We start from the raw sequence: 50710 nt of genomic DNA, 5'->3' as shown, positions 1-50710 counted from the left end.
AGGCCGCAAAGGTCGATCTCTGAAGGAAAGCCCTCTACAGTCGTTTCCGCAACAACACGGATGACACCATGACCGACCTGACCTTGTCCCTCGCCCAGGATCTTGCGGAACGCTGCCTCCAAAGGGCGCAAGAGCTTGACCTGAACCCCCTGACCGTCGCGGTCCTTGATGCCGCCGGCAATTTGAAGGTTCTGCTGCGCCAGGACGGCACCAGTTTCCTGCGGCCCGAGATCGCGCAGGGCAAGGCGCGGGGCGCCATCGGCATGGGCCTCGGCTCTCGGGCGCTTTACAAGAGGGCGCAGGAACAGCCCTATTTCATCCAAGCCATGAATTCCCTTGCGGGGGGCAGCCTTGTCCCGGTTCCGGGCGGTGTCCTGATCCGCAAGGACGGCGTCATCATCGGCGCGATCGGGATCACGGGCGACAGTTCGGACAATGACGAAGCCTGTGCCGTCCATGCGATCGAAGCGGTCGGCCTGACCGCCGATCCGGGCTGAAACGATGGTTTCCCTCGGCATCCGGCCTGACTATACTTTCACCGGAACATGCATGTGAAGAGGTCCAGCATCGTGGCAGGCAATGAGCAACGGCAAGCCCGTCCCCCATTCGCTCGCGCCACGCTGCACAGCCAGATCGCCGAAGAACTTCGCACCATGATCGTGGACGGGAAGCTGGCGCCAGGCCAGAAGATCCCGGAAAAGGAGTTGTGCGAGGCGTTCGACATATCCCGGACGCCCTTGCGCGAGGCCTTGAAGGTCCTGGCCACCGAGGGCCTGGTCGAGTTGCTGCCGCAGCGCGGGGCGCGGGTCAGCGTCATCACCGAGGCCGAGCGGCAGGAACTGTTTCCCATCATCGCCGCGCTCGAGGCACTGGCGGCCGAACTGGCTTGCAGGAACATGACCGATGCCGAACTGGCCGAGTTGAAGGGCCTGCACAGGCAGATGGTTGCGGCCTATGACAGGCGGGACAACCTGGAATATGCCAGGCTGAACCGGAAGATACATCTGTCGATCTTCGAGGCAGCCCGGAACGGCGCGCTTCAGATGCTTTACAGCAATATGGAGTTGAGGATCAGGAACATCCGCCACACCGTGCGGCAAAGCGACGAGGACTGGGCGCGCGCCGTGCAGGATCACGAGAAGATCCTGTCCGCCCTTGAAGCACGGGACGAAGGTCTTTGTGCCAAGGTCCTGCGGGACCACGTCATGCGGACGGCGGATGCGGTGCGTGACGCGCTGTCGGTGGCGGGATTGGCGACATCCGGCGGGACGTGAAGGCCGCATCCGAATTTTGTTGATGTCATTCCCTGTCACCTCGATTGCATGCAATTTTTGCGGCATAATAGGGTTGACGTAATGCAACTGACGGATCGACGATGCATCTCGATAACGGCCTAAAGCGGTTTGCAGCCACGACGATGCATGACGAGATCGTCCAAAGGCTGCGGTACTGGGTCAACGAAACAAGCCTGCCTGCCGGGGCCAAGGTGCCGGAACGGGAGCTTTGCGAGGAATTCGGGATCTCGCGGACACCGATGCGAGAGGCGCTGAAGGTGCTTGCGGCTGACGGCCTGATCGAGCTTCTTCCCAATCGGGGGTCGAGGATCAAGGTTCTGACGCGGGCAGAGGTTGCCGATCTGATGGACCTCATGGCCGGTCTCGAGGCTCTTGCCGGCCGTCTTGCCTGCGAACGGATCACCGACGAGGAATTCCAGCGCATCGAACAACTTCACCAAGAAATGTACGCCAATTTCCTGCGAGGAGACCGCCCCCGTTATTTCCAGTGCAACCAGGCCATCCATGAGGCGCTGTTTTCAGCCGCCGGAAATGCTGCGCTTGATGCCATGGCCCGGTCGCTTCAGATGCGCCTGCGGCGCGCACGCTATACAGCCAGCAGCGATGCCCAGGGCGAACGCTGGCGCGAGGCAGTGCGAGAGCATGAGTTGATCCTGGACGCCCTGAGGAAAAGGGACGGTGCAGCGATTGCAACGGTCCTCTTTGCCCATCTGAGAAGCACCCGCGACGCGATCCTTCGCCAGATCGCGGAGTGACTGCCAACGCAAAAATGAATTCATTATTGAATTCATTTTGTGATGTGCTAGGGTTGCCTCAAGATCCTGTCCTGACGGACATGAACCTGTTCCCAACGAAAGCTTGGCCCATGAACGCACCTGCCAATCGCACCATGCCACCGGCCGCGCAGGCCCTGACGCGTCAGCGGGACCTGGAAACTGCGCTTGGCCGGGAAATGGAAGGAGAGGTTCGTTTCGACAGCTTCACCCGTGGCCGTTACGCGACCGATGCCTCGATCTATCAGGTCATGCCGAAAGGCGTGGTCTTTCCGAAGCACGAGGCCGATATCCAGGCAGCGTTGGCGACTGCCGCGGCGTATGACGTGCCGGTCATTGCAAGGGGCGGGGGGACGTCCCAGAACGGCCAGCCGATCGGGAACGGGCTGATTTTGGACATGTCCCGGCACTTCAACGGCGTCACGGATTACGATCCCGCGTCGCGCACGGTGCGGGTCCGGCCCGGCACCGTCCTGAACACCCTGAACGACTTTCTGCGCAAGGATGGCCTGTTCTTTCCGGTCGAGCCTTCGACGGCCTCGCGCTGCACCATCGGGGGGATGTGCGGAAACAACTCCTCCGGGGCGCGGTCGCTGCGCTTTGGCAAGACCGTGGACAATGTCCTGGCCATGGACGGGATGTTTCACGACGGCGAACGGTTCTCGCTGGGCACGGGGCCGTCTTTCGAGGGCATGTCCCCGCGCACGCGCGGGATCATGGAACGGCTGACTGCGCTTGCCCGTCTGCACAGGACCGATATCGAGACGATCTTCCCCAAGGTCCAGCGGCGGGTCGGCGGCTATAACCTGGACGAACTGCTGCCCGAACAGCCGAACTATTCGCATCTGCTGGTCGGGTCCGAAGGCACGCTGGCCCTGACCACCGGCGTCACCCTGAAGCTTTCGACGCTGCCCCGGCACCGGGTGATGGGCGTATGCCACTTCCCCGGCTTCCGCCAGGCGATGGAGACGACCCGGCACATCGTCGCCCTTGATCCGGTTGCGGTCGAACTGGTGGACAACAACGTTCTGGTCCTGGGGGCCGACATTCCCCTGTTCGTCAAGACGCTTGGCGACATCACCCGGGGCACGCCGAACTGCCTGCTTCTGGTGGAGTTCGCGGGCGACGATCTGGACGCCCTGAAGCGCGATCTGAAGCGGCTTGACCAGTGCATGTCGGACCACGGCTTCCCGGATGCCGTGGTCGAGGTGATCGAGCCCGCGCGCCAGAAGCCCGTCTGGGAAGTGCGCGAGGCCTGTCTGAACATCATGATGTCGATGAAGGGCGACGGCAAGCCGGTCTCCTTCATCGAGGACTGTGCCGTCCCGCTGGAACATCTGGCCGACTATACCGATGCGGTGACCGATGTCTTCGCGAAGCACGGGACGGTGGGAACCTGGTATGCCCATGCCTCGGTCGGCTGCCTGCACGTCCGTCCGATCCTGAACATGAAAGAGGAAGACGGTGTTCGCAAGATGCGCGCCATCGCCGAGGAAACCGCCGACCTGGTGCGGAAATACAAGGGTTCCTTTTCTGGCGAACATGGCGACGGCATCTCGCGGTCCGAATTCGTCGAGCCGATGTTCGGCGCCAAACTGACCCGCGCCTTCGAAACGGTGAAGGACGAGTTCGATCCCCAGAACCGGCTGAACCCCAACAAGATCGTCCGGCCGCTGAAGATGGACGACCGCAGCCTGATGCGGTTCATGCCCGGCTATGCCGCCACCGAACCGCGCAAGACCGCGCTCGACTGGTCGGACTGGGGCGGTTTCGGTTCGGCGGTCGAGATGTGCAACAACAACGGCACCTGCCGCAAGCTGGCGGGCGGGACCATGTGCCCGTCCTATCGGGCGACGCTGGACGAACAGCATCTGACGCGGGGCAGGGCGAATTCGCTGCGGCTGGCCATATCGGGGCAGCTTGGACCCGACGCCTTCACGTCCCGCGACATGAAGGAAACCTTGGACCTTTGCGTGTCCTGCAAGGGCTGCAAGCGCGACTGCCCGACCGGCGTGGACATGGCGCGCATGAAGATCGAGTTCCTGCACCATTACCATGCCAAGCACGGCTTGCCGCTGAGGGAACGGCTGATCGCCCATCTTCCCCGATACGCCCGCTATGCCAGCTGGCTGGCGCCGCTTCTGAACCTGCGCGACCGTATCCCGCTGTTGGCCAAGTTGTCGGAACGGATGATCGGTTTCTCGGCGCAGCGCAGCCTGCCGAAATGGCGCCGTCCCTGGAAGGAAACGAACCGCATTGCCCGGCCCGACGATGTCCTTGGGGATGGTCGCGACCTTGTCCTGTTCGGCGATACGTTCAACCGTTATTTCGAACCCGAGAACCTGGATGCGGCGATGCGGGTGCTGATCGCTGCGGGCTATCGCCTCCATCGGGTCCAGCCGACATCGGGCGGCAGCCGCCCCATGTGCTGCGGCCGGACCTATCTTGCCTCGGGCCAGACGGATGCGGCGCGCCTTGAGGCCAAGCGGACGCTGGATGCCCTGCGGCCCTTTGTCGAACGCGGCGCCCGCGTGATCGGGTTGGAGCCGTCCTGCATCATGGGCTTCCGCGACGAGATGACGGCCTTGCTGCCTGCAAGCGACACGGGTTTCATCCAGGGCAAGGCCCTGTTGTTAGAGGAAATCTTAGCGGCCGACCTTCGCGCCGGGCTGATCGACATTCCCTTGGCGGATCAAGGCGGCCGGGTGGCCCATCTTCACGGCCACTGCCACCAGAAGGCCTTCGCCGCGATGGGTTCCGTCGAGACGGTTCTGCGCAGCGTTCCCGGCCTTGACGTGAAGGTCATCGAAAGTTCGTGCTGTGGCATGTCGGGGGCCTTCGGCTATGCGACCGAGAACATCGAGGTGTCGAAGAAGATGGCGGAACTGTCGCTGCTGCCTGCGGTGCGGAAAGCCGGTGCGGAAGACCTGATCGTCGCGGACGGGACCAGTTGCCGTCACCAGATCCACGACGGCACGGGCCGGGATGCGATCCATGTCGCCCTTGTTCTTGACCAGGCTTTGCGAAAAGGGTGATCTGCACGTTCTGGAAATAGTTTCCAGATGCAGCGGAGCGCGGCATGAGCGACAGAAGAACCCGGCTGGCCCTGAACGGGTTCGGGCGCATCGGACGAACCATCCTGCGCATCCTTGCGCAGGGTGGATATGACGATCTGGATGTGGTCCTGATCAACGATATCGAGGCCTTGGCGGATTGCGCCTATCTGTTCGAATATGACAGCGTCTTCGGCCCGTGGCCCGGCCGGGTTGAAACGGCCGGGAATGCCCTTGTCGTGGATGGCCGATCCATACCGTTCCATTCGGTGCCGGATCTTCGCGAGCTTGACCTGGCAGGGGTGGACATCGTCCTGGAATGCACGGGACTGGCCGGTTCACGGGCCATCGTCGAACGCGGCCTGCGGGCGGGTGCAGGATCGGTCCTGATCTCCGGCCCCTCGGATCAGGCCGACATCACGGTGGTCATGGGCGCCAACCAGGACCGGCTTGAAGGCCAGCGGATCGTGTCGAACGCGTCCTGCACGACCAATGCCCTGGCACCCCTGCTGCGGATCCTGCATGATGCCTTCGGCGTCGTATCGGCGCAGATGACCACCGTTCACTGCTATACCGGCAGCCAGCCCACGGTGGACAAGCTTCGTGGCGATCCGGCGCGGTCGCGTGCCGCGGCATTGTCCATGGTGCCCACCTCGACAAGCGCGGGCAGGCTGATCGACGTCGTGCTGCCGGAATTGGCCGGCCGCGTGATGGCCCGCGCCATCCGGGTGCCGACCGCCAGTGTCTCGTGCATCGACCTCAGCTTCCAAAGCGCGCGCGTACTCGACGTTGCGTCCGTCAATTCGCTCCTGAAGGCCGCGTCGGAAAGTTCGCCGATCATGGGCTGGACGGACAAGCCCCTGGTATCCAGCGATCTTCGGGCCCGTCCTGAATCGATCGTGATATCGGGCCCCGAGACGTCGGTATCCGGCGATTTGGTGCGGGTTTTCGGGTGGTACGACAACGAATGGGGGTTTTCCTGCCGCATGTTGGACATGGCCCGCCTGATGATGAAGGCCAGGAAGGAACATGCGCCAGCGGCCTGTTCCGCTGCCTTCTGATGTCCGACCCGATGTCGCCGTTGTGGGTGTGAGCTGGCCTCGGACGGAAAGCCCTTTCACTCTGCTTTGTTTCTGATGATCACGGGAATGCTTTCGAAGACCTCTGCGCGTCTCATCCCTGCCCCGCATCATCCCCCCGACCGGCGCATCCGCATCGGTCAAAGCCCGGGCATGGGCAAGAAACCGGCAAATAAAGATGTCGCGACGGATGATTTGGCATCGGGCGACTGAACCGTTGGCTGCCCTTGCTCGTTGGCCTGCGATACCATGCAGGGGCAGGGGCAGGGGTGACCATGACGCCAAGATGGCCCGAACGGCTGTGGCTGGTGCGCCACGGGCAGAGCGCCGGCAACGTCGCGCGCGACAAGGCGCATGAGGCGGGGCAGCGCCGCATCGACCTGATCGCCCGCGACGTGGACATCCCCCTTTCGGCGCTTGGGCGCGATCAGGCGCTTGCCCTAGGCCGCTGGTTTGCGGAAGGCGAGGAAGGCGCGCGGCCCAATGTCCTGATGTGTTCGCCTTACCTGCGCGCGCGCCAGACCGCCGAGATCTTCCGGGATGCCGGCGGCTGCCGGCCCACCCTGGCCCTGCGTCTGGACGAGCGCCTGCGCGAGAAGGAGTTCGGCATCCTTGACGGGCTGACGACCATGGGCGTGCGCGAGGAAGAACCGCAGCAGGCCGAGTTGCGCCGGCTGCTTGGCAAGTTCTATCACCGGCCACCAGGGGGCGAGAGCTGGTGCGATGTCATTTTCCGCCTGCGTTCGCTTCTTGACACCGTGGGGCTTCACCATGGCGGCTGCCGGGTCATGATCGTGGCCCATCAGGTGGTGGTCCTGTGCCTGCGCTATATCATCGAGGGGCTGACCGAGGAGGAAATCCTGGCCATCGACGCGGAAGGGGACGTGGCGAACTGTTCGATCACGGAATACTGCTTTGCCGAAACCGAGGAAGGCGATGGCGAGATGAAGCTGCTGCGCTACAACGTCATCGCGCCGATGGTGGCCGACAAGACGCCGGTCACGTCCAACCCGGACGCGATCGCGGGCAGCCGGGGATGAGCGAGGGACCGGTCCCGCTGGACGCCGCATGGCTGCGGGCCCATCCGCTGCCGGTTCATGGCGACGGGGACAAGAACGAGCGCGGTAGGGTGCTGCTGGTCGGCGGCTCGGCGCGGGTGCCCGGCGGGGTGCGCCTGACCGCCGAGGCGGCGTTCCAGTCGGGCGCCGGCAAGGTGCAACTGGCCGTGCCGGACATGCTGGCGATCCCCCTGGGGGTGCTGCTGCCCGAGGCGGGGATGTTCGCCCTGCCCACGGACGAAGCCGGCGAAATTGCGGGCACCGGCCCGGTGGAGGAACTGCTGGACCATTGCGATTGCCTGGCGATCGGCCCGGCCATGGGATCCGCCGACGTGGCAGGCCGGATCCTCGATGCGATCCTGCCCCGGGCCAATGCCTGCAGCGTGATCCTTGACGCAGCCGCGGTGGCTGCGGGCCATGATCGCCTGCCCTTGCTGCGCCGGATGGCAGGCCGGCTGATCCTGACGCCCCATGCCGGAGAGATGGCGGCGCTGACCGGGAAAGACCGGGATGTGGTGACGCAAGACCGTACGAGGATACTTGTGCAACTGGCGCAGGACCTGGGCGCCGTGGTGATCCTGAAGGGGCCGACGACAATGCTGGCGGGTCCAGGGGGCGACACCGCCCTTTATGGCGGAGGCGGGGCAGGACTTGCCACCGGCGGTTCCGGGGATGTGCTGACCGGGATCATCGCGGGGCTGAGCGCGCGAGGACTGGGCGACTGGGAAGCCGCGTGCTGGGGTGTCTGGCTGCACGGCGAAGCGGGCCGCCGTTTGTCCGAGCGACACGGCCCGATGGGATTTCTGGCGCGGCAGCTTCCTGCCGAGATACCAAGCTTGATGCGCGGGTTCTGATTGCCCGGCAATGCCCCTTCTCAGGCAAGGCCATGACCGAAGGCGGGCGACCTATCTGCCGATCCTGAACCCCGAGGCCCGGAAGGGGGCTTGTTCCCCCTTTTGGCGGTTGCACGGCGGCCTGAAGGTTCAGGCCCAGACAGGTGCAGAAGGCCGTTTCGTTCGCCGCCGCCAGGTCGAAGAAGCAAAGGCTGACTGGGACCAACCGCGCGACCTTGATGGCCGCCGTTCAGATCGCTGGCGTGCAAGGACGGCGAAGGACGATGGCACCAAGCGGGGCGAGGCGCCCTTGGCGAAAGGAACAAACCCGTCCGGCCCGGATTGAAGAAGCTTATCGACATGAAGGTCACTTGGCATGTTCCAGCTTGAAACTCCGCTTCTTGAACTGATCGCCCGCGGCGCGTTCCTGTTTGTCCTGTTCATGGTGTTGTTTCGGTTGCTTCCCCGGCGGACGGGCGGCGAGCTGGCGCCGATGGACCTGGTGTTCCTGCTTCTGATCACCGAGGCTGCCTCTCATGCGCTTGGGGATTACAGCTCGCTGGCCGACGGGACGGTGCAGATCGTGACAATGCTGGCGCTGAACTACCTGACCAACCGGCTGTCGTTCAGCTTCAGGTGGTTCGAGCGGTTGATCGAACATGGCCCCCTGCAGGTGGTCAAGGACGGGCAGACGATCCCCCGCAACATGCGCAAGGAGCTTCTGACCCCCGAGGAACTGATCAGCCACCTGCGCCTGAACGGCATCGACCAGATTTCCCAGGTCCGGTCAGCCTATGTTGAAAGCGACGGGCGGCTGAGCGTCGTCAGGATGAACCCAAGCTGAGGCATCCGGCCAGATGTGCGGCATCCCAATACGGCCTGGAAGGCGGTTGACCTTCGCGGGGTGATGCAAGCGATGAACACCCGCGGCCTGTGCGTGACGTCCGTGTCCGGGCGCAGGCGGCGGCAGGGCTGGTGGACCCCGTCGGTCGTCCTTTGGATCTCGCTGACAGGACGCGGCCCTTGATGACGCGCACCGGCCCGGCCTTCGATCCCCCGGAATCCAGCCATGGCCGGGCCGGACGCAGGCCTCAGACAGAAGCCCGAGGAGAGCCGCCGCCGGGTGCGCCGGATCCCCATCCCTTCCGGGGCGCGGCAGCGAAGGCGAACAGGCGTCCCCCGTCATCCTCCCAGCGGGCCAGGCTTTCCTGGCGCGCTCGTTCCTCCCGCGACGGCAGGACGCCGGGGATCGGCACGGCCGGGGCCCTCACAGGTCTCTCCAGGACTGGTACACGTCCCAGACCGGCCCCGGCTTTCGCGCATCCCTGGCCGGAACGGGTCCGTTTGTCCTTGTCAGGCTGGGTCCTTCGGGTCGCCCCGGACGAGGCGGCGGACCTACAAGTTCATCGACCACCTTCTGGATGTCGTTGCGCGTCAGGCCGATGTCATCGAGGAGCCGGTCGTCAAGCTCCTGCAGCGTCCTGACGGCCCGCTGCTTCTGCCAGCGGCACAGCGCCGCTTTCACCCGCCGGCCCATGGCTGCGGTCAGATTGATGGTGCCTTGATTGCGGAATGGCATCCGCGTGGCAAGTTGGTTCGTGGTGGATGGATCATGCGACATTGCGACCTCCTGTGTCATCGGGGTCGTTACCGGTCAGCCCTGCCCGTCGATGTAACGACCATGCTTCCATGAGCATCGAAGAACGGCCGCCGCGATCCCGCGCCCTGCCGCCTCGTTGCCAGATGATGTGGTGAATTCCGTCCCCCCGCAGTGGCCACCGATCACGGACCGGCCGCCTGCGGGGTCAGCCGCGGTTCAGGAGTGGCCCCCTGAAGCCCGGCAAGGGCCGGCTATGCTGCAAGACGATAGGCATGAACCACATATGGGAAGTTCAGCATCAATGTTCAACATGTGGTGGGCATTCCGGCATCGTGGATGTCCTTGCGGGTCAAGGCCATCCCGGATGAAGCCTTCGCCCTGGCTGGACCGCACTTTGTAAGCGGTCCTTCCTCCTGGCGGCGCCCTTTCACTTGCCTCGATGAACCCGGTCCAACCGGCTAACGTCCATCGACCTTCTGCAGGGCGAGATTGAAATAGCTGTCCATGACGCGTTTCAGGGCTGCCTGCGGGTCCGTGTGATTTCCCCACAGCCGCGCATGGTCCATGTCTTGCAGCACGACAATGCCCAGCGTCAGTGCCCGCATTGTCAGCAACACTTCGGCAACGTCGATGTCGGCCTTGATGAGGCCTGCGTCACGGGCGCGTTCCATCATGGACTGCGCAAGATCATAGATCGCCGAGGAAAACCGACCCACCTTGTGTTGCGACAGAAGGGCAACGGCTGCGGGGCTTACCAGCAGGCGACCGCCCGTCGGATTGTCGAAGAACCATTCGACATAGGCGTGGGTCATGGCGCGAAGCTGGCCGATGATGTCATCGGACGGCACGGCCGTTGCGCGACGCGACAGATGGTCCGTCAGAAGCACCATCTGCTGTTCGACAACCGCCATGCTGAGTGCCTGATCATCGGCAAACCAGGCTTGTGCCTTCTGCAGCGGGACGCCAGCCTCCTGCGCCGCGCGTGCCAGTTCAGGCAGAGGTGCGATCCGGGCCATCTGCTCGGCCGCGCATTCCAGCAGGTGATCATAAGGGCGCTTTTCAGAACATTCCTGCATTGCGATCAATCCCTTCGTTCCCGTGCCGATATCTTCGGGCGTTCCCCCGGAAAGAATAACCACTATCGCTTAAGATGAGTGGAAAGCCAAATGATCGCGGGACAACATGGCGGGCTTCTGCGCCCAAAAGAGGTTCAGTCAACGGGCAACGTGAAGCCGGTCTTGACCCGGTCGATGACGACCATGGTCTTGAATCCCTTGATGTGCGAGTTCTCGTAAAAAAAGCGGCGCGTGAATTGTTCATAATCGGCCATGTCGCGTGCGGTCACGACCAGGATGAAATCCGCCTCTCCGGTCACGTAATAACCCGTCATGATCTCGGGCGTTTTCCTGATCGCCGCCTTGAAGCGGTCGATGATGTCGGCCCGCTCGCGTTCGAGGGACACCTGAACCAGCACCTGCACCGGGCGGCCAAGGGCTTCGGGCGCGATGATCGACACATCTGCCTCGATCACGCCTTCGGCCCGCAACCGCCTGAGACGCCGCTGGCAGGCTGTCGCGGAAAGGCCGACCAGTTCACCCAGTTGTTCGGTCGGAAGGCGGTTGTTTTCCTGAACCGCCTGAAGAAGGCGGCGGTCGATACTGTCCAAGTCCATGACGTGAATCCATGCATCAGGTGTCGGATGCGCAGTTTTTCTGCGTGTGGTTCTGCATTTCGCAGAAAAACGACTGCTGCAAGCCGATATCATCTTGGTAATCCGGCGTCACCTGCCGATCATCTGACATCAAGGATTCCCATGAGCCTCGACATCCGCGACATCGCCGACATGGACCGCCGCAGCGTCCTTCATCCCTTTACGCAGCTGAAGGATTTCGCGACGGGCAAGACGGGCGATCCGACGATCGTCACCGGGGGCAAGGGCATCCGCATCCAGGACGCCAAGGGCAACCAGTTGATCGACGCCTTTGCCGGGCTTTACTGCGTCAATATCGGCTATGGCCGCGACGAGGTGGCCGAGGCGATCAGCCGCCAGGCCTATCAGCTGGCCTATTACCACAGCTATGCGGCCCACACGACCGAGGAGCTTGCCCGCCTGTCCGACCGGCTGGTCCGCATGGCGCCGGGCAAGATGAGCAAGGTGTTCTATGGCATGTCGGGATCGGATGCCAACGAGACCCAGGCAAAGCTGGTCTGGTATTACAACAACCTGCGGGGCAAGCCTGGCAAGAAGAAGATCATTTCCCGCGAACGCGGCTATCACGGCTGCTCGGTGATTTCCGGTTCCATGACGGGGATGAGCTTCTATCACGATCACATGGACCTGCCGATGGGCCTGATCAAGCACACCGGCGCGCCGCATCATTACTGGGGCGCCGAGCCGGGCGAGACCGAGTTGCAGTTCTCGGCCCGCCGCGCGCAAGAGCTTGAGGATCTGATCCTGCGCGAAGGCCCGGATACCGTGGGCGCCTTCATCGGCGAGCCGGTCTTGGGAACGGGCGGCATCACCCCGCCGCCCGAAGGCTATTGGGCCGCGATCCAGGCGGTGCTGCGCAAGCATGACGTCCTGCTGATCGCCGACGAGGTGGTGACCGGTTTCGGCCGCACCGGCGCCATGTTCGGCAGCATCCAGTACGGGATGGAGCCGGACCTGATCACCGTCGCCAAGGGCCTGACCTCTGCCTATGTCCCGCTGTCGGCGGCCATCGTGGGCGAGAAGGTCTATCAGGTCATGGAGGACGCCGCGGATCGGATCGGGTCGTTCTCGCATGGCTATACCTATTCCGGCCATCCCATCGGCGCGGCCTGCGCCAATGCCGTGCTGGACATCGTCGAACGCGAGGATCTGCCGGGCAATGCGCGGATCACGGGCGAATACTTCCAGGCGGAGCTGCGCAAGGCCTTTGCCCAGATGCCGATCGTGGGCGAGGTGCGCGGCGTCGGTCTGATGGGGGCGGTCGAGTTCGTCGCCGACCGGGAGAAGAAGACCCGCTTCGATGCGGGCCTGAAGGTCGGCGCGCGGATTTCTGCGGCCGCCCGTGCCCGCGGCCTGATTGCCCGCGCCATGCCGCATGGCGACATCCTGGGCTTTGCGCCCCCCCTTGTCGTCACGCGCGAGGAAGTGGACCAGATCGTCGGCCTGGCGGCCGAGGCCGCGCGCGAGGTCATGGACGAGCTTGCGGGCGAAACCGCGCTCGCCTGATTGCAGATGCCTTCCGGCGGGGGCGCCACGGCGTCCCCGACCGATCCCCGTCCTGCGGTTCCTTCGAACCCGCAGTCGATGTCTTGCACCCTTTGACAGGTCACAGGAGCCGATGGTGAACTCCATCTCGCCTTTCGCAACCACCGACATCACCGTCCGCAACCCGTTTTCCGGCTTGCCCGTCGGTGCCGTCGCACAGAATTCGGCAGCCGATGCCGGGATGCTGCTGGACAGGGCCCGCCGCGGGGCGATCCTGGCCCGCGACCTGCCACGCCATCGGCGTGCCGAGATCCTGGAAAACGCAGCCGACCGCATCAGGGCCGATCTCGAGGTCCATGCCCGACGGATCACCGCCGAAGCTGGCAAGACCATCCGCCAGGCCCGCAAGGAGGTCCGGCGCTGCGTCAATACCCTGAAGCTTTCTGCCGAGGAAGCCCGCCGCAATGCGGGCGAGGTCGTCCCCTTCGACGCCTATGCCGGATCCGAATCCCGCATGGGCTGGTTCAGCCGCGAACCCTTGGGGATCATCCTGGCGATCACGCCCTTCAACGATCCGCTGAACCTTGTCGCCCACAAGCTTGGACCAGCCATTGCGGGGGGCAATGCCGTCCTGCTCAAGCCGTCGGAACTGGCCCCCTTGTCGGCCTTGTCGCTGGTGCAGGCGCTGATCGACGCGGGCCTGCCCGACGAGGTCGTGACCACCGCAGTCGGAGGGGCGGACCTGGGCGCAGCCCTTGTCGCGGCGCGCGAGGTGCGCATGGTGTCCTTCACCGGCGGCTTCCGCACCGGCGAGGCCATCGCCCGTGGCGCGGGGCTGAAGAAGCTCGCGATGGACCTGGGCGGCAACGCGCCCGTCATCGTCATGGCGGATGCGGATCTGGACCACGCTGTCGAGGCATTGGTTTCCGGCGCCTTCTGGGCTGCGGGGCAGAACTGCATCGGCACGCAGCGGATCCTTGTCGAACGGCAGGTCTATGACACGTTCCGCGACCGTTTCGTCGCCCGTACCGCCCGGCTTGTCGCGGGCGATCCCTTGCTTGAAACCACCGATGTGGGGCCGATGATCTCCGACGTTGCGGCCGAACGTGCGGAAGCTGCCGTTGACGCGGCCCTGGCCCTTGGCGCGCGTGTCCTGACCGGGCACCGCCGCGAAGGCGCCGTTTACGCGCCGACCGTTCTGGAAAATGTGCCGCATGAAGCGGCCATCTGGTCCGAGGAAGCCTTCGCCCCCATCGTCACGCTGGAGCCGTTCGACAGCTTCGACGCGGCGATCGAGATGGCCAACGCCATCGACTTCAGCCTGCATGCGGGGATCTTCACATCCGATCTGGGCCTGGCCCTGGACGCTGCAAGGCGGATCGAAGCGGGGGGCGTGATGGTGAACGACTCGTCGGATTACCGCTTCGATGCGATGCCCTTCGGGGGGTTCAAGCATGGCAGCATGGGCCGCGAAGGCGTCCGCTTCGCCTATGAGGACATGACCCAGCCCAAGGTCGTCTGCATCGACAGGGCCGTGGCCGGCCGGCATCGGCGCGGGCCGGCCTGAAACCAGCACAAATTCACTTCAATCGGGGGAATTCACCGAAATACATCGCTGGTCAGGCCCGCAGAAATCATGTCATTATGCCCCATGCATCTTCGGCGTGGATCATGATGACGTCCTGGCTTCCCAACCCCGCGACCCTGCGTCGTCCCGCCTATCAGTCGTTGGCCGACCAGTTCGCGCAGGCGATCGCCAAGGGCATCGTCGCGGCCGGCGCCCGCCTTCCGCCGCATCGCAAGCTTGCCGATGATCTTGGCCTGTCCGTCCAGACCGTGTCGCGCGCCTATGAGGAACTGATCCGACGCGGCCTTGTGGTCGGAGAGGTGGGGCGCGGATCCTTCGTGCTTTCCCCGGCGTCGGAAAATCGCGCGCCCTATCTTGCCCAGAGAGAGGCCGCGCTGATCGACCTGTCGATCCTGAAGCCCGTCACCGAACGCAGGCATGTCGAGATATTCCGCAAGGGCCTGCACTGGGTGGCGGACAACCTGACCGAATCGGCGGCCCTGGCGTTCCGGCCAAGTTCGGTCATGCCTGGGCACAGGCAGATCGCGGCGGACTGGCTGGGGCGGAACGGTCTGGATGTGGCGCGGGACAACATCACCATCACCGATGGCGCAACTTCGGCCGTCACCACAGCCGTGATGAGCGCGGTTCCCGCAGGGGGCACGATCGCGGCGGCGACCCTGACGCACCACCTTCTGATCCCCCTGTCCAAATACCTGGGCCTGCACCTTGAAGGGCTGCCCTTCGACCGGGACGGCATCCTGCCCGACGCCCTGGACCATCTGGCCCGTAAGGGCAGCCTTCACGCGGTTTACATACAGCCTTCCGCGATCAATCCGATGGCCATCGTCAGCAGCCTGGAACGCCGCCGCGAACTGGTTGAGGTCGCCCGCCGCCACGACATCCAGATCATCGAGAACGACATGCTGAACAGCATGATCGAGCATCGTCCGCCGCCCGTTGCCACCTTGGCGCCGGAACGCGTCCTTTATGTCAACGGCTTCACCAAATCGACGCTGCCCGGCCTGCGCGTCGCCTGGCTGGTTTCCCCGCCGCGCATCGCGCTTGCGACCGCCAACCGCCATCTGGTCACGAACTGGATGGCGACGCCCGCGATGGTGGAACTGCTCAGCCACTGGATCACGGACGGCACCGTGGACCGGCTGATCCTGTGGCAGCGCGAGGCGCTGCGCGAACGCCACCGGATCGCGCAGGAGGCTCTGGGCGAGGCATCCTTCCACGCCCACCCGCAAAGCCTGCACCTCTGGCTGGAATTGCCCCCTGGCAGCAACGAGGATGATTTCGTAGCCCAGGCGCGGCGTCGCGGCGTCGCGGTGGCCTCGGGCGGGGCCTTTCGGATCGACGACCGCGGGCGGCGCGATGCGGTGCGCATCGCCCTGGGCTCCACCAGTGCCAGCGACCTGCGCAAGGGTCTTTCGCTGGTGACGGACTGCCTCGGCAGCGCGGCCGAGCCGCTGCTTCCGCTGATCGGCTAGGCAGAGGCCCAGCTAAAATTGATATGATATTATTTTCTGTATTGACCTGATTTAATCCAGCGTCAAAGGTCGCGGTGACAGCCAGGGGGATATCTTGGACCAGCCGATCATCCGCATCCAGAACCTTCGGAAGTCCTTCGGGACGCTGACCGTCATCGACGGCCTCGACTTCGACGTCATGAAGGGCGAGAAGCTGGCCCTGATCGGCCCGTCGGGGTCCGGCAAGACGACGATCCTGCGTATCCTGATGACGCTGGAGGATATCTCGGGCGGCCGGATCGAGGTCTGCGGCGAGCCGCTTTACCACATGACGAAGAACGGTGCCGAAGTTCCGGCCGACGAGGCCCACCTGCACAAGATGCGCCGCCACATCGGCATGGTCTTCCAGCACTTCAACCTGTTTCCGCATAAATCCGTGCTGCAGAACATCGCCATGGCGCCCATCCTGACCAAGGGCGAAAAGCGCCCCGATGCGGAACGCCGCGCGCGCGAATTGCTGGACATGGTGGGTTTGGCCGACAAGGCCGACTACATGCCCAGCCAGTTGTCGGGCGGCCAGAAGCAGCGGGTGGCCATCGCCCGCGCCCTGGCCCTGCAGCCGCAGATCATGCTGTTCGACGAGGTGACCTCGGCCCTTGACCCCGAACTGGTCGAGGAGGTGCTGGAGGTGATGAAGCGCCTGGCCAATGAGACCGACATGACCATGCTGCTGGTCACGCATGAGATGGGCTTTGCCCATGATTTCGCCGACCGCGTGCTGTTCTTCGACAAGGGCCGCATCGTCGAACAGGGCCCGCCTGACCAGATCTTCACCGCGCCGCAAGAGGACCGCACGAAGTCCTTCCTGCGCAAGATCATCGCCGCCGGACAGCGCGTGTGATGGACACCCAACAGGAGAGAACGATGAAACCATGCCTGATCGCTGCCGTTCTTCTGGCAGCCCCGCTTCCCGCCCTTGCCGACAAGCTGGACGACCTGAAGGATGCGGGCACCGTCCGCATCGCCATCGGCAACGAGCCGCCCTTCACCGCCATCGGCGCCGACGGCAAGGTCTCGGGCGCCGCGCCCGATGTGGCGCGCGCGGTCTTTGCCGCGCTTGGCGTCGCGGATCTGGAAGCCTCGATCCTGGATTACGGCGCGATGATCCCCAGCCTTCAGGCGGGCCGCGTCGATGCCATCACGGCGGGCCTGTTCATGAAGCCCGAACGCTGCGACGCGGTGGCCTATTCCGAACCGATCCTCTGCGATGCCGAGGCGCTGCTGCTGCCAGCGGGCAACCCCAAGGGCTTCCAGTCCTATGAGGATTTCGCCAAGGATCCCGAAGCCCGCCTGGGCGCCCCGGGCGGCGGGACCGAGGAAAAGCTGGCCCTTGACGCCGGCGTTCCGCGCGACCGGCTGGTCGTGGTGCCCGATGCGCAATCGGGGTTGAAGATGGTGCAGGACGGCCGGATCGACGCCTATTCGCTGCCGGTCCTGTCGCTGAACGACCTGCTGGCGAAATCGGGCGACGACAAGCTGGAAGTCTTTGCCCCGGTCGTGGGCGCCCCTGTCTATTGCGACGGCGCCGCCTTCAACAAGCGCGACACGGACCTGCGCGACGCCTTCGACGTGGAACTGGCCAAGCTGAAGGAATCGGGCGAGTTCGCCAAGATCATCGAGCCTTACGGCTTCTCGGCCCAAGCCGCGATCTCGACCAACCGCGAGACGCTCTGCGCGCAGGAATGATCAAGGGGGCGGGACCGGATCCCGCCCATCCATCCGACAGAAGAAAGGCGGCATCGGCGCATGGGCGACTGGTCTGGATATCTGACGCTTATCCTTCAGGGGGCATGGGTGACCATCAAGCTGACCCTGATGGGGTCGGCCCTGGCCCTGGTGGTGGCGTTTGTCGCAGGCCTTGGCCGCATCTCGCGACTTGCCGCGCTGCGCTGGCTGTCCACCGCCTATATCGAGTTCTTCCGGGGCACCTCGATCTTCGTTCAGTTGTTCTGGATCTATTTCGTCCTGCCCATGACCGGCCTCTGGGCGCCCACGCCGATGCAGGCCGGGGTGCTTGCGCTTGGGCTGAATGTCGGCGCCTATGGGGCCGAGGTCGTGCGCGGCGCGATCCTGGCCGTGCCGCGCGACCAGTACGAGGCCTGCATCGCCGTCAACCTGACCCGTTTCCAGCGGATGCGCCATGTGATCCTGCCGCAGGCGCTGCCGCTGATGCTGCCGACCTTCGGCAACAACGCCATCGAGCTTCTGAAGGCCACGTCAGTCGTGTCGCTGATCTCGCTGGCCGACATGACCTTCCAGGCGCAGGTGGTGCGGTCCCAGACCGGCAACACCCTGCTGCCCTTCGTCACGATCCTGGTGCTGTATTTCGCAATGTCCTCGGTCCTGTCGCTTGCGATCCGCAGCTATGAACGGCGCGTGACGCGCGGCCTCGACGGGGTGCGCTGATGGAATGGGATTGGGACTTCGCCTGGTCGATCCTGCCCCAGCTTCTTGCGGGTTTCCGGGTCACGCTGATCGCGACCGCGCTTGGCGCCGTGGTGGCCGCGGTGCTGGGCCTGGTCTTTGCCATCCTGCGACGGTCGCGCAACCGTGCGGTCGCACGCACGACCGGCTTTGTGGTCGAGTTCATCCGGGGCACGCCGCTGCTGGTGCAGCTTTACTTCATCTTCTATGTCCTGCCCGATCTGGGCATCCGCCTGCCTGCCCTGACGGCGGGGGTGATCGGCATGGGTCTGCATTACGCCACCTATACGGCCGAGGTTTATCGCGGCGGGATCGAGGCCGTGGCCAAGGGCCAGTGGGAGGCCGCGAAGGCCACCAACCTGACCGCCCGCCAGACTTGGATCCATGTGATCCTGCCCCAGGCGGTGCCGCCGATGATCCCGGCCATGGCGAATTACCTGCTGGCGATGTTCAAGGAAACGCCGCTTCTGTCGGCCATCACGGTGCTGGAACTGATGAACCAGGCCCGTTCCGTCGCCAACAGTTCGTACCGTTATGTCGAGCCGATGACCATGGTCGGCGTGATGTTCCTGATCGTCAGCGTGATTTCGGTGATCGGGCTGCGCTGGCTGGAACGCCACTATGGAAGGGTCGGCAAATGACCGTGCTGGATCTGCCGCTGACGCTGGACGACCGCCCGCTGCCACGCCGCGTGGGCCTGGTGACGCTGGCGACCGACCACACGACCGAGGTCGATTTCGCCGCCCTGCCGTCGCGCGGCATCGGCGTCTATGCCACGCGCATCCCCTTTGCCAATCCGGTCACGCCGGACACCTTGGCGGCGATGGCGGGGGACGTGATGCGGGCGGCGGCGCTGATCCTGCCGGACGAGCCGCTGGACGCCGTGGTCTATAGCTGCACCTCGGCATCGGTGGTGATCGGCGACGACCGGGTGCGCGCGGCGATCCGGGCGGGCAAGCCGGGGGCGGAACCGATCACGCCGATCTCGGCGGGGTTCGCGGCGCTGCGGGCGCTTGGCGCGGACCGGATCACGCTGCTGACACCCTATACGCCGCCAACCACGCAGCCGATGGCCGAGTGCTTCGAAGACGGCGGGTTCGTGCTGCAAGGCCTGTCTTGCCTGAACATGACCGACGACCGCGCCATGGCCCGCCTGTCCCACGGGACGATCATCGAGGCCGCCCGCGCCGCCGTGGCGCCCGGCAGCCAGGCCCTGTTCATCGCCTGCACCGCAGTTCGCGCCGCCGGGATCGCGGCGCGGATCGAGGATGCGGTGGGCCTGCCCGTCGTCTCCGCGAACCTTGCCACGCTTTGGTCGGCAATGCGGGCCTGCGGGGACAAGGGCGCGGCCCTTCCCGGTCAGTTGATGAGGCTGGCATGACCGTCACCCTTGACGACATCCGCGCCGCCGCGTCCCGCATTGCAGGGCATGTGGTCCAAACCCCGCTGGTCGAGGATACGGCCCTGTCGGCACGTCTGGGTCGGCCTATCTGGCTGAAATGCGAACACCGCCAGACCACCGGCGCCTTCAAGCTTCGCGGGGCGGCGAATGCGATCCTGTCGTTGCAGGGAAAGGTGCGGGGGGTGGTGACGGCCTCGACCGGCAATCACGGACGCGCGGTGGCCCATGCGGCGCGGATGCTTGGCGTTCCGGCGACCGTTTGCCTGTCCCGGCTGGTGCCCGCGAACAAGGTCCAGGCGATCCGCGATCTGGGCGCCAGGGTGAGGATCGTCGGCAACAGCCAGGACGAGGCCATGGCCGAGGTCGCGCGCGCCGTCTCCGAGGAAGGCCTGACCGAGATTCCGCCCTTCGACCATCCCGCCGTGGTGGCGGGGCAGGGGACCATCGGCCTTGAGATCGGCGCCCCCGAGGCGGTTCTGGTGCCGCTGTCTGGCGGCGGTCTTGCGGCGGGGATCGCGGTCGCCATTAAGGCGCTGTCTCCCAGAACGCGCGTGATCGGCCTGACCATGGAAAACGGCGCGGCCATGGCGGCCAGCATTCGCGCCGGCCATCCGGTCGAGGTCACCGAAACCGCCAGCCTGGCCGACAGCCTGGGCGGGGGGATCGGGCTGGGGAACCACGTGACATTCCCGCTGTGCCGCGACCTGCTGGACGAGGTGATCCTGCTGACCGAAGCCGAGATCGCCCAGGGCATCCGCCACCTGGGCCGCGCGGGCCATGTGGTCGAAGGCGCGGCGGCGGTCGGCACGGCGGCACTTCTGACCGGGAAATTCGTTCCCGCCGGGCCCACGGTCACCATCCTCTCGGGGGCCAATATCGACCCCGTTCTGCACGCGCGCGTCATGGCCGGCACCTCGGAGGCCGCATGAGACCGCCGGTGAAGATCCTGACCGAAACCGATCTGCGCGCGCTTGTGCCGCTGGACACCGGGGCCGTGGCCTGCATCCGCGACGCCTTCGTGGCGCTTGCGACCAAGTCCGTGGCCATGCCGCCGATCATGCGGCTGGACATTCCCGAACATCGCGGAGAGGTGGACGTCAAGACGGCCTATGTGCCTGGCCTGTCTCATTTCGCCATCAAGATCTCGCCCGGTTTCTTCGGCAATCCGGCGCTTGGCCTGCCATCGACCAATGGCATGATGGTGGTCCTTTCCGCCACCACCGGCCTGGTCGAGGCGCTGCTGCTGGACAACGGCTGGCTGACCGATGTGCGCACCGCCGCCGCAGGGGCCGTTGCCGCCGATGCCCTGGCCCGCAAGGACGCGGTTCGGGCGGCGATCCTGGGCGCGGGGATGCAGGCGCGGATGCAGTTGCAGGCCTTGACGCTGGTTCGGCCGCTGACCGGCGCGACCGTCTGGGCGCGCGATCCCGCCAAGGCGCGGGCCTTTGCCGAGGAAATGACCGCCGCCCTGTCCATCCCCGTCGCCGCCGCCGCGACGGTGAAGGATGCAACGGCAGGGGCCGACATCGTCGTCACCACCACGCCCGCGACCTCGCCCATCCTGCACCGCGTCGCGCCGGGCACCCATGTCACCGCCATGGGATCGGACGCCGAGCACAAGAACGAGATCGCCCCAGGCCTTGTCGCCGCCGCCCACTACGTCGCCGACCGGCTGTCGCAGACCCGCGCCTTGGGCGAGTTGGCCCATGCCGGACTGCAGGGCAATTTCCCGGAACTGGGCCAGATCCTGGCGGGGCAAGCCCCCGGTCGCACCGACGACACGCAGATCACCCTGGCCGACCTGACCGGCACCGGCATCCAGGACACCGCCATCGCCACCCTTGCCCTGGTCCGCGCGGCCAAGGCGGGGGCTGGCCAGACCTTCACCCCTTGAAAGCAACCCCGATGACAGATGTCGCACTGAAATTCACGCGCGAGGAATACGCGCAACGCCTTGCCAAGACCCGCCGCGCGATGGAGGCGAAGGGTGTCGATCTGCTGATCGTCACCGATCCGTCCAACATGAACTGGCTGACCGGCTATGACGGCTGGTCCTTTTATGTCCACCAATGCGTCGTGGTCCCGCCGGACGGAGAGCCGATCTTCTTCGGGCGCAGCATGGACGCGGTCGGCGCGCGCTTCACGGCTTACCTGACTGATGCCAACGTCATCGGCTATCCCGACGATTATGTCATGAACACCCAGAAGCATCCGATGGACCTGCTGTCGCAGATCCTGACGGACAAGGGCTGGGGGGCGAAACGCATCGGCGTCGAGATGGACAACTATTGGTTCACCGCCGCCGCCTTTGCCGCGTTGCAAAGGCACCTTCCCGACGCGCGCTTCAGCGACACGACGGGACTGGTGAACTGGCAGCGGGCGGTGAAGTCGCCGACCGAACTGGACTACATGCGCAGGGCAGGCGCCATCGTCACGAAGATGCACGAACGCATCTTCGAGAAGATCGAGCCTGGGATGCGCAAATGCGACCTGGTGGCCGAAATCTATGACGCGGGGATCCGGGGAACCGACGGCTTCGGCGGCGACTATCCGGCCATCGTACCCCTGCTGCCCTCGGGGCGAGAGGCGGCGGCCGCGCACCTGACCTGGGACGACCGGCCGATGCGCGCGGGCGAGGGGACCTTCTTCGAGATCGCCGGCTGCCACAACCGCTATCACGCGCCCTTGTCGCGGACGGTGTTCCTGGGCAAGCCGCCGCCGGTGTTCCTGGATGGCGAGAAGGCCGTGCTGGAGGGCATGGAGGCCGGGCTTGAGGCCGCCCGCGCGGGCAATACCTGCGAACAGTTCGCAGGCGCCTTCTATGCCATGCTGAAGAAATACGGCATCATCAAGGATGGGCGCACCGGCTATCCGATCGGGGTCAGCTATCCGCCGGACTGGGGCGAACGCACCATGTCCCTGCGTCCCGGCGACAAGACGGTGCTGGAACCGGGCATGACCTTCCATTTCATGACCGGCCTCTGGTCCGACGAGATGGGGCTGGAGATCACCGAATCCATCATCATCACCGAAGGCGCGCCCGAGCTGCTGGCATCGGTCCCCCGCAAGCTGTTCGTGAAGGACTGAGGCCATGTTGCAGATGCAGCTGACGCCGTCGCCGATCACGGCGACGGTGGATTTCTCGGCCGCCGGGGTCAGCCACGGCTTCCTGCGCCTGCCCTATTCCCGCGACGATGCGGCCTGGGGGTCGATCATGACCCCCATCACGGTCGTCAACAATGGCGAAGGGCCGACCGCGCTGCTGACGGGCGCGAACCATGGCGACGAATACGAAGGGCCGATCGCGCTCTTCGACCTGGCCTCGACCATCAGGGCCGAGGACGTGACCGGGCGCATCATCATCGTGCCCGCGATGAACTATCCGGCCTTCGGGGCAGGGACGCGGACATCCCCCATCGACAAGGGGAACCTGAACCGCAGCTTTCCGGGCCGCCCTGACGGCACGGTCACGCAGAAGATCGCGGATTACTTCCAGCGCGTGCTGCTGCCCATGGCCGATGTGGTGCTGGATTTTCATTCGGGCGGCAAGACGCTGGATTTCCTGCCCTATTGCGCGGCCCATGTCCTGCCCGACAAGCGGCAGGAGGCGCAGTCCTTTGACCTGGTGCGCGCCTTCGGGGCGCCCTGGTCGGTCAAGATGCTGGAAATCGACGCGGTCGGCATGTACGACACCGCAGCCGAGGAGATGGGCAAGACCTTCGTCACCACCGAACTGGGTGGCGGCGGCACGGCGACCGCCCGCACCGCAGGGATCGCCAAGCAGGGGTTGCGGAACCTGCTGGTCGCCGCAGGGGTGATGAAGGGCGAGGTTGAGGCGCAGCCCACGCAATGGCTGGACATGCCCGACGAGGATTGCTTCACCTTCGCCGAGGATGGCGGGTTGATCGAATTCCTGGCCGACCTGGGTGACACCGTCAGCCAGGGCCAGCCCGTCGCCCGGATCTTTCCCGTGACCCGCACCGGCCTGCCGCCCGTCACCGTCCGGGCCCGTCGGTCGGGCCTGATGATGGCGCGGCATTTCCCCGGGATCGTCAAGCCCGGCGACTGCGTGGCGGTCATCGGCGTCGAGGTCGAGGAAGGCTAACCGGCCAACTCCTCGGCTGCGGGCTGGCAACCCCGCAGCGGTCTTGGTATCGACGGCACCGATCCAGGACATGGGTGGTGCATGACCGACGCAGCTTGCGAACAGATCGGCGACCGGGCTTCCGGCGCCCTGGCCGGCCTTCGGGCCGGATTTCCCGTGATGCTGGGCTATTTCCCCGTGGCCTTTGCCTTTGGCGCCTCGGCCGCGGCCATCGGCATCACCTCGGGGCAGGCGGCAGGCATCTCTGCCGTCATGTATTCGGGCGCGAACCAGGCCTTCCTGATCGGTGCGATCGCCACGGGCATGCCGGTGGCGCTGATCGTGTTGATCGGTGTCGCGCTGAGCCTGCGGCATATCCTTTACGGCATTGTCCTGCGCCGCCGCATCGGTGGCGGGCCGGGCAGCCTGACCTTCTTCGGCTATGGCCTGACGGACGAGGTCTTCGCGACCGCGCTGAGCCGGACGGCCGACGGGACGCGTCCTTCCGGGGCCTGGCTTGCGGGCCTGGCCTTTGCCGCCTGGTCAAGCTGGATCACCGGCACCCTGGCAGGGGCCTTGGCCGGAGGCGCCTTGCGGGCGGCGAATGCAGGTCTGGCCGATGCGCTGGAATTTGCTCTGCCGGCGCTGTTCCTGGGTCTGGTCTGGGTGTCCGTCAGCCGCCGGATGCTGGCCCTGATGCTGCTGGCGGGCGGCCTGGCCGCGTCCTGCATCCTGTTGGGCGCGCCGCAGCTGGCCATCCCCGCAGGTGCCCTTGCGGCATTTCTTGCGGGGTGGCGGACATGACGCCGATGCTGTGGCTGGCCGTGGCGCTGATCGGCGTGGCAACCCTGTTGGCACGCCTGCTGCCGCTTTTGTGGCGCAACGGGGCCAAGGATCAGGCACGGGCTCCGGCCTGGCTCGACGCGCTTGGGCCATGCCTGCTGACCGCCATGGGCGTGGCCGTGCTGCTGCCCGAGGGGATCGAGGCTTTGACGACGGGGCAGCTTCTTGCCTTTCTTGGCGGCGTCGCGGCGGCGGCCGCCGCCATGGCATGGCGCCGCGACCCCGGACTGGCGGCCATTGCAGGTGTCGCGGGCTGGTGGCTGGCAAGCGGGATCTAGAGGCGGGATTGCCGCATCGTCCATGGGCCTGGCCCAAGTCACCGCCACGCGCGAAGAAGAGGCTGGACGGCATGACAGCGGAAGGCAGGTCCCGGTCCAGGCGGAAATCCCAGCCTCTCTGACTGTTTTCTTTTGTGTTCAAAGGGCAACAGGAAGGGTTCGATCCTGGCGCAAAGGTTGAAACTCCCTGTGCCCTTGGATAACCCGACTGAAATACCCAGGAATAGCCGCGCGCTGACCCAGGCAACAATTCAAATACGCCTCAGGTCAGATCCATGAACCTTCCTGCCTTCTGTCTTTCCAAGCCACGTCCCATTCTTGCGGCGCTTCTGTCAGCCACGGCCCTTATTCCGTCCTTGTCGGCGGCGCAGACCCAGACCTCTGCGCCCGCCATGGTCCTGGACGAGATTGTCGTCACTGCCGGCGGTTTCGAGCAGACTGTCCGCGACGCCCCGGCCAGCGTATCGGTCGTGACGGCCGAGGAACTGGAAAAGGGCAGCTTCACCAACCTGACCGATGCGCTGCGCGAGGTGCAGGGGGTCGTCACGACCGGCATTGCGGACGAACAGGACATCTATATCCGGGGCCTGCCGGGCCAATACACGCTGATCCTTGTCGATGGCAAACGGCAGGGCACCCGCGATTCGCGCCCCAATGGCAGTTCGGGCTTCGAACAAAGCTTCATCCCGCCCGTTGCGGCCATCGAGCGGATCGAGGTCGTGCGTGGCCCGATGTCCTCGCTTTACGGATCGGACGCCATGGGTGGGGTGATCAACATCATCACCAAGCCCGTTGCTGACGTCTGGTCCGGCTCTGTGACGGCCGAGACGACGCTGCAGGGCGAAGACGGGTTCGAGAACAGCCGCCAGGTCTCGGCCTATGTCTCGGGTCCGCTGATCGCCAACCGGCTGGGCCTGCAGGTCTGGGGCCGCAAGTTCGACCAGGACGCATCGTCGATAGAGGGTGGACCCTCGGCGTCGGACGACTTCGACCTGACGGGCCGCCTGTCCTGGCAGATCGACGATGCCAACCAACTTCTCATGGAGGCGGGCCGCACGAGGATCAGGGCCGAGGATTACGGCGACCTTGCCTATCGCGACAACGACCGCGACCACTGGTCCGTGACCCACAAGGGCCAGTTCGGGGCGGTCGAGACCGAAGTCGCCCTGTCGCAAGAGATCGGCGAACGCACCAGCTTCGACCGCGAAGAAGGGGGCGGGGGATTTGTTGAAAACCTGCGTTCGCCCCAGGTCCGCAACACGGTGCTGGATGCCAAGGCCTCGCAGGCGGTCGAATGGAACGGCCAGCATCAGTTGACCTATGGCGGTCAGTTCATCCGCACGACGGTCAAGGACCAGAACCCCGGCGCCCAGGCCTATCTGCCCCCCGAGGAACGTTTCGACCAGGAATTTTCCCTGGACCAATGGGCGCTTTACGTCGAAGACGAATGGCGCATCCGTGACGATGTCGCGCTGACCCTGGGCCTGCGCTACAACGACCACGACATGTATGGCGGCCATGTGACGCCCAGGATTTATGCCGTCTGGGACGCGACGCCGGACCTGACGATCAAGGGCGGAATTTCCACGGGCTTCCGGGCGCCCGACATTCGCACCATCACGCCCGGCTATGCCTACACGACCGGCGGTGGCGGCTGCGCCGGCAACACGCCCCCGTCCTGCGGCGTCATCCTCGGCAATGCGGATCTGGAGCCGGAGGAAACCACCAATATCGAGATCGGCACGGTCTATGAAACCGGCGCCTTCACCTTCAGCGCGACGGCCTTCCACACGCGGTTCAAGAACAAGCTGCAGCAGGTGACGTTGCAGAACCCCGACGGCAGTCCGGTCCTGTGGACGGACGGGCCGCAATATACCGGCACCGACGGCAGCCTGAACTATTACCGGATCTACCAGAACTTCAACGTGGACAAGGCCGAGATCACCGGCCTGGAACTGGCGGGCGACTGGGACATCACGCCGACGCTGGCCGCACGGGCCACCTATACCTATACGAGATCACGCCAGAAATCGGGCGACTTCGAAGGCTTCCCCTTGGCACGCACGCCGGAACACATGGCCAGCCTGCGCCTTGACTGGGCCACTCCGGTGACGGGCCTGGATACCTGGCTCAGTGCCACCTATCATGGTTCCGAGATCGCGTCGGGTCTGCGCATCGGCGACGAAGGACGCGAGGTCACGATCAACGGCGTCACCGGGCGGAAGTATTCTCCCTACACGACCGTCGATCTGGGCCTGTCCTATCGTGTCACCGACACGGCCACGGTCAATGCCGCAGTCTACAATGCGCTGAACAAGGAAGTCCGAGAGGATGAGTTCAAGACCGTCGCCGAAGGTCGCCGCCTGTGGCTGGGCCTGACCGCCGATTTCTGATTGTTCCCCTTGTGCAACGCCCGGCAGTGGGACGACTGCCGGGCGTTTTCGTTCAAAGGCTGTGCAGCGGAGCGCCGGTCGTCTTCGCAAGAATGAACGGCTGCCGGAAGCAGCGGTCATGCTTCCCGGAACAAAGGCGCCGGGCTGTAGCGGCCTTGCAGATGAGGAGGAGCGACAGCGGCAAGCCGGTGCAGTTCGTCCCGCAGGTTGGCACGGCCTCGCGCCGCCAGGATGTCGAAGGGACCGCGCGGGAAGTTGAGACCAAGTTTCAGCGCAGTGTCGATGCCCTCGGCGGTTGTGCCGCCTTCGGACAGAAGCCAGCCTGCCTCGTTCACCAAGGCGGCCTCGATCCGCAGGGCGATGGCGGCGGCATCCTGCGGCGGCGCGGCGGAGGCTTGGGGATGCACAAAGCCCTTGCCGGTCTTGCGGCCCAGATCGCCCGACGCGACCTGCCGCCGCAGCACGTCAAAGACGTGATAGCGCGGATGCCCGTCCATGGCGGCAGCCAGGCTTTCGGTCGCGGCCAGGTTGATGTCCGCCCCCACCAGGTCGATCAACGCGAAGGGTCCCAGCCGATACCCCGCAGCCTGCATGGCCGCGTCGATCTCGGCAGGGCTGCGTCCTTCCTCCAACAGCGCCAATGCCTCGCCATAGAAGGGGCGGGCACAGCGGTTGACGATGAAGCCGGGCCGGTCGGGGCAGGGGATGACGGTCTTTCCGGCAGCCTCGGTCACCTGCCGCGCCCGTGACAGCGCATCGGCTGCCGTGCCGGGATGGGCCACCAGTTCCACCAGCTTCATGACCGGTGCCGGGTTGAAGAAATGCAGGCCCAGCAGCCGTTCGGGCCGTGCAAGTCCCTGGGCCATGGCGGCCACGGACAGCGAGGACGTGTTGGTGGCCAGCACCGCATCCGGTGCCATCACTGCCTCGAGCGTCGCAAAAAGGTCCCGCTTCACCTCGATCTTCTCGACGACCGCCTCGATGGCAAGGGTGGCGGCGCACATGGCCCCAGGATCGGCCACGACGGTGATGCGGCCCAGCAGCGCCTCCATCGCCCCTTCGGTGAGCTTGCCGGCCTGGACACGGGGACGCAGGCCGTCGCGCAGGCGGGCCTGTGCCGAGTCGCGCGCGGCCGGCACGGCATCGGTCGCCAGGATGTCAAAGCCTGCGGCGGCGTAGGTCTGGGCAATGCCAAGGCCCATCGTTCCCAGGCCGATAACGGCTAGTGTCGTCATGTTTCCCCCAAAGCTTTGGCGCGGACGGCCCCGCATCGGTTCGCGGACCGGCATCACGGATGGGATCATGGCAGAGCCGGAATATCCTTCAAGCTTAAAATTTGAAGCTTGAAGTAAAAATGGTTTGGTGGCAGCCTGCTGGAAATCACGGGGGGAAGCCGAGCGATGAAGATCTTGTGCATGGGTGGCGGGCCGGCGGGACTGTATTTCGCCATCTCGATGAAGCTGCGCGACCCCTCGCACCAGGTCACCGTGCTGGAGCGCAACAAGGCCAATGACACCTTCGGCTGGGGCGTGGTCCTGTCCGACGACGCCCTGGGCCGGATGCAGAAGAACGATCCGGTCAGCACCGAGGCGATCCGCAGCCAGTTCGCCTATTGGGACGACATCGCCGTGATCCATGACGGCGTGCGCACCGTGTCCGGCGGACATGGCTTCGCCGGGATCGGGCGCAAGCAGATGCTGATCCTGCTGCAGCAGCGCGCCCGCGACCTGGGGGTGGACCTGCAGTTCGAGAGCGAGTTCCGGTCGGCCGAGGAATACCGCAAGGACTATGACCTGGTGGTTGGCTGCGACGGCATCAATTCGATGGTGCGCAAGGAATATGCCGAGGTCTTCCAGCCCGACATCGACACCCGCCGCTGCAAGTTCGTCTGGCTGGGCACGCATCAGAAATTCGATGACGCCTTTACCTTCATCTTCGAACGGACCCAGCATGGCTGGGTCTGGGCGCATGTCTATCAATTCGACGACAACACCGCGACCTTCATCGTCGAGACCCTGCCCGAGACATGGGAGAAACTGGGTTTCCCCGACATGACCAAGGAGGAGACCGTCGAGACCTGCCGCAGGATTTTCGAGCGCCATCTGGGCGGCCATGACCTGATGTCGAATGCGGCGCATCTGCGCGGCTCAGCGGTCTGGATGCAGTTTCCGCGGGTGATCTGCGAAAACTGGTATCATGAAAACGTCGTGCTGATGGGCGATGCGGCGGCGACGGGGCATTTCTCGATCGGCTCGGGGACGCGGCTGGCCTTTGACAGCGCGATCGCGCTTGCCGAATACCTGCATTCCGAACCGGACATGCAGGCCGCCTTCCAGCGTTATCAGGAAGAACGCCGGGTCGAGGTGCTGCGCCTGCAATCGGCGGCCCGCAACAGCCTGGAATGGTTCGAGCAGGTCGAACGCTATCTGCATCTGGATCCGGTGCAGTTCGCCTATTCGCTGCTGACCCGTTCGCAGCGCATCAGCCACGAGAACCTGCGCCTGCGCGATCCCCAATGGCTGGCAGGGGCCGAGGAGTGGTTCCAGACCCGCGCGGGGGGCAAGCCCGGAAGCCGCCCGATGTTCGCGCCGTTCCGCTTGCGCAACATGGAGTTGAAGAACCGCATCGTCATGTCGCCGATGGCGCAATACAAGGCGGTGGATGGCTGCCCCACCGACTGGCATCTGATCCATTACGCGGAACGCGCGAAGGGCGGCGCGGCGATGATCTATACCGAGATGACCTGCGTGTCCCCGGAAGGCCGCATCACGCCCGGCTGCCCCGGCCTTTATGCGCCGGAACACGAGGCGGCGTGGAAGCGGCTGGCAGATTTCATCCATGCGGAAACATCCTGCAAGCTTTGCATCCAGATCGGCCATTCGGGGCGGAAGGGATCGACCTGCGTGCCCTGGGACGGCGGCATCGACGCGCCGCTGCGTAAGGGGAACTGGGATCTGATGGCGGCAAGCCCCTTGCCCTACAAGCCCGGCAGCGCGGCGCCCAGGGAAATGGACCGCGCCGACATGGACATGGTGCGCGACCAGTTCGTCGCCTCGACCAAGATGGCCGCGCGTGCGGGCGCCGACATGATCGAGATGCACGCGGCCCACGGCTATCTGCTGGCGACCTTCATCTCGCCCGTGACCAACCGGCGCACCGACGAATACGGCGGCAGCCTGGAAAACCGGATGCGCTATCCGCTGGAGGTGTTCCGCGCCATGCGCACCGCCTGGGGCGAGGACAAGCCGATGGCGGTGCGCATTTCCGCCAATGACTGGATCGACGGCGGCGTGGACCCCGAAGAGGCCGTGGCGATCGCCAGGATGTTCGCCGAAGCCGGTGCCGACATCATCGACGTGTCCTCGGGCCAGACCGATCCGGCGGAAAAACCGATCTATGGCCGGATGTTCCAGACCCCTTTCAGCGACCGTATCCGCAACGAGGCGGGGCTGGCGACGATGACGGTCGGCAACATCAGCGACTTCGACCAGGTGAACGGCATCCTGATGGCGGGCCGTGCTGATCTGGTCTGCTTGGCGCGGATGCACCTGGCCGACCCCTATTGGACGCTGCACGCCGCCGTCGAGCAAGGCGAGCAGGGCGTGGATTGGCCCGCGCCCTACAAGGGTGGGCGCGACCTGCTGTATCGCCTGCGCGACCGCCAGCAAGAGGCGATCCGGGCATGACGCTTTCGGGCAAGCGCGTCCTGGTCACGGGGGGCGGCACCGGGGTCGGGGCCGACCTTGCGGCGGGCTTTGCCAGTGCCGGGGCCGAGGTGGTGATCTGCGGCAGGCGGGCCGCGCCCTTGGACGCGGTGGCCGAACGCACCGGCGCGCGCGCCCTGACGGCGGATGTGACCGATGAGGACAGCGTCAAGGCGCTGTTCGCCCAGGCCGGTCTCTGCGACATCGTGATTGCCAATGCCGGCGCGGCGGACAGCGCGCCGTTCGGCCGCACCACGCTGGACCAGTGGAACGCGATGCTGGCGGTGAACCTGACCGGCACCTTCCTGACCTTCCGCGAGGGACTGGCGCAGATGCCGGGCTGGGGGCGGCTGATCGCCGTCGCCTCGACCGCGGGGCTGAAGGGCTATGGCTATGTGGCGCCCTATGCGGCGGCCAAGCACGGGGTGGTAGGCTTGGTGCGCAGCCTTGCGCAGGAGATCGCAGGAAAGCCGCTGACGGTGAACGCGCTTTGCCCCGGCTTTCTGGACACCGACATGACCGACCGTTCTGTCGCCACCATCGTCGCCAAGACCGGGAAAACCTCCGAGGAGGCGCGGGCCGCCCTGGCCGCGTCCAACCCCCAGAAGCGCCTGATCCAACCCGCCGAGGTCACCGCCGCCGCGCTGTGGCTGTGCGCCCCCGGCTCCGAGGGCATCAACGGCCAGGCCATCGCTATCGCGGGTGGCGAGACATGACCGAGGGGTCCAAGCGCCGGCTGAAGCTGTGGATCCGGCTTCTTGGCGTGACCCGCCGGGCCGAGAACGACTTGCGCGAATACCTGCGCGTGACCCATGACACCACGCTGCCGCGCTTTGACGTGATGGCCGCGCTGTATCGCCGCCGCGAGGCCATGACGATGAGCGATCTGTCCCGGATGCTGCTGGTGTCGAACGGCAATGCGACGGTGGTGGTGGACAGGCTGGAAAAGGACGGCCTGGCCCGGCGCACCCCGTCCGATTCCGACCGCCGGACCGTCTTCGTCGCCCTGACGCCCGAAGGGCTGGCGGCATTCGAAAGCCTGGCTGCGGGCCACGAGTCCGAGGTGGCGCGGATCTTCGCGCGACTGGACGACGGGGATGTGGATGTGATGACCGAAATCTTGAAAAGGGCAGAGCAAGGATGAGCGAACTGACCAGAACCCGGCTTGCGGGCCTGACGCCCCGGCATTTCCTGTGGAAGGTCGAGGACCGCGTCGCCACCATCCGGCTGGACCGCCCGGACCGCAAGAACCCGCTGACCTTCGAAAGCTATGCCGAGTTGCGCGACACCTTTCGCGCGCTTGCCTATGCCACCGACGTGGACGTGGTGATCTTCGCCTCGAACGGCGGAAACTTCTGCTCGGGCGGGGATGTGCATGACATCATCGGCCCGCTGGTCGGCATGGACATGAAGGATCTGCTGGCCTTCACCCGGATGACGGGCGACCTGGTCAAGGCGATGATCGGCTGCGGCAAGCCGATCATTGCGGCGGTCGAGGGGATTGCCGTGGGGGCCGGGGCGATCATCGCGATGGCATCGGACCTGCGGCTGGCCACGCCGGATGCGAAATGCGCCTTTCTGTTCACCCGCGTCGGCCTGGCCGGCTGCGACATGGGCGCTTGCGCCATGCTGCCGCGCATCATCGGCCAGGGACGGGCGGCGGAACTGCTGTATAGCGGCCGGGTCATGGGCGCCGAGGAGGGCGCGGCCTGGGGGTTCTGGAACGCGCTGCACGATGCCGGGACGTTGGAGGCCGAGGCGCTGAAGCTGGCCCGGCGCATTGCCGACGGCCCGGTCTTTGCCCACGGCATAACCAAGACCCAGTTGAACCAGGAATGGAACATGGGGCTGGAACAGGCCATCGAGGCCGAGGCGCAGGCGCAGGCGATCTGCATGCAGACCCGCGACTTCGAGCGCGCCTATCACGCCTTCGTCGCCAAGGAAAAGCCGGTCTTCGCCGGAGACTGAACCGGGGGACTGACGGCGCGGGCGAGATGCCCGGCGCCAGGAAAGGATGGATTGGAATGGCGGATCGCAGCTTTCTGGACTGGCCGTTTTTCGAGACCCGGCACCGCGAGCTTTCGGCGGCGTTGGAAGAATGGTGCGCGGGTCATCTTCCGGTCGATCACGGCAACGTGGACGCGGCCTGCCGGGGATTGGTGGCGGCACTGGGATCGGCGGGCTTCCTGCGCCATTCCGGCGCGGCCGAGGGCGAGCGTCTGGACGTGCGCAGCCTGTGCCTGATCCGCGAAACCTTGGCGCGGCACGATGCCTTGGCCGATTTCGCCTTTGCCATGCAGGGTCTGGGAATGGGCGCCGTGTCGCTGTTCGGCACCCCCGATCAGCGCGGATGGCTGGAAAAGACCCGGGCAGGCCGCGCGATTTCGGCCTTTGCCCTGACCGAACCGGATTCGGGGTCGGATGTCGCCAATACCGCGACGACGGCCGAACGGGTGGATGGCGGATGGCGGCTGACGGGCGAGAAGACCTATATCTCGAACGGGGGTATCGCCGATCTCTACGTCATCTTCGCCCGCACGGGCGAGGCGCCGGGCGCGCGCGGGCTGTCGGCCTTCCTGATGCCTGCGGACAGTCCCGGCCTGTCCGTCGCCGAGCGGATCGAGGTGATCGCGCCCCATCCGCTGGCGCGGCTGAAGCTGGACGGCGTGTTCCTGCCCGACAGCGCCCTGATCGGCAGGGCGGGCGAGGGGTTCAAGCTGGCCATGTCGGTGCTGGACGTGTTCCGCCCGACCGTCGGCGCGGCGGCGCTTGGCATGGCGCGGCGCGCCCTGGACGAGGCCCTGGCGCGCGTGAAAAGCCGCCGGATCCAGGGCCAGCCCCTTGCCGGTCTGCAGATGGTCCAGGGCCATGTTGCCGACATGGCGCTGAAGATCGATGCGGCGGCGCTTCTGGTTTATCGCGCCGCCTGGGCCAAGGACATGGGGGCGCCGCGCATCACCCGCGAGGCGGCGATGGCCAAGCTTTACGCCACCGAAGCCGCCCAGCAGGTGATCGACGCGGCCCTGCAGCTGCATGGTGGCGACGGCGTGCGCAAGGGATGCCCGGTGGAAAGCCTTTACCGCGACATCCGCGCCCTGCGCATCTATGAAGGGGCCAGCGACGTTCAGCGCGTGGTCATCGCCCGGAGCGTGCTGGAATGAGCTATCGCCGCCGCATCCCGGTCGAATTCAACCATTGCGACCCGGCGGGGATCGTCTTCTATCCCCGCTATTTCGAGATGCTGAATTCGACGATCGAGAATTTCTTCGCCGACGTGCTGGCCTATCCCTTCGCCCGCATCCATGTCGAGGAACACTGCGCCGTTCCCACCGCCCATATCGACGCGACTTTCCACGCTCCGTCGCGGCTGGGGGAAATGCTGGATTTCGTGCTGGAGATCGAGGACGTGGGACGGTCCAGCGTCCGCCTGGTTCAGCGTGTCAGCGCGGGCGGGCAGGACAGGCTGCAATGCACATCAACCCTGGTCTGGGTGGGCCGCGACGGCCGCGCGGCGCCTTGGCCCGACGCGATCCGCATGAAAATGAAGCACTTCAAGGAGACGAGCGATGCTGCATGAGGTCTTGCATCCGAAGTCATGGAAAGCCACGCCGGGCTATTCCAACGGGATCGCCGCGACCGGGCGGATGGTGTTCACCGGCGGGGTCATCGGCTGGAACGACCAGCAGGAATTCGAGACCGACGACTTTGGCGAACAGGTCCGCATCGCCTTGCAATCCATCGTCGCCATCCTGGCCGAGGCCGGGGCGCGTCCCGAACATCTGGTGCGCCTGACCTGGTACGTCACCGACAAGCAGGAATACCTGTCCGCGCTGAAGCAGATCGGGCAGGCCTACAAGGACGTGATCGGCCGCCATTATCCGGCCATGGCCCTGGTGCAGGTGGTGGCCCTGGTCGAGGACCGCGCCAAGGTCGAGATCGAGGCAACCGCCGTGATTCCCGCCTGACAGGACAGGCGAACCGCGGGTCAGCGCACGCCCAAGATGCCGCCCCGCCCAACTGGGAGACTGCAGATGACCGGCAACCCGCCGCTTGGACCTTCGGCGCATGAAGACACGTTCACGCGCGACAACCTGCCCCCGCCCGAGGCCTGTCCGGACCTGAAGCTGGAAGGGTTCGACTACCCGGAATACCTGAATGCGGCGGTCGAACTGACGGACCGCATGGTCGAAAAGGGGTTCGGGGACCGCACCGCCCTGATCGGAAACGGCCGCCGCCGCACCTACAAGGAATTGAGCGACTGGACCAACCGCCTCGCCCATGTCCTGGTCGAGGATTATGGTGTCAGGCCCGGCAACCGGGTGCTGATCCGGTCGGCCAACAATCCGGCGATGGTGGCCTGCTGGCTGGCGGCGACCAAGGCGGGCGCCGTGGTGGTCAATACCATGCCGATGCTGCGCGCGGGCGAATTGACCAAGTTCGTGGACAAGGCCCAGGTCAGCCATGCGCTGTGCGACACGCGGCTGATGGACGACCTGGTGGCCTGTCAGAAGGACAGCGCCTTCCTGAAGACCGTGATCGGCTTTGACGGAACGGCCAATCATGACGCCGAACTTGACCGTGCCGCGCTGACGAAGCCCGTGCGCTTCGATGCCGTGCGGACCGGGCGCGATGACGTGGCGCTGCTTGGCTTTACCTCGGGTTCGACCGGAGAGGCCAAGGCCACGATGCATTTCCACCGCGACCTGCTGATCATCGCCGACAGCTATGCGAAGGAGGTTCTGGACGTCACCCCCGACGACGTGTTCATCGGCAGTCCGCCCCTGGCCTTCACCTTCGGCCTGGGCGGGCTTGCGGTCTTTCCGCTGCGGTTCGGGGCGTCGGCCGTGCTTCTGGAACAGGCAAGCCCCCCGAACATGATCGAGATGATCCAGGAACACAGGGCCACCGTCTGCTTCACGGCGCCGACCGCCTATCGGGTGATGCTGCGGGCGATGGATCAGGGGGCCGACCTGTCCAGCCTGCGCGCGGCGGTCAGCGCCGGCGAGACCCTGCCCGCGCCGATCTATGAGGAATGGCGGGAAAAGACCGGCAAGCCGATGCTGGACGGGATCGGCGCGACCGAGATGCTGCATATCTTCATCACCAACCGCTTCGACGACCACCAGCCGGGCTGCACGGGCAAGCCGGTTTCCGGCTATGAGGCGAAGATCGTCGGCGACGACATGCAGGAGGTTCCGCGCGGAGAGGTGGGGCGACTGGCGGTGCGCGGACCGACCGGCTGCCGCTATCTGGCGGATCCTGGAAAGCAGAGCGCCTATGTCCGGGATGGCTGGAACCTGACCGGCGACGCGTTTCGCCAGGACGAAGACGGGTATTTCCATTTCGCCGCCCGCACCGACGACATCATCCTGTCGGCGGGCTATAACATCGCCGGACCCGAGGTCGAGGCCGCGCTGCTGTCCCACCCCGCCGTGCAGGAATGCGCCGTGATCGGGGCGCCGGACGAGGAAAGGGGCCAGATCGTTCAGGCGCATGTGGTCCTGGCCGCCGGGCAGACCGGCGACATGCGGATGGTCAAGCTTCTTCAGGACCATGTGAAGACGGTCATCGCCCCCTTCAAATATCCCCGCAGCGTGATCTTTACCGAAGCCCTGCCCAAGACCGCGACCGGCAAGATCCAGAGGTTCCAGCTACGGGCCGTGGGGACCAAGGCAAACTGATGCGCGATCGACGGAAGGTCGTGGTCGAGGAGGATATTCTCTATGGACCCTTGCCCCGCCAGAAGCTGGATCTGGTCCGGCCCGACGGCCCCGGCAAGGGCCTGGTGATTTTCGTCCATGGCGGCTTCTGGATCAGATGCGCGAAATCCGACTGGACCGACCTGGCCCAAGGCACCCGCGCGAATGGCTGGACCGTCGCGGTGCCCGGATACACGCTTGCGCCCGAGGCAAGAATTTTCGAGATCATCTGGGAGATCGGCACCGCAATCGGCAAGGCGGCCGCGCTTGTCGAGGGTCCGATCCGGCTGACCTGTTGAGTAGGCGCCGAGGAAAGGCCGGAATTCCTGCGCCAGTCCCGGCTGATGTCCTTGATCTGGGACGGACAGGCCCGCACAAAGCTGGTCGAGGAATCCGGCCACGATCACTTCTCGATCCTGGAAGGGTTGAAAAATCGCGACTCCGCCATCGTAATCGAACTGCTGGCGGATTGAGCCTGTCGGCCATCTTTCATCGACTCCAGGGACGCCCCATGATCCTTGCTGCTCTTGGCCGCCGCGACCTTCATGCCTCTTGTCCTGTGCCCTCGCCAAAGGGCGCGTCCGGCAATCCCCAAGGCCTGCCCTGTGTCTGCCGGCCGCAGGGCTGGATCACGATCTGGAAGCGGATCGGGCAGGTCCTGGTCCTTGACCCACAGGTTCTTCTTTCCGCCTGACCGTTCGTTTCAGCAACAAGGAAAGCCAGAATGACCTATGATCCCTCCAAAGACGGCGCCCAGACCGATTTCCGGCAGCGCATGTCCTATGGCGACTATCTGCAGATCGACCATATCCTGTCGGCGCAAAAGCCGCTGTCCAAGGCCCATGACGAGATGCTGTTCATCATCCAGCACCAGACCTCGGAATTGTGGATGAAGCTTGCGCTCTACGAGGTCGAGGCCGCGCGGCGTATGATCGCGTCGGACAACACCGCCGAGGCGCTGAAGATGCTGGCGCGCGTGGCGCGCATCTTCGAACAGCTCAATTCCGCCTGGGACGTGCTGCGGACCATGACGCCTTCGGAATACACGCGGTTCCGCGACGACCTGGGCCAGTCCTCGGGCTTCCAGTCCTGGCAGTACCGGCTGATCGAATATGCAGTCGGCAACCGCAACCTTGCCATGCTGAAGCCGCACGAGCATCGCCCCGACCTGCTGGAGAAGCTGGAGGCCGAACTGGCCCGGCCCTCGCTTTACGACGAGGTGCTGCGGCGGCTGGCGCGGCTGGGCCTGCCGGTCCCGGCCGCCGTGCTGGAACGCGACCTGCGCCAGGGCTGGACCATGAACGAGGACGTCATGGCGGTCTGGGCCACCGTCTATCGCGATCCCTCGCGTTACTGGGAAGCCTATGAGACGGCCGAGAAGCTGGTCGATTTCGAGGACTACTTCCGCCGCTGGCGCTTCAACCATGTCACCACGGTCGAACGGGTGATCGGCTTCAAGCGCGGAACCGGCGGCACGGCGGGGATAAATTATCTCAAGCGGATGCTCGGGGTGGAACTGTTCCCCGAACTGTGGCGCGTGCGCACGGAACTCTAGGCTCTGTGATCATGGCGGAATGGCGTGGACCTTCGAAGCGCCGTGGCTATGTCTTGTTCCTGGGGCAGGCCATGGGTCTTGCCTCGTCGAAGTATTTCATAGCCAAAGCAAATTCCACATCCAGGGGCAAGATCATCACCGGACATGGCAAGGCGGTTGATCGTTCCGACGCTGATCTTCAGGATGGTGCCACGCCCTTTGACAGGGCAGCAGCACGCCATGATCATTATGGATGTAAAATTTTATCATGGTTATATGGTATCTTCTGCGGAAGGCTGATGGACAAGGCGCGGATCACCGAAAGTCTCTGCAATCCGGCATGGCGCACCGATCGAAAGGCAAGCAGATGGACTCGAAGGAAATGGCTGCCCCTCTCCATGCGCAAGGTGATGCCGTGCGTCAGCGCCTGCGGCTTTGGCTGCAGATGCTGAAGGCTGTGCGCTATGTCGAAAGCGACCTGCGCGAACGGCTGCGCCAGGGATATGACATGACCCTGCCGCGCTTCGACGTGCTGGCGGCGCTTCTGGCGGCGCCGGACGGGCTGCGCATGACGGAACTGTCGCAGCAACTGATGGTGTCGAACGGCAATGTGACGGGGATCGTGGACCGTCTGGTCGCCGATGGAATGGCCGAGCGCGAGACGATGGAAACCGACCGTCGGGCCTTTCGGATCCGCATCACCGAAACCGGCGCTCAGCTGATGCGCGAGGTCACGGCACGGCATCGGGACTGGATCAACGAGCTTTTCGACGAGGTGACCGAGGCGGACGCCGCACGCGGCATCTCGATCATGCTGGACATCCGCCACAAGGCCCATCGGTAAGGGGACCAGGCCCCCGCGCCATCACGCCGGCCATGGAGCCGAGCAGGGGCGGAAACCGCGGCGCAGGCGCGCCGCGGCACAGCATCACATTTGACAGGACGATACGAAGTTGTCCTGGTAATCCTCGAAGATCGGCTGGACGATCGAGGTGGCGAAGTGGCCGTCTTCGCGCTGGACCACCTTGGTCAGGTAGAAATCCTGGATCGGGAAATGGTTGTCGCCGAAGCGGAAATCTCCCCGCAACGACGTGAAGTCCGCCTGCTTCATCGCCGCGCGCAGCGCCTCGCGGTCATCAAGCTTGCCTCCGGTGATGCGCAGGGCGCTGTCGATCAACATCGCCGCGTCATAGGCCTGCATCGCGAATGTGGCGGGAACGCGGTCATACTTGGCGATGAAGGCTTCGGTGAACGCGGCCGTCTCGGGCGTGTCCAGATCCGGCGCCCAGTTGGATCCCGCAAGGAAGTCCAGCGCGTCGGCGCCTTGGGCGGGCAGCGTGGATTCGTCCACCGTGAAGGCCGAAAGGAAGGGGATCGTCTCAAGCCCGGCCTGGCGGTATTGCTTGACGAAGTTCACGCCCATGCCGCCCGGCATGAAGGCATAAACCGCATCCGGCTGGAAGGCCGCGATCTGGGCCAGTTCGGCCGAAAAGTCCAGTTGTCCCAGCGGCACGAACATTTCCGAGGCGACATTGCCGGAATAGCTGTGCTTGAACCCGGTCATCGCGTCCTTGCCGGCCTGATAATTGGGCGTGATCAGCACGACATTGCCATAACCCTGATCCTGCGCGTATTTTCCCGAAACCTCGTGGATCTGGTCGTTCTGATACGAGGTCACGAACAGGTCGGGATTGCATTCCGCCCCCGCAAGGTTCGAGGTTCCGGCATTGGTGGACACCAGGATCGCGCCGCCCTGCGTCACCGGCTGCAGGATCGCATACAGCACGTTGGAAAAGATCGGCCCGACGACGAAGTCCACCTCGTCGCGTTCCACCATCTCGCGTGCGCGCGTGACGGCCACGTCGGGCTTCTGCTCATCGTCGATGACGATGATCTCGGCTTCCAGGCCGCCGAAGCTGTTGCCCAGCTTTTCGGCGGCCATCAGGAAACCGTCGCGCGACTGTTCCCCAAGGATCGCCGAGGGGCCGGACAGCGTGTAAAGCAGCCCAATGCGGACCTTGCCGTCGGTGCTTGCGGCGTGCAGCGGCAGGGCGGTGGCCAGGGCCAGAGCCGCGCCGAGCGCAATGTTCTTTTTCATTGTTGTCATCCCTGTTGGTCTTGCTGGTTATGCGGAGGGAGGCGGCAGGAAATCGACCTGGTGCTGCGCGGCAAGGCGGACGATCTCGGCGGGGTCGGGCACGTTGTCGATGGCCACGAACAGGTCCCACAGGTTCGCAGTGGGCGAGACCCAGAACAGGCAGGTCGCGTCCTTGCCCGACCGGTTGAAGATCCCGTGCGGCACATCCTGGGGCATCCGCACCAGATCGCCCGGTCCGGCCTTGACCGGGGCGCCGCCGTCCAGTTCCAGTTCCAGTTCGCCGGTCAGGACATAGATGAATTCGTCCTGTGTCGTGTGGATGTGATGGGGCACGAAGGTGCCGTGCGGAAAGGTCGCGTGCCAGGACATCGAGCTTTCGCTGCGGTGCTTGGGCACATAGGTCTGGCCCAGGATGTGCCAGGTCACGTCGTCCACAGATGCCTCGCGCGTGGTCACGCCCGCTGTCATCAGTTCCATCTCGTTTCTCCTTCTTGGGTATGGTTCAGGCCCGGCGCAGGCGCGTCTGGTCCTGCGAAAATCCGGCGGTCGCGGCATAGCCGCGCACGATCATGTGGCGTTCCTCGGGCGTGATGACGGCATCAAGGTCGGCAAAGCCGTCAGGCGCGCGCCGCTCGACCTCGTCGATCACCCCTTCGGGGCCGCCCTTGCGGTTCAGCGCGACGACCTGGGCCGTGGCGGGAAGACGGCTTGCCTCGTAGGCTGCAAGGGCCGAAGGGACATCGCCGTTCTGCACCAGCAGGTCGGCCAGTGCGCGGGCATCCAGGATCGCCTGGCTGGCCCCGTTCGAGCCCACCGGATACATCGGATGCGCCGCATCCCCCAGCAGGGTCACGCGCCCGTCGGTCCAGAAGGGCAAGGGGTCGCGGTCGCACATCGGATATTCGAAGAATTCGGACGTCGCCGTCACCAGGGCCTCAAGGTCGATCACGTCGGTATCGAAGGCGCGCACATGGGGCAGCAGTTCCTCCAAGGTGCCCCGGCGGTTCCAGTCCTCGCGCGCAGGGGGGCGGGCGCCGTCCTGCGCCGCACGATAGCAGATGACCCAGTTCATCAGGACCGTGCCCGCCGCGCTGCCTGCCGCGATCGGATAAAGGACCAGCTTGTAGACGAACCCGCCCGCCACGATCATCGTGCGACCGTCCGCGAAGGCGGGCCATTCGGTGGCGCCGCGCCACATCATGACGCCGTTCCATTTCAGGCCGGGTTCGGACGGATGGATCTGGGCGCGGATCCGCGAATGAACCCCGTCGGCACCGATCAGCAAATCGCCCTGGGCCGCGTCGCCATCTTCGAAAGCAAGCGTGACGCGGTCGCTGTCCTGCGAAAATCCCGTTGCCCGCTTGCCCGTCAGGATCGCCTGCGGACCAAGCCGATCCAGAACCGCATCGTGCAGCATTGCCTGCAAGCGGCCCCGGTGGATCGAGAACTGGGGCACATCATGGCCCGCATCGACACCGCGCGGCTCGCGCCAGATTTCCTGGCCCCGGCGGTTCATGTAGAACAGGTCGCTGGTGCGGATGGCGATGCGGTCCAGGGTCGGCAACAGGCCAAGCTCGGCCAGTTCGCGGATGGCATGGGGAAGGACATTGATCCCGACGCCCAGTTCCCGGATCGCGGGTGCCGCCTCGTAAAGCTGGCAGTCGATGCCCCGTGCGTGCAGCATCAGCGCCGTAGTCAGGCCGCCGATCCCGGCGCCCGCAATCATTGCCTTCATCTGGCACCCTCCTGTTGCAGTGCCGGCTTTGTCCCGGCTTGCCGCCAGTGAAAGGGCCTTGGCGATGCCGCGCTATCACCACAGCGCCAGAACATCGGCGTGGCGCCAAAGATGAAAATTTTGGCACGCCCCGATAAACTTTAGAACTAAAGTATCCGGGGGCCGCCGACGTGCTTGCATTGTTGCGCCTGTGAAGGTGGAATGAAGCGCGGCCTGGTCAGGGGAGGGATCATGCAGCAACGGCAGTTCTGGCGTCGGTCCGATTCGCTGGATGAATTCGAGGCCACGATGTCCGGCCTGCTGCGGCCCTGCCGCGTCCAGGGCCGGGCCCGCACCCGCTACAGGACCGAGATCCTGCATGGCAAGCTGGACTGCGTCGGCCTGACCTCGGTCTCGTTGGGCGGTCCCGCACAGGTTCGCGTCTCGGGGGAAAAGGGAATTTCCCTGCTGCAGATCCCCTTGCGCGGCGGCTTTGCCGCCACTGACGGACGGGGCGCGACGCATCATTTCGTCCGGGGCGATGCGGCACATGTCGTGGCGCCGGACTCGTCGGTCCTGCTGGATTTCCAACCCGGCACACGCATGTTGATCGTCGATCTGAGGCAGCAGCAACTGGAAGCCATGGGTGGGGCTGCGCTTTTCACGCGCATCGCCCGGGATCGTCCTTCTGTGGCCCTGTCCTCTGTAACGGCTGCGCGGATGCTGCGCCTGCTGGAGTATCTGCTGGCCGAGATCGAGATGCAGCAGACGGAAGGGCAGGCTGGTCAAGGCGCCGAGGCCGCGATGGAGCAGGCGCTGATCACCGTGATCGGCACCGCCCTGGACGCGGAATGTGCCGGTTTGTCCCTGCCGGGCGCCGATCCCTGTCCCGACATCCTTCGCAGGGCCGAACGCTTCATGGCAGCCCATCTGGACATGGACCTGACCCCCGCGCTTATCGCCGAGGCCGCGGGAACCAGCACCCGCAGCCTTTATCGCGCCTTTCGCAGCCATCGCGCGACGACGCCGCTGCTGGCCCTCAAGGCGCTGCGCCTTGATCGCGCCCGCGCCGAGATCGAGGCCGGACGGATCGGCGGCGACGGCCTGACGGGCCTGGCGATGCGGTGCGGATTTGGCCACATGGGCCAGTTCTCATCGGATTATCGCCAGCGGTTCGGCATATTGCCGTCCCAAGCCGCAAAGGCGCATGGCCGTCGCTGTTTGCTTCAAAAGTAAAATAGAAAGACCCCGCGCCGTTTTCAGGTGAAGTCCTTGCAGGGCCCAGTCTTCGGCAACGCCGCGCCGAACGCCTTCAGGTTCATCAATCTCCATCCGGCGAGATATTTTTCTTGCATTTTGGAAACTTCATGTATGAAATTGTTTCAAGCAATAAACGATAAAGCACCCAACAGGAGCTTGCCTGATGCGCCTCATGGCCCTGTCTTCCGCGCTGATGCTGTCCGCTGCATCGGTCGCCCTTGCCGACGAACCGCTGAAGATCGGCGTGCTGGTCACGCTGTCCGGTCCCCCTGCCGTATTGGGCGAACATGCCCGTGACGGCGTGCTGCTTGCCGAAAAGGCACTGGGCGGCAAGGTCGGCGGGCGCGAGGCCGAGATCATCGTCATCGACGACGAGGGCAAGCCCGACGTGGCCGCCCAGAAGGCCCGGGAACTGGTGGAAGGCCAGGGCGCGGATTTCGTGATCGGGCCGATCTTCTCGAACATCATGACCGCCATCGCGGCACCGGTGACCCAGGCCGGCGGCATCCTGGTGTCGCCGAACGCAGGGCCGTCGAACTTCGCCGGCAAGGACTGCAATCCCGACATCTTCGTCGTGTCCTATCAGAACGACCAGATGCCGCAGGTCTTGGCCGAGCACATGAACCAGCAGGGCATCGCGAATGTCTATCTGCTGGCGCCCAACTATCAGGCAGGGCAGGACAGCCTGAACGGCTTCAAGGCGCTCTACAAGGGAGAGGTCGCGGGCGAACTGTTCGTGCCGCTGGGCCAGCTGGACTTCTCGGCCGAACTGGCCCAGATCGCCGCCGCCCAGCCTGCCGCCGTTTACGCCTTCATGCCGGGCGGGATGGGCGTGAACCTGGTCAAGCAATGGGGCCAGGCGGGCCTGTCCTCGATCCCGCTGATGTCGGCCTTCACCGTGGATGAAACCACCTTGCCCGCCGAACAGGACGCGGCACTGGACATGCTGACCGGGTCGAACTGGGCGCCGGACCTGGACACGCCCGGCAATGCCGAGTTCGTGGCAGGCTTCAAGGACGCCTATGGCCGCGTTCCCTCGCTTTACGCGATGGCGGCCTATGACTCGCTGATGCTGATCGACAGCGCGGTGGAAGCTGCCGGGACAGAAGACCGCGAGGCGCTGCGCGCCGCGCTGAAGGCCGCCGATTTCCCCAGCCTGCGCGGCGAGTTCGCCTTTGCGGCCAACAACTTCCCGATCCAGGACTTCTACCTGACCAAGGCCATCAAGGATGACGAGGGCAACTATCGCACCTCGGTGGTCGAGAAGGTCTTCACCGCAGCGTCCGACAGCTATGTCGATGAGTGTCCGATGAAATAATGCCTCCTGCGGGCGGCGGAACCGACGGTCCGGCCCTTTTGCGGGGCCGGACGGACCCTGCGTGCGAACCAAGGACGACAGATGTTCAATCTCTTCCTTCTGCAGCTTCTGAACGGCGCCCAGTTCGGGATCCTGCTGTTTCTCGTGGCTGCCGGCCTGACGCTGGTCTTCGGCATCATGGACTTCATCAATCTGGCGCATGGCGTGCTGTACATGGTGGGCGGCTATGTCATGGCCATGATGATGGGCACGACAGGCAACTTCTGGCTGTCGCTGGCGATGGTGCTGCCGCTGACGCTGGCGGTCGGGCTGGTGCTGGAACTGCTGGTCTTCCGAAGGCTTTATGACCGATCGCACCTGGACCAGGTTCTGGCGACCTTCGGCCTTGTGCTGGTCCTGTCCGAACTTGTCCGCATCCTGTGGGGCTCGGCTCCGCTGTCGGTCGCCATGCCCGAGATGCTGTCGGGTTCGATCCCGTTGGCGGGTCCGATGCGTTATCCCGTCTATCGGCTGGCCGTGATCGGCCTGGGCCTTGCGGTCGCCCTGGGTCTCTGGTTCGTGATCGCCCGCACCCGTGTCGGCATGCTGCTGCGGGCAGGGGCGGCGAACCGGTCGATGGTTTCCGCGCTTGGGACCGACATCAACCGCTTGTTCATGCTGGTCTTTGCGGTCGGGGCCATGCTGGCGGGCTTTGCGGGGGCCATCGTGTCGCCGATCCTGTCGGTCGATCCCGGCATGGGGGACAGCATCCTGATCCTGACCTTCGTGGTGATAGTGATCGGCGGCGTGGGCTCGGTCAAGGGCGCCTTCTGCGCGGCGCTTCTGGTCGGCATCGTCGATACGCTGGGCCGGATGTTCGGGCCCATCATCCTCAAGTCCATGATGGACCCGGCCGCAGCCGCGCAGGCGGGCCGAACCATTGCGCCGATGCTGGTCTATATCCTGATGGCGGCGGTGCTGTTCTGGCGTCCCGCCGGTCTGTTCGGGCGGATCGTGGCGCGATGACCGACATGACCCAGACCCTTGCGCCCACGCGCCCCAGACTTGCCGGACGGCTGAAGCTGGCGCTGTGCATCTTTGCCGTCATGGCCGTCGTTCCGCCGGTCGCCCACTTCCTGGGCGAACCCTTCCTGATCGTTGTCGCGACCCGCATGATGGTCTTCGCCATCGCCGCGCTGTCGCTGGATCTGATCCTCGGCTATGGGGCCATGGTGTCTTTCGGTCATGCCGCCTATCTGGGCTTCGGCGCCTATGCCGTGGCGATCCTGTCGCGGGCAGGCGTGAACGACCTGGTCCTGCAACTGCTGGCCGGGGTCGCCGCATCGGCAATCTTCGCCACCGTCACGGGCGCGATCAGCCTGCGGACGCGCGGCGTCTACTTCATCATGATTACGCTGGCCTTTGGGCAGATGGCGTTCTTCTTCTTCGTGTCCTTTTCGGCCCTGGGCGGCGACGACGGGGTGGCGCTGACCGCCCGCTCGACGATCCTGGGAATGCCCTTGCTGCAAGGGGCGCAGGGCATGTTCTACACCACACTGGTGCTGCTGGTCCTGGTCTTTGCCGGGCTTTACCGGCTGACCCTGTCGCGCTTTGGCCGCGTGCTGACCGGCACCCGCGAAAGCGCGCTGCGGATGCAGGCTATCGGCTTCAGGCCTTTCCCCTATCAGCTGACGGCCTATGTCATCGCGGGCTGCATCTGTTCCGTCGCCGGCGTGTTGCTGGCCAACCAGGCGATCTATGTCTCGCCCGCCTACATGAGCTGGCATCGCTCGGGCGAGATGATCGTGATGCTGGTCCTGGGCGGCGTGGGAAGCCTAACCGGCGCAATGGGCGGCGCGCTTCTTACCATCGCGCTGGAGGAAGGGCTTGCGCGCTTTTCCGAACACTGGCGCCTGGGCTTCGGCCTGATCCTTGTGGCGGTGGCGCTGTTCTCGCCCGGAGGGCTGTCGGGCCTGCTGCGCCGTCTCAACCTGACAAGGGACGCGAAATGACCGAGCCGCTGCTGAGCGTGCAGAACCTGAGCAAGTCCTATGGCGCGCTGAAAGTCACGCAGAACGTTTCGCTGGATGTCCACGAAGGCCAGCTTCACGCCATCATCGGACCCAACGGCGCGGGAAAGACCACGCTGATCTCGCAACTGTCGGGGCAGCTTCGGCCCGACAGCGGGCGGGTGGTCTATGCGGGGCAGGACATCACCCGGCTGGACATGGCAGGCCGTGTGCGCCTGGGGCTGGCGCGGTCGTTTCAGCTGACCACGCTGCTGCCCAGCTTCAGCGTGCTGGAAAACGTGGCGCTTGCCGTGCAGGCGCGCGAGGGGTCGTCGTTCCGTTTCCTTCGCCCCGCCGCGTCCGAACAGGCGCTGAACGACCAGGCCATGGCCTGTCTGGCCGATGTCGGACTTGCGGACCGCAGTCGCAGGCTGGCCGGATCGCTGAGCCATGGCGAGAAGCGCCAGTTGGAACTGGCCGTGGCGCTTGCCACGCGGCCCCGGCTGCTGCTTCTGGACGAGCCGCTGGCCGGCACGGGGCACGAGGAAGCCGCCCATCTTGTGGACATGTTCGGTCGCCTGAAGAACCGCGTGACGATGGTCCTGATCGAACATGACATGGATGCGGTCTTTGCCTTGGCGGACATGGTCTCGGTGCTGGTCTATGGCCAGATCGTTGCCAGCGGCACCCCGTCCGACGTGCGCGCGGATGCCAAGGTCCGCGCAGCCTATCTGGGAGAGGAGGCGGCCTGATGCTGACGGTTGAAGGGTTGCAGGCGTCCTATGGCGACAGCCGGGTGCTGTTCGGGATCGACCTGTCGGTCGCGCGCGGCGAGGTGGTGACGCTGCTGGGCCGCAACGGCATGGGTAAGACGACCACGGTGCGGTCGATCTTCGGGCTGCTGCGTCCGCGCGGCGGGCGCGTCAGCATCGACGGGCGCGACCTGACGGCGGCGGCCCCCCATCTGATTGCCCGCGCGGGCCTGGGCCTCGTGCCCGAAGGCCGGCAGGTCTTCGCACCCCTGACGGTCGAGGAAAACCTGATCGCCACTGCCCGCGCGCGGGGCAAGGCCAAATGGACGCTGGACAAGGTTTATGCCCTGTTCCCTCGGCTCAAGGAACGCCGCCGCAACATGGGCGACCAACTGTCGGGCGGCGAACAGCAGATGCTGGCAGTTGGCCGGGCGCTGATGACCAATCCCGCTCTGATCGTCCTGGACGAGGCGACCGAGGGCCTTGCGCCCCTGATCCGCGAGGAGATCTGGTCCTGCCTGCGCCATCTCAAGGCCGAAGGCGAGGCGATCCTGATCATCGACAAGAACGTGGACGCGCTTGCCCGCTTTGCCGACCGCCACGTGGTGATCGAGAAGGGCCGCGTGGTCTGGACAGGCACGACGCCCGAACTGATCGCCACCCCCGACGTGAAGACCCGCTTCCTGCACGTCTGACCCTGCGGCGAATTATGCCGGACGCGCTCGCCTGGATGCGACTTCGGCTGTGAAGAGAGTTTCTCACGCCTTTACCTGTACGCCTGGGAAACAGGATCGCAGGCCAAGGCCGCAAGCAACCACTGGATCACCTTTTACAACCACCAGCGGCCTCACGCCGCCCATAGCGGACAACCGCCCGCCGTGGTCTACTTCAACAATATCGAAACCGATCAGCAGGCCCAGGCAGTAGCTTAAATCAGCCGGAAAGCTGTCCAGGATCGGGGAGTAGCTCAGGAAACTGTGCGAATGACCTTGCTACCCATGATGATTGATGTGTTCGAGCGGGAGAATTCTTGCCTAGCTGTTTCCGTATAGCACTTCCGTTGACCGTAGCTATGTCGTCAAGCTTTGCGGCGACTTCGGGCAAGTACGTGTTTATACGCCAACGATCATCCTTTATGTACCGGGCAAGTTCAGTCGGATTGTGCCTGATTTGAACATACTGCTCAAAGAACGGCGTGCTCACAGGATCAACTCGGTCTAGTGGCGGCCATTCTGCCCTCACAGGGCTAAGACTTCCACGCTGGGTTTTCGTAGATATCGTGATAGCTTTCAGCGACGACATATTTCATCTGGAGCGCCTCGAAGAATGGCTTTCTGTGAAGACTGCCGTTATTCGGCGTATCAACAAACCAAGTTGGCGCTTTGCACTCCGGATTGGTCTTTTGGAGGCGCGCACGTTCCAGAAAGAGCCAGCGCAGAAAATTCTCGTCCTTGCTGAAGCTGAACCCGAAATTACAAGCGGGCAAAAGAAGAGGACATCCAGCCATTCGCGCCGCGCCAATTGGCTTGAACGTTCTTGGTCGACTCTCGCAGACCTCATCGCCGTACACCCATTGCCGCGCACGCTGAACCGAGCCCATGTAATGCGTGAGGCCGAGGCGGATGCTGCGCTTGTAGTGCATCATGCCGTGAGCGTGCCAGATCGCGAATTCTGATCTCGGAGCAGTGATCGACTTGTCCGAAAAATAGCAGTTCCACGGATAGTAGTCGGTGGAGGGCGTGCCCAGCCATTGTCGCCGCGCCTTCGCTGCGCGAGACAGATTTTCATCGAAGTTAACAGTGATGATCGGACGGCGATGACGCTGCGCCTACCCAACGATTGACTGATGATGCTGTGCGGGCCTCCAGTCCCTCATCGTCTCACAGAATTTCGCTTGAAGACTGCTGCGATCTTCGGCAGGTCGAGCAAGATCGAGAATGTCGAACAGTTCGGTGTTTGACATCTCGCGAACTTCTTCATCGGTGAAGTCAACGCCAAAGTCGCGCATGAGCCCTCGAAGCAGGTCGTCCCAGCTGGATTGCGCATTATTCTTGTACCGATTAATCCCGTTCCCGACGAAGAGAGCCGGTTTTGCGGGGCTTGCGAGGATTTCGGAAAGTTGCGGCACCGACAGGTTCCTTCGATCATGCTTTGGTCTAATAATTCTTATCGGGCAGGTATCCCGTGCGTCCTATGCAGTAAACGAGTAGTTTCGCACGCAACCGCTGCAAACAGGCTGATCGGGCAGACCTCTGCTTCAGGTGGCGCTAACGGTTGCTTCAACAGAGTTTCTGCATCTGCTGTGCTGCGGTGCCGTCAGACAGCTTCCCGCCCTTTGCGACGTTCAAGTTTTCAGATGACGCCAAGACTGGTAAGCATCAGACCGTCTCAACGCTGACCCGTGCCCGTTCGCCGCCCAGGGCCGCGAAGGCCCGCTGGCGGCAGGTCAGGACCAGGATCTGTTGGTCCTGCGCCACGCGGTGCAGGGCGGTGAACATCGCCTCGATCCGGTCGTCGTCGCTGTGGACCAGGGCATCGTCGAGGATCACCGGCACCTGGGTGCCCGCCCGCGCGAACAGCCGCGCAAAGGCCAGCCGGGTCAGGATCGCCACCTGTTCGCGCGTGCCGCCCGACAGGATGTCCAGGGCCTCGGCCTGGCCGTCACGGGTCAGGGCAGCGGGCAGCAGGGTCTGGTCGTCGATCTCCAGCGTGGCGCCGGGATGGATCGCCCCCAGCAGAGGCTGCAATTCGCGCAGCACCGGCCCGAGATAGGCATCCCGCGCCTGGCGCCGCGCCTCGTCAAGGGCCTGGCGCAGGCGGGTCAGGGACCGCACCTCGGCCGCGTATCTGGCGGCGCGGGCTTCGGCGTCGGAAAGCCTGCCGCGGACCTCGTCCAGATGTTCCTCAATCCCTTCCTCGGCCAGGGTGCCGATGGATCCGTTCAGCATCGCCAGGTCCTCGCGCAGGCGGTCGCGCTGCGCCTTGGCCTGGGCCACGACCGACTGGGCGCGCGACAGGGCGGCGCGGGCCATGTCCAGGTCGGGGGCGGCCCGTTCCAGATGCGCGCACTCGGCCTGGGCATCGGCCAGCCGGGACTGGTGGCCCGTCCGGGCGTCACGCAAGTCGCGCAGCCGGTCCGTCAGCGCCGCCGGATCTCCGGCCTCGGCGGCCGCGGCGTCATGGGCGCGGCGCGCGGCTGCAAGCGTGGCCGCGGCTCCGGCCCGCGCCTC

The 50710-nt window shown here is 65.0% G+C and carries 54 protein-coding genes; 44 read left to right on the top strand and 10 right to left on the bottom strand.

Annotated elements, in window-relative coordinates; translation table 11 throughout:
- The first annotated feature begins 68 nt into the window (after positions 1 to 68).
- The 9 genes from CK944_RS15080 (at position 69) to CK944_RS15040 (ending at position 8935) form a co-directional block, all read left to right on the top strand.
- Positions 69 to 497, top strand: a complete 429-nt coding sequence (locus CK944_RS15080; protein ID WP_103173894.1) for a heme-binding protein — start codon at positions 69 to 71, stop codon at positions 495 to 497.
- Positions 498 to 569: 72 nt separating this feature from the next.
- Complete coding sequence (locus CK944_RS15075) at positions 570 to 1274, top strand: GntR family transcriptional regulator (protein WP_205049050.1); 705 nt, start codon at positions 570 to 572, stop codon at positions 1272 to 1274.
- A gap of 143 nt (positions 1275 to 1417) precedes the next feature.
- Entirely contained in the window at positions 1418 to 2050 is a 633-nt protein-coding gene (locus tag CK944_RS15070; protein WP_205049049.1) for a GntR family transcriptional regulator, read from the top strand.
- Positions 2051 to 2160: 110 nt separating this feature from the next.
- On the top strand, positions 2161 to 5103 hold the full coding sequence (locus CK944_RS15065) for an FAD-binding and (Fe-S)-binding domain-containing protein (RefSeq protein ID WP_103173891.1): 2943 nt from the start codon (positions 2161 to 2163) through the stop codon (positions 5101 to 5103).
- Between the two features lie 44 nt (positions 5104 to 5147).
- On the top strand, positions 5148 to 6182 hold the full coding sequence (locus tag CK944_RS15060; RefSeq protein ID WP_103173890.1) for a type I glyceraldehyde-3-phosphate dehydrogenase: 1035 nt from the start codon (positions 5148 to 5150) through the stop codon (positions 6180 to 6182).
- A 75-nt stretch (positions 6183 to 6257) separates the two neighbouring features.
- A complete protein-coding gene (locus CK944_RS23260; RefSeq protein WP_158248016.1) occupies positions 6258 to 6413 on the top strand; it encodes a hypothetical protein in 156 nt (51 codons plus the stop codon).
- Positions 6414 to 6475: 62 nt separating this feature from the next.
- The gene (locus tag CK944_RS15055) at positions 6476 to 7240 is read left to right on the top strand and encodes a histidine phosphatase family protein (protein ID WP_103173889.1); all 765 of its coding nucleotides are present in this window, start codon (positions 6476 to 6478) and stop codon (positions 7238 to 7240) included.
- The gene (locus tag CK944_RS15050; RefSeq protein ID WP_103173888.1) at positions 7237 to 8112 is read left to right on the top strand and encodes an NAD(P)H-hydrate dehydratase; all 876 of its coding nucleotides are present in this window, start codon (positions 7237 to 7239) and stop codon (positions 8110 to 8112) included. Before CK944_RS15055 ends, CK944_RS15050 begins: the two co-directional genes overlap by 4 nt.
- A gap of 355 nt (positions 8113 to 8467) precedes the next feature.
- Positions 8468 to 8935 carry a DUF421 domain-containing protein gene (locus CK944_RS15040; RefSeq protein WP_103173886.1) on the top strand — a complete coding sequence of 156 codons (468 nt, stop codon included), beginning with the start codon at positions 8468 to 8470 and terminating at the stop codon, positions 8933 to 8935.
- A 423-nt stretch (positions 8936 to 9358) separates the two neighbouring features.
- Here CK944_RS15040 and CK944_RS15035 read toward each other — a convergent pair whose 3' ends face one another.
- From CK944_RS15035 to CK944_RS15025, 3 genes are all read right to left on the bottom strand, one after another.
- Entirely contained in the window at positions 9359 to 9712 is a 354-nt protein-coding gene (locus CK944_RS15035) for a DUF1127 domain-containing protein (protein WP_239986089.1), read from the bottom strand.
- A 437-nt stretch (positions 9713 to 10149) separates the two neighbouring features.
- Positions 10150 to 10767 carry a hypothetical protein gene (locus CK944_RS15030; protein ID WP_103173885.1) on the bottom strand — a complete coding sequence of 206 codons (618 nt, stop codon included), beginning with the start codon at positions 10765 to 10767 and terminating at the stop codon, positions 10150 to 10152.
- A gap of 134 nt (positions 10768 to 10901) precedes the next feature.
- A complete protein-coding gene (locus tag CK944_RS15025; RefSeq protein WP_103173884.1) occupies positions 10902 to 11363 on the bottom strand; it encodes an Lrp/AsnC family transcriptional regulator in 462 nt (153 codons plus the stop codon).
- A gap of 141 nt (positions 11364 to 11504) precedes the next feature.
- Here CK944_RS15025 and CK944_RS15020 point away from each other — a divergent pair, with 141 nt between their 5' ends.
- The 15 genes from CK944_RS15020 to CK944_RS14950 all read left to right on the top strand — a co-directional run bounded on the left by CK944_RS15020 (position 11505) and on the right by CK944_RS14950 (position 27413).
- Entirely contained in the window at positions 11505 to 12908 is a 1404-nt protein-coding gene (locus CK944_RS15020) for an aminotransferase (RefSeq protein WP_103173883.1), read from the top strand.
- Between the two features lie 112 nt (positions 12909 to 13020).
- A complete protein-coding gene (locus tag CK944_RS15015) occupies positions 13021 to 14454 on the top strand; it encodes an aldehyde dehydrogenase family protein (protein WP_103173882.1) in 1434 nt (477 codons plus the stop codon).
- 104 nt (positions 14455 to 14558) lie between these two features.
- Positions 14559 to 15950 carry a PLP-dependent aminotransferase family protein gene (locus CK944_RS15010; protein WP_239986088.1) on the top strand — a complete coding sequence of 464 codons (1392 nt, stop codon included), beginning with the start codon at positions 14559 to 14561 and terminating at the stop codon, positions 15948 to 15950.
- Positions 15951 to 16044: 94 nt separating this feature from the next.
- Positions 16045 to 16830, top strand: a complete 786-nt coding sequence (ehuA, locus tag CK944_RS15005) for an ectoine/hydroxyectoine ABC transporter ATP-binding protein EhuA (protein ID WP_103173881.1) — start codon at positions 16045 to 16047, stop codon at positions 16828 to 16830.
- 23 nt (positions 16831 to 16853) lie between these two features.
- A complete protein-coding gene (ehuB, locus tag CK944_RS15000; RefSeq protein ID WP_239986087.1) occupies positions 16854 to 17675 on the top strand; it encodes an ectoine/hydroxyectoine ABC transporter substrate-binding protein EhuB in 822 nt (273 codons plus the stop codon).
- A 60-nt stretch (positions 17676 to 17735) separates the two neighbouring features.
- Positions 17736 to 18395: an ectoine/hydroxyectoine ABC transporter permease subunit EhuC gene (gene ehuC / locus CK944_RS14995; protein WP_103173879.1), complete on the top strand. Its 660-nt coding sequence runs from the start codon at positions 17736 to 17738 to the stop codon at positions 18393 to 18395.
- Positions 18395 to 19054 (top strand): ectoine/hydroxyectoine ABC transporter permease subunit EhuD, encoded by a 660-nt coding sequence (gene ehuD / locus CK944_RS14990; protein ID WP_103173878.1) that lies wholly within the window; start codon positions 18395 to 18397, stop codon positions 19052 to 19054. Before ehuC ends, ehuD begins: the two co-directional genes overlap by 1 nt.
- Positions 19051 to 19794, top strand: a complete 744-nt coding sequence (locus tag CK944_RS14985) for an ectoine utilization protein EutA (RefSeq protein WP_103173877.1) — start codon at positions 19051 to 19053, stop codon at positions 19792 to 19794. The genes ehuD and CK944_RS14985 overlap by 4 nt, the downstream gene beginning before the upstream one ends.
- Positions 19791 to 20744 carry a hydroxyectoine utilization dehydratase EutB gene (gene eutB / locus CK944_RS14980; RefSeq protein ID WP_103173876.1) on the top strand — a complete coding sequence of 318 codons (954 nt, stop codon included), beginning with the start codon at positions 19791 to 19793 and terminating at the stop codon, positions 20742 to 20744. The genes CK944_RS14985 and eutB overlap by 4 nt, the downstream gene beginning before the upstream one ends.
- Positions 20741 to 21709: a cyclodeaminase gene (locus CK944_RS14975; RefSeq protein ID WP_103173875.1), complete on the top strand. Its 969-nt coding sequence runs from the start codon at positions 20741 to 20743 to the stop codon at positions 21707 to 21709. Before eutB ends, CK944_RS14975 begins: the two co-directional genes overlap by 4 nt.
- 11 nt (positions 21710 to 21720) lie before the next feature.
- Entirely contained in the window at positions 21721 to 22902 is a 1182-nt protein-coding gene (gene doeA / locus CK944_RS14970; RefSeq protein WP_103173874.1) for an ectoine hydrolase DoeA, read from the top strand.
- A gap of 4 nt (positions 22903 to 22906) precedes the next feature.
- Positions 22907 to 23920, top strand: a complete 1014-nt coding sequence (gene doeB, locus CK944_RS14965) for a N(2)-acetyl-L-2,4-diaminobutanoate deacetylase DoeB (RefSeq protein WP_192877766.1) — start codon at positions 22907 to 22909, stop codon at positions 23918 to 23920.
- An 81-nt stretch (positions 23921 to 24001) separates the two neighbouring features.
- Complete coding sequence (locus tag CK944_RS14960; protein WP_103173873.1) at positions 24002 to 24703, top strand: AzlC family ABC transporter permease; 702 nt, start codon at positions 24002 to 24004, stop codon at positions 24701 to 24703.
- Positions 24700 to 25020, top strand: coding sequence for an AzlD domain-containing protein (locus CK944_RS14955; RefSeq protein ID WP_103173872.1), 321 nt, complete (start codon positions 24700 to 24702; stop codon positions 25018 to 25020). Before CK944_RS14960 ends, CK944_RS14955 begins: the two co-directional genes overlap by 4 nt.
- A gap of 275 nt (positions 25021 to 25295) precedes the next feature.
- A complete protein-coding gene (locus CK944_RS14950; RefSeq protein WP_103173871.1) occupies positions 25296 to 27413 on the top strand; it encodes a TonB-dependent receptor domain-containing protein in 2118 nt (705 codons plus the stop codon).
- Positions 27414 to 27529: 116 nt separating this feature from the next.
- Here the strand turns inward: CK944_RS14950 and CK944_RS14945 are convergent, their stop codons facing one another.
- Positions 27530 to 28717: a 3-hydroxyacyl-CoA dehydrogenase NAD-binding domain-containing protein gene (locus CK944_RS14945; protein ID WP_239986085.1), complete on the bottom strand. Its 1188-nt coding sequence runs from the start codon at positions 28715 to 28717 to the stop codon at positions 27530 to 27532.
- A 96-nt stretch (positions 28718 to 28813) separates the two neighbouring features.
- On the opposite strand from CK944_RS14945, the gene CK944_RS14940 reads away from it, so the two are divergent.
- The 13 genes from CK944_RS14940 to CK944_RS14885 all read left to right on the top strand — a co-directional run bounded on the left by CK944_RS14940 (position 28814) and on the right by CK944_RS14885 (position 39194).
- Positions 28814 to 31099 (top strand): bifunctional salicylyl-CoA 5-hydroxylase/oxidoreductase, encoded by a 2286-nt coding sequence (locus CK944_RS14940; protein WP_103173870.1) that lies wholly within the window; start codon positions 28814 to 28816, stop codon positions 31097 to 31099.
- On the top strand, positions 31096 to 31833 hold the full coding sequence (locus CK944_RS14935; protein ID WP_103173869.1) for an SDR family NAD(P)-dependent oxidoreductase: 738 nt from the start codon (positions 31096 to 31098) through the stop codon (positions 31831 to 31833). Before CK944_RS14940 ends, CK944_RS14935 begins: the two co-directional genes overlap by 4 nt.
- Entirely contained in the window at positions 31830 to 32261 is a 432-nt protein-coding gene (locus CK944_RS14930) for a MarR family winged helix-turn-helix transcriptional regulator (protein ID WP_103173868.1), read from the top strand. Before CK944_RS14935 ends, CK944_RS14930 begins: the two co-directional genes overlap by 4 nt.
- Positions 32258 to 33085, top strand: a complete 828-nt coding sequence (locus tag CK944_RS14925) for an enoyl-CoA hydratase family protein (protein WP_103173867.1) — start codon at positions 32258 to 32260, stop codon at positions 33083 to 33085. Before CK944_RS14930 ends, CK944_RS14925 begins: the two co-directional genes overlap by 4 nt.
- A gap of 56 nt (positions 33086 to 33141) precedes the next feature.
- Positions 33142 to 34278 (top strand): acyl-CoA dehydrogenase family protein, encoded by a 1137-nt coding sequence (locus CK944_RS14920; RefSeq protein WP_103173866.1) that lies wholly within the window; start codon positions 33142 to 33144, stop codon positions 34276 to 34278.
- A complete protein-coding gene (locus CK944_RS14915) occupies positions 34275 to 34694 on the top strand; it encodes a thioesterase family protein (protein WP_103173865.1) in 420 nt (139 codons plus the stop codon). Before CK944_RS14920 ends, CK944_RS14915 begins: the two co-directional genes overlap by 4 nt.
- Complete coding sequence (locus tag CK944_RS14910; RefSeq protein ID WP_103173864.1) at positions 34684 to 35082, top strand: RidA family protein; 399 nt, start codon at positions 34684 to 34686, stop codon at positions 35080 to 35082. The genes CK944_RS14915 and CK944_RS14910 overlap by 11 nt, the downstream gene beginning before the upstream one ends.
- Positions 35083 to 35148: 66 nt before the next feature.
- A complete protein-coding gene (locus tag CK944_RS14905) occupies positions 35149 to 36798 on the top strand; it encodes an AMP-binding protein (protein WP_103173863.1) in 1650 nt (549 codons plus the stop codon).
- Complete coding sequence (locus tag CK944_RS14900) at positions 36798 to 37115, top strand: alpha/beta hydrolase (RefSeq protein ID WP_103173862.1); 318 nt, start codon at positions 36798 to 36800, stop codon at positions 37113 to 37115. Before CK944_RS14905 ends, CK944_RS14900 begins: the two co-directional genes overlap by 1 nt.
- Before the next feature lie 45 nt (positions 37116 to 37160).
- A complete protein-coding gene (locus CK944_RS24205; protein ID WP_256388133.1) occupies positions 37161 to 37289 on the top strand; it encodes a hypothetical protein in 129 nt (42 codons plus the stop codon).
- A 251-nt stretch (positions 37290 to 37540) separates the two neighbouring features.
- Positions 37541 to 38371 (top strand): tryptophan 2,3-dioxygenase, encoded by an 831-nt coding sequence (kynA, locus tag CK944_RS14890; RefSeq protein WP_103173860.1) that lies wholly within the window; start codon positions 37541 to 37543, stop codon positions 38369 to 38371.
- 11 nt (positions 38372 to 38382) lie between these two features.
- The gene (locus CK944_RS23665; RefSeq protein WP_192877767.1) at positions 38383 to 38802 is read left to right on the top strand and encodes a hypothetical protein; all 420 of its coding nucleotides are present in this window, start codon (positions 38383 to 38385) and stop codon (positions 38800 to 38802) included.
- Positions 38796 to 39194, top strand: coding sequence for a MarR family winged helix-turn-helix transcriptional regulator (locus CK944_RS14885; protein WP_239986084.1), 399 nt, complete (start codon positions 38796 to 38798; stop codon positions 39192 to 39194). Before CK944_RS23665 ends, CK944_RS14885 begins: the two co-directional genes overlap by 7 nt.
- Positions 39195 to 39278: 84 nt before the next feature.
- Here the strand turns inward: CK944_RS14885 and CK944_RS14880 are convergent, their stop codons facing one another.
- The 3 genes from CK944_RS14880 to CK944_RS14870 are packed head-to-tail and all read right to left on the bottom strand — an operon-like array spanning position 39279 to position 42183.
- The gene (locus tag CK944_RS14880) at positions 39279 to 40448 is read right to left on the bottom strand and encodes an ABC transporter substrate-binding protein (protein ID WP_103173859.1); all 1170 of its coding nucleotides are present in this window, start codon (positions 40446 to 40448) and stop codon (positions 39279 to 39281) included.
- A gap of 27 nt (positions 40449 to 40475) precedes the next feature.
- Complete coding sequence (locus CK944_RS14875) at positions 40476 to 40925, bottom strand: cupin domain-containing protein (protein ID WP_103173858.1); 450 nt, start codon at positions 40923 to 40925, stop codon at positions 40476 to 40478.
- A 25-nt stretch (positions 40926 to 40950) separates the two neighbouring features.
- The gene (locus tag CK944_RS14870; protein WP_103173857.1) at positions 40951 to 42183 is read right to left on the bottom strand and encodes a flavin-dependent oxidoreductase; all 1233 of its coding nucleotides are present in this window, start codon (positions 42181 to 42183) and stop codon (positions 40951 to 40953) included.
- A 231-nt stretch (positions 42184 to 42414) separates the two neighbouring features.
- Here CK944_RS14870 and CK944_RS14865 point away from each other — a divergent pair, with 231 nt between their 5' ends.
- The 7 genes from CK944_RS14865 to CK944_RS24330 all read left to right on the top strand — a co-directional run bounded on the left by CK944_RS14865 (position 42415) and on the right by CK944_RS24330 (position 48412).
- The gene (locus tag CK944_RS14865) at positions 42415 to 43398 is read left to right on the top strand and encodes an AraC family transcriptional regulator (protein WP_158248015.1); all 984 of its coding nucleotides are present in this window, start codon (positions 42415 to 42417) and stop codon (positions 43396 to 43398) included.
- A 196-nt stretch (positions 43399 to 43594) separates the two neighbouring features.
- Positions 43595 to 44740, top strand: coding sequence for an ABC transporter substrate-binding protein (locus CK944_RS14860; protein ID WP_229665342.1), 1146 nt, complete (start codon positions 43595 to 43597; stop codon positions 44738 to 44740).
- 81 nt (positions 44741 to 44821) lie between these two features.
- Positions 44822 to 45745, top strand: coding sequence for a branched-chain amino acid ABC transporter permease (locus tag CK944_RS14855; protein WP_103173854.1), 924 nt, complete (start codon positions 44822 to 44824; stop codon positions 45743 to 45745).
- Entirely contained in the window at positions 45742 to 46731 is a 990-nt protein-coding gene (locus tag CK944_RS14850; RefSeq protein ID WP_103173853.1) for a branched-chain amino acid ABC transporter permease, read from the top strand. The genes CK944_RS14855 and CK944_RS14850 overlap by 4 nt, the downstream gene beginning before the upstream one ends.
- Positions 46728 to 47480 carry an ABC transporter ATP-binding protein gene (locus tag CK944_RS14845; RefSeq protein WP_103173852.1) on the top strand — a complete coding sequence of 251 codons (753 nt, stop codon included), beginning with the start codon at positions 46728 to 46730 and terminating at the stop codon, positions 47478 to 47480. The genes CK944_RS14850 and CK944_RS14845 overlap by 4 nt, the downstream gene beginning before the upstream one ends.
- Positions 47480 to 48175 carry an ABC transporter ATP-binding protein gene (locus CK944_RS14840; RefSeq protein ID WP_103173851.1) on the top strand — a complete coding sequence of 232 codons (696 nt, stop codon included), beginning with the start codon at positions 47480 to 47482 and terminating at the stop codon, positions 48173 to 48175. The genes CK944_RS14845 and CK944_RS14840 overlap by 1 nt, the downstream gene beginning before the upstream one ends.
- Before the next feature lie 75 nt (positions 48176 to 48250).
- Entirely contained in the window at positions 48251 to 48412 is a 162-nt protein-coding gene (locus tag CK944_RS24330) for an integrase core domain-containing protein (RefSeq protein WP_146038675.1), read from the top strand.
- 314 nt (positions 48413 to 48726) lie between these two features.
- Here the strand turns inward: CK944_RS24330 and CK944_RS22925 are convergent, their stop codons facing one another.
- From CK944_RS22925 to CK944_RS23255, 3 genes are all read right to left on the bottom strand, one after another.
- Entirely contained in the window at positions 48727 to 49125 is a 399-nt protein-coding gene (locus tag CK944_RS22925) for a hypothetical protein (protein WP_146038674.1), read from the bottom strand.
- Between the two features lie 183 nt (positions 49126 to 49308).
- On the bottom strand, positions 49309 to 49608 hold the full coding sequence (locus tag CK944_RS14835) for a hypothetical protein (protein ID WP_103173850.1): 300 nt from the start codon (positions 49606 to 49608) through the stop codon (positions 49309 to 49311).
- 250 nt (positions 49609 to 49858) lie between these two features.
- A partial coding sequence (locus CK944_RS23255) for an ATP-binding protein (RefSeq protein ID WP_371411668.1) occupies positions 49859 to 50710 on the bottom strand: 852 nt, incomplete at its 5' end.

This window comes from Paracoccus sp. SY, from assembly GCF_002901215.1.
GTDB lineage: Bacteria > Pseudomonadota > Alphaproteobacteria > Rhodobacterales > Rhodobacteraceae > Paracoccus > Paracoccus acridae.
The sequence above is the reverse complement of the archived record's forward strand: the minus strand, read 5'-3'. Positions and strand labels throughout refer to the sequence as shown.

What these genes read in the sequence shown, in the direction of transcription:
- CK944_RS15080 (WP_103173894.1), top strand. Translation starts at nt 69, where the DNA reads ATGACCGACCTGACCTTGTCCCTCGCCCAGGATCTTGCGGAACGCTGC.
- CK944_RS15070 (WP_205049049.1), top strand. Translation starts at nt 1,418, where the DNA reads ATGCATGACGAGATCGTCCAAAGGCTGCGGTACTGGGTCAACGAAACA.
- CK944_RS15065 (WP_103173891.1), top strand. Translation starts at nt 2,161, where the DNA reads ATGAACGCACCTGCCAATCGCACCATGCCACCGGCCGCGCAGGCCCTG.
- CK944_RS15060 (WP_103173890.1), top strand. Translation starts at nt 5,148, where the DNA reads ATGAGCGACAGAAGAACCCGGCTGGCCCTGAACGGGTTCGGGCGCATC.
- CK944_RS23260 (WP_158248016.1), top strand. Translation starts at nt 6,258, where the DNA reads ATGATCACGGGAATGCTTTCGAAGACCTCTGCGCGTCTCATCCCTGCC.
- CK944_RS15055 (WP_103173889.1), top strand. Translation starts at nt 6,476, where the DNA reads ATGACGCCAAGATGGCCCGAACGGCTGTGGCTGGTGCGCCACGGGCAG.
- CK944_RS15050 (WP_103173888.1), top strand. Translation starts at nt 7,237, where the DNA reads ATGAGCGAGGGACCGGTCCCGCTGGACGCCGCATGGCTGCGGGCCCAT.
- CK944_RS15040 (WP_103173886.1), top strand. Translation starts at nt 8,468, where the DNA reads ATGTTCCAGCTTGAAACTCCGCTTCTTGAACTGATCGCCCGCGGCGCG.
- CK944_RS15035 (WP_239986089.1), bottom strand. Translation starts at nt 9,712, where the DNA reads ATGTCGCATGATCCATCCACCACGAACCAACTTGCCACGCGGATGCCA.
- CK944_RS15030 (WP_103173885.1), bottom strand. Translation starts at nt 10,767, where the DNA reads ATGCAGGAATGTTCTGAAAAGCGCCCTTATGATCACCTGCTGGAATGC.
- CK944_RS15025 (WP_103173884.1), bottom strand. Translation starts at nt 11,363, where the DNA reads ATGGACTTGGACAGTATCGACCGCCGCCTTCTTCAGGCGGTTCAGGAA.
- CK944_RS15020 (WP_103173883.1), top strand. Translation starts at nt 11,505, where the DNA reads ATGAGCCTCGACATCCGCGACATCGCCGACATGGACCGCCGCAGCGTC.
- CK944_RS15015 (WP_103173882.1), top strand. Translation starts at nt 13,021, where the DNA reads ATGGTGAACTCCATCTCGCCTTTCGCAACCACCGACATCACCGTCCGC.
- CK944_RS15010 (WP_239986088.1), top strand. Translation starts at nt 14,559, where the DNA reads ATGATGACGTCCTGGCTTCCCAACCCCGCGACCCTGCGTCGTCCCGCC.
- ehuB (WP_239986087.1), top strand. Translation starts at nt 16,854, where the DNA reads ATGAAACCATGCCTGATCGCTGCCGTTCTTCTGGCAGCCCCGCTTCCC.
- ehuC (WP_103173879.1), top strand. Translation starts at nt 17,736, where the DNA reads ATGGGCGACTGGTCTGGATATCTGACGCTTATCCTTCAGGGGGCATGG.
- ehuD (WP_103173878.1), top strand. Translation starts at nt 18,395, where the DNA reads ATGGAATGGGATTGGGACTTCGCCTGGTCGATCCTGCCCCAGCTTCTT.
- CK944_RS14985 (WP_103173877.1), top strand. Translation starts at nt 19,051, where the DNA reads ATGACCGTGCTGGATCTGCCGCTGACGCTGGACGACCGCCCGCTGCCA.
- eutB (WP_103173876.1), top strand. Translation starts at nt 19,791, where the DNA reads ATGACCGTCACCCTTGACGACATCCGCGCCGCCGCGTCCCGCATTGCA.
- CK944_RS14975 (WP_103173875.1), top strand. Translation starts at nt 20,741, where the DNA reads ATGAGACCGCCGGTGAAGATCCTGACCGAAACCGATCTGCGCGCGCTT.
- doeA (WP_103173874.1), top strand. Translation starts at nt 21,721, where the DNA reads ATGACAGATGTCGCACTGAAATTCACGCGCGAGGAATACGCGCAACGC.
- doeB (WP_192877766.1), top strand. Translation starts at nt 22,907, where the DNA reads ATGTTGCAGATGCAGCTGACGCCGTCGCCGATCACGGCGACGGTGGAT.
- CK944_RS14960 (WP_103173873.1), top strand. Translation starts at nt 24,002, where the DNA reads ATGACCGACGCAGCTTGCGAACAGATCGGCGACCGGGCTTCCGGCGCC.
- CK944_RS14955 (WP_103173872.1), top strand. Translation starts at nt 24,700, where the DNA reads ATGACGCCGATGCTGTGGCTGGCCGTGGCGCTGATCGGCGTGGCAACC.
- CK944_RS14950 (WP_103173871.1), top strand. Translation starts at nt 25,296, where the DNA reads ATGAACCTTCCTGCCTTCTGTCTTTCCAAGCCACGTCCCATTCTTGCG.
- CK944_RS14945 (WP_239986085.1), bottom strand. Translation starts at nt 28,717, where the DNA reads ATGATCCCATCCGTGATGCCGGTCCGCGAACCGATGCGGGGCCGTCCG.
- CK944_RS14940 (WP_103173870.1), top strand. Translation starts at nt 28,814, where the DNA reads ATGAAGATCTTGTGCATGGGTGGCGGGCCGGCGGGACTGTATTTCGCC.
- CK944_RS14935 (WP_103173869.1), top strand. Translation starts at nt 31,096, where the DNA reads ATGACGCTTTCGGGCAAGCGCGTCCTGGTCACGGGGGGCGGCACCGGG.
- CK944_RS14930 (WP_103173868.1), top strand. Translation starts at nt 31,830, where the DNA reads ATGACCGAGGGGTCCAAGCGCCGGCTGAAGCTGTGGATCCGGCTTCTT.
- CK944_RS14925 (WP_103173867.1), top strand. Translation starts at nt 32,258, where the DNA reads ATGAGCGAACTGACCAGAACCCGGCTTGCGGGCCTGACGCCCCGGCAT.
- CK944_RS14920 (WP_103173866.1), top strand. Translation starts at nt 33,142, where the DNA reads ATGGCGGATCGCAGCTTTCTGGACTGGCCGTTTTTCGAGACCCGGCAC.
- CK944_RS14915 (WP_103173865.1), top strand. Translation starts at nt 34,275, where the DNA reads ATGAGCTATCGCCGCCGCATCCCGGTCGAATTCAACCATTGCGACCCG.
- CK944_RS14910 (WP_103173864.1), top strand. Translation starts at nt 34,684, where the DNA reads ATGCTGCATGAGGTCTTGCATCCGAAGTCATGGAAAGCCACGCCGGGC.
- CK944_RS14905 (WP_103173863.1), top strand. Translation starts at nt 35,149, where the DNA reads ATGACCGGCAACCCGCCGCTTGGACCTTCGGCGCATGAAGACACGTTC.
- CK944_RS14900 (WP_103173862.1), top strand. Translation starts at nt 36,798, where the DNA reads ATGCGCGATCGACGGAAGGTCGTGGTCGAGGAGGATATTCTCTATGGA.
- CK944_RS24205 (WP_256388133.1), top strand. Translation starts at nt 37,161, where the DNA reads ATGTCCTTGATCTGGGACGGACAGGCCCGCACAAAGCTGGTCGAGGAA.
- kynA (WP_103173860.1), top strand. Translation starts at nt 37,541, where the DNA reads ATGACCTATGATCCCTCCAAAGACGGCGCCCAGACCGATTTCCGGCAG.
- CK944_RS23665 (WP_192877767.1), top strand. Translation starts at nt 38,383, where the DNA reads ATGGCGGAATGGCGTGGACCTTCGAAGCGCCGTGGCTATGTCTTGTTC.
- CK944_RS14885 (WP_239986084.1), top strand. Translation starts at nt 38,796, where the DNA reads ATGCTGAAGGCTGTGCGCTATGTCGAAAGCGACCTGCGCGAACGGCTG.
- CK944_RS14880 (WP_103173859.1), bottom strand. Translation starts at nt 40,448, where the DNA reads ATGAAAAAGAACATTGCGCTCGGCGCGGCTCTGGCCCTGGCCACCGCC.
- CK944_RS14875 (WP_103173858.1), bottom strand. Translation starts at nt 40,925, where the DNA reads ATGGAACTGATGACAGCGGGCGTGACCACGCGCGAGGCATCTGTGGAC.
- CK944_RS14870 (WP_103173857.1), bottom strand. Translation starts at nt 42,183, where the DNA reads ATGAAGGCAATGATTGCGGGCGCCGGGATCGGCGGCCTGACTACGGCG.
- CK944_RS14865 (WP_158248015.1), top strand. Translation starts at nt 42,415, where the DNA reads ATGCAGCAACGGCAGTTCTGGCGTCGGTCCGATTCGCTGGATGAATTC.
- CK944_RS14860 (WP_229665342.1), top strand. Translation starts at nt 43,595, where the DNA reads ATGGCCCTGTCTTCCGCGCTGATGCTGTCCGCTGCATCGGTCGCCCTT.
- CK944_RS14855 (WP_103173854.1), top strand. Translation starts at nt 44,822, where the DNA reads ATGTTCAATCTCTTCCTTCTGCAGCTTCTGAACGGCGCCCAGTTCGGG.
- CK944_RS14850 (WP_103173853.1), top strand. Translation starts at nt 45,742, where the DNA reads ATGACCGACATGACCCAGACCCTTGCGCCCACGCGCCCCAGACTTGCC.
- CK944_RS14845 (WP_103173852.1), top strand. Translation starts at nt 46,728, where the DNA reads ATGACCGAGCCGCTGCTGAGCGTGCAGAACCTGAGCAAGTCCTATGGC.
- CK944_RS14840 (WP_103173851.1), top strand. Translation starts at nt 47,480, where the DNA reads ATGCTGACGGTTGAAGGGTTGCAGGCGTCCTATGGCGACAGCCGGGTG.
- CK944_RS22925 (WP_146038674.1), bottom strand. Translation starts at nt 49,125, where the DNA reads ATGATGCACTACAAGCGCAGCATCCGCCTCGGCCTCACGCATTACATG.